Source organism: Methylopila henanensis (assembly GCF_042681025.1).
Taxonomy (GTDB): Bacteria; Pseudomonadota; Alphaproteobacteria; order Rhizobiales; family Methylopilaceae; genus Methylopila; species Methylopila henanensis.
This window is the reverse complement of record NZ_JBHUER010000002.1, coordinates 192,396-248,623: the sequence shown is the minus strand read 5'-3', so window position 1 is coordinate 248,623 and position 56,228 is coordinate 192,396. Positions and strand designations below refer to the sequence as shown.

Sequence of the window (56,228 nt, the reverse complement as noted above, 5' to 3'; positions counted from 1 at the left end):
CCGGGCTGTCGGTCATGACAGGGGAGACCGGCGCGGGCAAATCGATCGTGCTCGACGCGGTCTCGCTCGCGCTTGGCGGCCGTGGCGACGGCGGGCTCGTCCGCGAGGGCGAGCAGCAGGGGCAGGTGACCGCCGTGTTCGACCTCGCGGTCGACCATCCCGCGCGCGCCCTGCTGCGCGAGCAGGACATTCCCGACGACGGCGACCTGATTCTGCGCCGCGTGCAGGCCCGCGACGGGCGCACGCGCGCCTTCGTCAACGACCAGCCGGTGAGCGCCAACGCGCTGCGCGCGCTGGGCGCGACGCTTGTCGAGATCCACGGCCAGCACGACGATCGCGCGCTGGTCGATCCGGCCGCGCACCGCGCGCTGCTCGATGGCTTCGGCGGTCTCACGGCCGAAGCCGCGGCCGTTTCCGAGCGCTGGCGGCGCCGGCGCGCGGCCGCGAAGGCGCTCGAGGAGCACACGGCGCAGGTCGAGGCGGCGCGGCGCGAGGCCGACTTCCTGCGCCACGCCAGCGATGAGCTCGCCGCGCTCGCTCCGGAGCCCGGCGAAGAGCAGGCGCTGGCCGAGCGCCGCTCCGCGATGATGCGGGCGGAGAAGGCGGCGGAGGACTTGAACGAGGCCCATGAGGCGGTCGCCGGCGGTTCGTCGCCGGTCACCACCATCGCCAACGCCATCCGCCGGCTGGAGCGCCGCGCCGCGGCCTCGCCCGAACTGGTCGAGCCCGCGATCAAGGCGCTCGACGCGGCGCTGCTCGCGCTCGACGAGGGCGAGGCGCATCTCAAGGCCGCGATCGAGGCGACCGCCTTCGACCCGCGCGAGCTGGAGCGGATCGAGGAGCGGCTGTTCGCGCTGCGCGCCGCCTCGCGCAAGCACGACACGCCGGTCGACGGGCTCCCGGCGCTCGCCGCGCGCTTTCGCGACGAGCTCGCGGCGCTCGACGCCGGCGAGGAGCGCCTGAAGGTCCTGACGGAAGAAGCCCGCGCCGCCGAGCAGGCTTACGCGGAAGCCGCCTCGGCGCTGAGCGGCCGGCGCCGCGCCGCTGCGGCGACGCTCGACGCCGCGGTCATGGCGGAGCTGCCGGATCTCAAGCTCGAGCGCGCCCGGTTCATGACCGAGATCGCGACCGATCCGTCTCTCGCCGGCCCCGACGGCGTCGACCGCGTCGAGTTCTGGGTCCAGACCAATCCGGGCACGCGCGCAGGTCCGCTCGCGAAGATCGCCTCCGGCGGCGAGCTGTCGCGCTTCATGCTGGCGCTGAAGGTGGCGCTCGCCGATCGCGGCTCCGCGCCCACGCTGGTGTTCGACGAGATCGACACCGGCGTCGGCGGCGCCGTGGCGGACGCGATCGGCGCGCGGCTCGCCCGGCTCGCCCGCGCAGTCCAGGTGCTGTCCGTCACCCACGCCCCGCAGGTGGCGGCGCGCGCCGACCGGCATTTCCTCATCTCCAAGGCGCAGGCCGCGGGCGAAGTCCGCGTCGCGACGCGGGTCGCCGGCCTCGGCGCGCCCGAGCGGCGCGAGGAGATCGCGCGCATGCTGGCCGGCGCCTCGGTGACGGAGGAGGCGCGGGCCGCCGCCGCGCGCCTGCTCGAAGGCGCGGCGTGATGGCGGATCCGACAGGCGGCGAGCTTCCGCCGTCGCTGCCCGACGCGGCGGCCGAGCACGCGCGGCTGGCCGACGAGATCCGCGGGCACGACAGGCGCTACTATCAGGACGACGCGCCCACGGTCTCCGACGCCGCGTATGACGAGCTGCGCCGACGGCTGGAGGCGCTGGAGGCGCAGTTTCCCGAGCTGAAGACGCCGGACAGCCCGACGGAGACGGTGGGCGCTGCGCCCTCCGACGCCTTCGCCAAGGTGCGGCACGCCGTGCCGATGCTCTCGCTCGCCAACGCCTTCTCCGATGAGGACGTGGCCGAGTTCATCGCCCGCGTCCGCCGCTTCCTCGACCTGAAGCCGGCGCAGGAGCTGCCGGTCTCGGCCGAGCCCAAGATCGACGGGCTTTCGGCCTCGCTGCGCTACGAGAACGGCCGGTTCGTGCGCGGCGCGACCCGCGGGGACGGGACGGTGGGCGAGGACGTCACGCCGAACCTCCGCACCATCGCCGACGTGCCGGACCGCCTGACGGGCGCCGACGTCCCCGACGTGATCGAGGTGCGCGGCGAGGTCTACATGTCCCACGCCGACTTCAGGGCGCTGAACGAGCGCCAGACCGAGGCCGGCAAGCCCGTCTTCGCCAATCCGCGCAACGCCGCGGCCGGCAGCCTGCGCCAGCTCGACCCGAAGATCACCGCCGAGCGTCCGCTCCGTTTCTTCGCCTACGCCTGGGGCGAGGCGAGCGCGGTTCCGGCCGACACCCAGAAGGGCATGGTGGACAAGCTGCGGAGCTGGGGCTTCGCCACCAACGAGCTGATGCGGGTGTTCGCGACCGCGGAGGAGCTGATCGCGCATTACCACGCGATCGAGGAGCGGCGGGCGAGTCTCGGCTACGACATCGACGGCGTCGTCTACAAGGTGGACCGGCTCGACCTGCAGCGCCGCCTCGGCTTCGTGTCGCGCAGCCCGCGCTGGGCGATCGCCCACAAGTTCCCGGCCGAGCAGGCGACGACCGTGCTCGAAGGCATCGAGATCCAGGTCGGCCGCACCGGCGCGCTGACGCCGGTCGCGAAGCTCAGGCCCGTCACCGTCGGCGGCGTCGTGGTCTCGAACGCGACGCTCCACAACGAGGACGAGATCGCCCGCAAGGACGTGCGCGTGGGCGACACGGTCGTCGTCCAGCGCGCCGGCGACGTCATCCCGCAGGTCGTGCGGGTGACGGACCCCGACCGCGAGGGCAGGGGTCCGGCGTTCGCGTTCCCCCGTGAATGTCCCGTCTGCGGCAGCCACGTGGCGCGCGAGGAGGGCGAGGTGGTCTGGCGCTGCACCGGCGGCCTGATCTGCCGCGCGCAGGCGGTCGAGCGGCTCCGGCATTTCGTCTCGCGCAACGCCATGGACATCGAAGGCCTCGGCGAGAAGCAGATCGAGGCGTTCTACGAGGCCGGCGAGGTGCGCGAGCCCGCGGACATCTTCACCCTGAAGGCGCGCGACGAGCAGCCCGGCCGGCTGACCCGGCTGAAGAACCGCGAGGGCTGGGGCGAAACTTCCGCCGCAAACCTGTTCGCCGCGATCGAGGAGGCCCGCTCGCGCGAGGTGAACCGGGTGCTCTACGGCCTCGGCATCCGCCACGTGGGCGAGATCAACGCCAAGCGGCTGCTCCGCCACTTCGCCACGATCGACGCCCTGCGCGAGACGGCGCGCGCCGCGACGCCGCCCGATCCCGCGGTCAAGGGCGACAAGGGCGACGACGCCTGGCGCGAGATGATCGACATCGACGGCGTCGGCGCGGTGGTCGCGCAGGCCGTGGTCGACTTCTTCCAGGAGCCGAAAAACGACCCGCCGCTCGACGCCCTGCTGAAGGAGCTGACGCCGTCGCCGATGCCGGCGGCGGCCTCCGACACGCCCGTCGCGGGCCTCACCGTCGTGTTCACCGGAACGCTCGAGCGCATGACCCGCGACGAGGCCAAGGCCATGGCCGAGCGGCTCGGCGCCAAGGTGGCGGGATCGGTCTCGAAGAAGACCGATCTCGTCGTCGCCGGCCCCGGCGCGGGCTCGAAGCTCGCCAAGGCCAGGGAGCTCGGGATCGAGACCCTGACCGAGGACGAATGGCTCGCGCGCGTGGGCGAGGGCGGGTGACGGCCGGGCTGCGGGAGGTCCGCGACGGACTGAGGGACATCGCTCCCGCGGCGATCGCGGCGATTCCCATCGGCTTGCTGTTCGGGGCGCTGATGGCGTCCAAGGGGCTCACGCCGGCCGAGGTGGCGCTGATGTCCGGCTTCGTCTGCGCCGGCGGCGCGCAGCTCGCGGCGGTCGAGCTCTGGGTCCATCCCGCGCCGATCCTCGCGCTGGCGGTCTCGACCGCGCTGATCGACGCCCGCCACGTGCTGATGAGCACGTCGCTCGCCCGCCGGACCGGGGCCTTCGCCTGGTGGCAGAAGATGCTCGGCTTCTATGTCATGTCCGACGAGAACTGGGCGCTCGGCGAACGCCGCGCGGCGGAGCGGACGCTGACGCCGGCCTACTTCATCACCATGGGCGCGACGCTCTGGATCAACTGGGTGACGACGACCACGCTCGGGGCTATCGGCGGCGCGATGCTCGGCGATCCCGGAATCTACGGCGCGGACTTCGCCTTCACCGCGCTGTTCATCGGTCTCGCGGCGGCCTTCGTGCGCGGGCCGGGCGGCATGGCGGTGGTCGCCGCGAGCGGGCTCGCCTCGGCGGCGGCCTACCTCGGCGTCGGCGCGCCCTGGCACGTCGCGGCCGGCGCAGCCGCGGGCGTCGCGACGGCCTGCGCGCTTGCGGGCGAGAACGAGGAGGGAGCGCTCGCATGAGCGTCGATCCCTGGACCCTGCTCGCCATCCTGGTCATGGCGTCGATCACCTACGCGACCCGGATCTCGGGCGTGCTGCTCGGGGGACGCCTCAAGCTCAGCCCGCGGGCGCAGGCGGCGTTCAACGCGGTGCCGCCGGCGGTGCTGGTCGCGCTGATCGCCCCCTCCGCGCTCGCGACCGGCGGGGCGGAAACCATCGCCGCGCTCGCCGCCGCCGTGGCCGCGACGCGACTGCCGCTGCTCGGCGTCATCGCGGTCGGCGTGGTGACGGTCGTCGCGCTGCGGGCGTTCGGACTGTAGGAAATGTGAACTTCCCTCCGACGCCCCGCGCCCCATGTCAGCGCCCATGACCCGCCGCACCGCCTTCCTCGCCGCCGCGCTCCTAATCGGCTCCCTCGCTCCCGCCGCCGCCCAGGAGGCGCGCGACAAGCCCGGGAATCCAGTCGCGCTGCCGGCCGACGCCGGCGCGCGCGAGACGGCGGTCACCGCCGACGACACGCTGACCTACACGGCGCGCGTCGAGGCGGTGCCGCTCTATGATCCGAAGGGCGAGAAGCAGGCCGAGGTGGTCGTCACCGCCTACACGCTGGAGCGGACGAAGCCGGACGACCGGCCGATCACCTACCTGTTCAACGGCGGGCCGGGCGCCGCCTCCGCCTGGCTGAACTTTGGCGGCGTGGGGCCGAAGCGCATGCCCTTCGGCGCCGCCGGCAACGCGCCGTCCGACGTCCCGAAGCTGGTCGACAACGCCGAGACCTGGCTCGCCTTCACCGACCTCGTCTTCGTCGATCCGGTCGGGACCGGCTACAGCCGCACTGTCGGCGGCGCCGACGCCAAGGAGTTCTGGTCGATCGACGGCGACGCGGAGACGCTGTCGCGCGTGGTCGCGAAGCATCTCGCCGCGAAGAACCGGCTGATGTCGCCGGTCTATCTCGCGGGCGAGAGCTACGGCGGCTTCCGCATTCCGCGCATCGCCCGGCAGTTGCAGTCGCGCGACGGCGTCGGGGTGCGCGGCCTCGTCGCGATCTCGCCGGTGCTCGATTTCGCGATCCGCGACGGCGAGCAGACCTCGCCGATGCCGTGGGTGACGGCGTTGCCCTCGCTCGCCGCGACCGCGCGGGAGAAGAAGGCGCCGGTCCAGCGCGCCGACCTCGCCGACGTCGAAGCTTACGCCACCGGCGAGTTCATGGCGGACCTCATAAAGGGGCCGCGCGACGCGGCCGCCGTCGAGCGGCTCTCGGCGAGGGTCGCGGAGCTGACGGGGCTCGATACGGACGTCGTGAAGCGGCTCGGCGGCCGCGTCGACATCCGCACCTTCGCGCGCGAGATCCACCGCGGCGAGGCGCGGGTCGGCTCGCTCTACGACGCCAACGTCACCGCCTTCGATCCGTTTCCCTCCGCCGCCCGCGGCCAGTGGGAGGACCCGATCCTCGACGGCGCGCTCGCGCCGCTCACTCGCGCGGCGGTCGACTTCTACCACCGCGACCTCGGCTACCGCGTCGACCGCCGCTACGAGCTGCTGAGCTCCGAGGTCCACCGGGGCTGGCGCTGGGGTTCGGGCCAGTCGCTGCCGGAATCCGCCACCGCGCTCCGGGAGGCGCTGGCGCTCGATCCGCATCTCAAGGTGCTGGTGGCCCATGGCGCGACCGACCTCGTCACGCCCTACATGGAATCGAAGCTGGTGCTGGACCAGTTGCCGGCGTTCGGGAGCCCGGACCGCGTGAAGCTGACGGTCTATCCCGGCGGCCACATGTTCTACAGCCGAGACGCCTCCCGCGCCGCCTTCACCCGCGACGTGAAGGCGCTCTATGGCGCCGAGGAGTAGGAGCGACCGCCTCTGACGCCAGCCGGTCCTCCTCACGGCTAACCTTCGTCATGGTCCGGCTTGACCGGACCATCCATGTCCGACGTGGAGTTCGACGTCGAAGATGGGTCCTCCGGAAACTCGAATGTTTTCGAGTTTCCCCTCTCGCAGTGGTTCAGATCGGCCGAAGCCGATCTGAACGCAAGCCGGAGGACGACGAGGCTCGTTCGGCAAGGTTTGGGCGGGGGCCGATATCCAACGCCGTGGGCATGACGTCGTGGCGAGGCTTCCGCGACGGCCGCCAGCCTCACTCCGCCGCGTGGGCCGTCTCCGCCGGCGCCTCGCCGAGCCAGGCCGCGAGGTCGGCGCGGGCGCGGTCGGTGAGCATGCGCTTCTTGGCGACGGCCTTCTGGGCGCCGCGCGGGCGCGAGCCGTCGGGCAGGCGCAGCGCGCCCTCCACAGGCGGGAACAGGCCGAAGTTCACGTTCATGGGCTGGTAGCTCTTCGGGCCCTCGCCCTCGACGCCGATGTGGCCGCCGGTGATGTGGCCGAGCAGCGCCCCGAGCGCCGTGGTGGCGGGCGGTGTCCCGAAGGCGCCCCCGAGCCGTTCGGCCGCGGCGAAGCGGCCCGCCAGCAGGCCGATCGCCGCGCTCTCTACATAGCCCTCGCAGCCGGTGATCTGGCCGGCGAAGCGCAGCCGCGGCTCGGCCTTGAGGCGCAAGCTCCCGTCCAGCAGCTTCGGGCTGTTCAGATAGGTGTTGCGGTGCAGGCCGCCGAGCCGGGCGAACTCCGCGTTCTCCAGCCCCGGAATGGTGCGGAACAGCCGGACCTGCTCCGCATGGCGCAGCTTCGTCTGGAAGCCGACCATGTTGTAGAGCGTGCCGAGCGCGTTGTCCTGGCGGAGCTGGACCACGGCGTAGGGCTTTACGGTCGGATTGTGGGCGTTGGTGAGGCCCATGGGCTTCATCGGCCCGTGGCGGAGGGTCTCGGGCCCGCGCTCCGCCATGATCTCGACGGGCAGGCAGCCGTCGAAATAGGGAGTCGAGGCCTCCCAGTCCTTGAACGACACCTTGTCGCCGGCGACCAGCCCCGCCACGAAGGCCTCGTACTGCTCGCGGGTCATCGGGCAGTTCACGTAGTCCGCGCCGGTGCCGCCGGGGCCGACCTTGTCGTAGCGCGACTGCCGCCAGGCCACGCTCATGTCGATCGAGTCGGCGTGGACGATGGGCGCGATCGCGTCGAAGAAGGCGAGCTCGCCCTCGCCGGTCAGCCCACGCACGGCCTCCGCGAGCGAAGGCGAGGTGAGGGGGCCGGTCGCGACGATCACGCTGTCCCAGTCCGCCGGCGGCAGGCCGGCGATCTCGCCGCGCTCGATCGTCACCAGCGGATGGGCTTCGAGCGCGGCGGTGACGGCGGCCGAGAAGGCGTCCCGGTCCACCGCCAGCGCCCCGCCGGCGGGCACCTGGGCTCCGTCCGCCGCGCGCATGATGAGCGAGCCGAGCGCCCGCATCTCCTGATGCAGAAGGCCGACCGCGTTCTGCTCCGCGTCGTCCGAGCGGAAGGAGTTGGAGCAGACGAGTTCGGCGAGGCCGTCGGTCTGGTGCGCGTCGGTGCGGCGCCCGGGCCGCATCTCGTGCAGCACGACGGGCGCGCCGGCTTCGGCGATCTGCCACGCGGCCTCGGAGCCGGCGAGGCCGCCGCCGACGACATGAATGGGGGAGGTCTGGTCTGTCATCGCGGGACCCTAGTCGCGCGCCGCCACGCGGGCAACGCAGGACGCCGGCGTCCGCGCGCGTCAGGCTCCAAACGCCGTCTTTCCCGGTCGCGGCGCGGAGAGCCTGCGGGACGGCGTCGGACATTCCCTGTGGGGATCGGCGTAAATATCTGAGATTTCTTCAATTTCTCGCGCCGGAGAGACCCCTCCGGAATTGGCTTTCCCGATCGGAATCGTCTAGTTTGCCGGCGCTAGCAAACGACCGAAAGCGTTCCAGTCTTGGCCGATTCCACCGATCCGACGTCCGGCGGCCCCTCCGACATCAAGCCGGTGTCCATCGCCGACGAGATGCGCCGCTCCTACCTCGATTACGCCATGAGCGTGATCGTGGCGCGCGCGCTTCCCGACGTGCGCGACGGGCTGAAGCCGGTGCATCGCCGCATCCTGTTCTCGATGAACGAGAACGGCTATTTCCCGGACCGGCCTTACCGCAAGTCCGCCCGCGTGGTCGGCGACGTCATCGGTAAGTACCACCCGCACGGCGACCAATCGATCTACGACGCGCTGGTGCGCATGGCGCAGGAGTTCTCCATGCGCCTGCCGCTGGCCGACGGCCAGGGCAATTTCGGCTCGGTCGACGGCGATCCGCCCGCGGCCATGCGCTACACCGAGATCCGGCTGGCGAAGCCCGCGATGGCGCTGCTTGGCGACATCGACGAGGACACGGTCGATTTCCAGGACAACTACGACGGCTCCGAGAAGGAGCCGACCGTCCTCCCGGCCAAGTTCCCGAACCTGCTGGTCAACGGCGCCGGCGGCATCGCCGTCGGCATGGCGACCAACATCCCGCCGCACAATCTGGGCGAGGTCGTCGACGCCTGCGTCGCGTTGATCGCGGAGCCCGACCTCGATCTCGAGGCGCTGCTCGCGATCGTTCCGGGGCCGGACTTCCCGACCGCGGCCCGCATCCTCGGCCGCAGCGGCATTCGCTCGGCCTACGCCACCGGCCGCGGCTCCGTCGTCATGCGCGCCAAGGTCGACGTGGAGGAGATCCGCAAGGACCGCGAGGCGCTGATCGTCTCCGAGCTGCCCTATCAGGTGAACAAGGCCACGCTGGTCGAGAAGATCGCGGAGCTGGTGCGCGACAAGCGCGTCGAGGGCGTCTCGGACCTCCGCGACGAGAGCGACCGGCAGGGCATGCGGGTCGTGATCGAGCTGAAGCGCGACGCGGTCGCCGATGTGGTGCTGAACCAGCTTTTCCGGTTCTCGTCGCTGCAGACCACCTTCGGCGTCAACATGGTGGCGCTGAACGGCGGCAAGCCCGAGCTGATGAACCTCAGGGACGTGCTGACCGCCTTCATCGCGTTCCGCGAGGAGGTCGTCAGCCGCCGCACCAAGTTCCGCCTCGGCAAGGCGCGCGACCGGGCGCATGTGTTGGTGGGCCTCGCGATCGCGGTCGCCAACATCGACGAGGTGATCCACACCATCCGCACCGCGCCCGATCCGGCGACCGCCCGCGACCGCCTGATGGACCGGGACTGGCCGGCGATGGACGTGGCGCCGCTGATCGCGCTGATCGACGATCCGCGCCACAAGCTGGCGGAGGACGGCACCTACCGGCTCTCCTTCGAGCAGGCGCGCGCCATCCTCGAGCTACGGCTCGCCCGCCTCACCGCGCTCGGCCGCGATGAGATCGCCGAGGAGCTCGACAAGCTCGCGGCCGAGATCTCCGACTATCTCGACATCCTGCGCTCCCGCGAGCGGGTGCAGGCGATCGTGCGCGAGGAGCTGCTGGCGGCCAAGGCCGAATTCGGCACGCCGCGGCGCACGGAGATCCTCGATTCCGACGCCGATTTCGAGGACGAGGACCTGATCCAGCGCGAGGACATGGTCGTGACCGTGTCCCACGCCGGCTACGTCAAGCGCGTGCCGCTCGCCACCTACCGGGCCCAGCGGCGCGGCGGCAAGGGCCGCTCGGCCATGTCCTTCCGCGAGGAGGATTTCGTCAGCCGCCTGTTCGTGGCCAACACCCACACGCCGGTGCTGTTCTTCTCCTCGCGCGGACAGGTCTACAAGGAGAAGGTGTGGCGGCTGCCGCTGTCGGCCCCGCAGGCGCGCGGCAAGGCGCTGGTCAACATGCTGCCGCTGGAGCAGGGCGAGCGCATCACCACCATCATGCCGCTCGTCGAGAACGAGAGCGAGTGGGCGAAGTACGACGTGATGTTCGCCACCTCCGGCGGCACCGTGCGCCGGAACAAGCTGTCCGACTTCGTCAACGTGAACCGCTCCGGCAAGATCGCGATGAAGCTCGACGAGGGCGAGGCCATCGTTGACGTGCAGATCTGCACCGAGGACGACGACGTCCTGCTCACGACCTATCGCGGCCAGTGCATCCGCTTCCCCGTGACCGACGTGCGCGTGTTCAAGGGCCGCGACTCCGTCGGCGTGCGCGGCGTGACGCTGGGCAAGGACGACAACGTGATCTCGCTGTCGATCCTGCGCCACTTCGAGGCGACGCCGGCGGAACGGCTCGCCTATCTCCGGCGGGCCAACGCGGTGCGGCGCGGGCAGGGCGAGAGCGGCGTGGACGAGGCGACGGAGGTCGAGGACGGCGTGGAGGCCGACGCGGCCGACATCGAGCTCGGCCAGGACCGCTACATCGCCATGAGCGAGGCCGAACAGTTCATCCTGACCCTGTCGGAGAACGGCTACGGCAAGCGGTCGTCCTCGTTCGAGTACCGGGTCACCGGACGCGGCGGCAAGGGCATCGTCGCCATGGTGACGACCGGCCGCAACGGGCCGCTGGCCTCGTCCTTCCCGGTCTCCGACGGCGATCAGATCATGCTGATCACCAATGGCGGCCAGACCATCCGCGTGCCGGTCGACGGCATCCGCATCGCGGGCCGTTCGACGCAAGGGGTGATCGTGTTCAACACCGCCGAGGGCGAGCGCGTCGTGTCGGTCGAGCACATCGCGGAGGAAGAGGACGCGGCGACCTCGGAGGACGAGGGGGAGGAGTGAGCGCTCGCCGACGGCGCCCAAACCGTCGCCATGGTCATTAAGTATTTATGCTGATTTAACTCAAGTCATGGATGTTTGTTAAGTATAGCGGCGATGAAAGGTTGCCGGCCGGGGCGGTCGCTGGCATGTTTTCGCCACGGCCCGGTGGGGGAATGGCTACCCGGGGGACGGGAACGTTCCCCTATCCTGGTTCAAATCCAGGCTGGGCCTCCAGATCGATAAAACGGCGGTCCGCCATCGACGGGCCGCCGTTTTGTCTTTTCGGGCGGCCGAACGCGTCTTCGTGATAGTGCATATGCACTGTTCTGGAGAGCAGAGCGGGACTCTCCGGCCGCGCGTCGCCAACAGTCTGCGCGCACGCCATTTCCGGTCGTTTGGACAGCCTCGCTGTCAGGTCGTCGCCGGAGGCGGTCGTCGGGCCGCCGCGACGAACTTCGCCTTGGCGGGCCGCGATCCCGGCCTTTAGATGGGCCGTTTCCGCGTCCCGCCCGGGTGAGACCGCCGATGAACGACGTGCATGAGCCGCTGCCAGACCCGGCCGCCGCGCTCGAGGCTCGCGAACGCGAGCTGAAGCTCGAGGTCGCGCCGGAGACGCTCGTGCGGCTCGCCGCCGCGCTGCGCGAGCGCGGCGCGGCCAAGCGGGGCGTGGCCGCCCGTCTCGTCAGCGCCTACTTCGATTCCGACGACCGCGCGCTCAAGCGGGCGGGCGTTTCGCTGCGCATCCGGCGGCGGGGCAGGGGCTACGTCCAGACCATCAAGCTCGGCGGCGCGGGCGTCGGCATGTTCGACCGCGCGGAGTGGGAGCGGCGCGCGCGCGGGCCTGAGCTCGCGTTGTCGCCGGGCGAAAACCTGCTGCTCGCTTCCGCGCTCGGCTGCGAACCGTCGGCGCTGCCGGCGCTGGCCCCGGTCTTCACGACCAATGTGAAGCGCGCCGTCCACCTGCTCCAGCGCGGCGCGTTCGTGGTCGAACTCGCCCTCGACGAGGCGGCGATCGAACTCGCGGACGCGCGCTACGCCTTCGCGGAGCTGGAGATGGAGCTGCTCGGCGGAACGCCGGAGGAGCTGTTCGCACTCGCGAGGGACCTCGGATCGGTCGCGCCGCTTCGCCTCAGCGCGCTCAGCAAGTCCGCCCGCGGCTATGCGGCGCTCGACGGCGCGCTCGGACGGCCCGCCAAGGCCGGCGACGCCCCGATCCGCGCCGGCATGTCGGTCGAGGAGGCCTTCATCGCCGCCGCGACCGACTGCGTCGTCCAGTTCCGCCTGAACGAGGACGTGCTGCTTTCAGCGCCGGAGCCCAAGGCCGTGCATCAGGCGCGCGTCGCGCTGCGCCGCCTGCGCTCGGCGTTCTCGCTGTTCAAGCCCGTGGTGTCGGACGCCCGGAGCGAGGCGCTGCGGGCCGAGCTGAAATGGCTCGCCGGCTCGCTCGGCGACGCGCGCGATCTCGACGTGTTCGCGGAAGGGCGGCTCGCCGCGCTGGGCGAGGGCGACGAGCCGGAGCCCGGCCTCGCGGCGCTCGCGGCCCGCGTGGAACGTCAGCGCGGCGAGGCCTACGCCGCCGCCGACGCGGCGCTTCGCTCGCCCCGCGCGCGCGGCCTCATGCTCGATCTCGCGGAATGGCTCGCGATCGGGCCGTGGCGCGCCGACGCCGCGACGGCCGACCTGCGCGCCACGGCCATCGAGGCGTTCGCGGCCGATACGCTCGCCAAGCGCCGAAAGAAGGTGAAGAAGGCGGGCAAGGCGCTCGCGGCGCTCGACCCGCACGCGCGCCACCAAGCGCGCATCGAGGGCAAGAAGCTGCGCTACGCCGCCGATTTCTTCGCCGAGGTCTTCACCGAGCCCAAGGCGCGCAAACGGCAGGCCGCGTTCGCGAAGCATCTCGCGGCGCTGCAGGAGCATCTCGGCGATCTCAACGACATCGCGACGGCGCGCGCCCGCGCCCGCTGGCTCGCCATCGACGCGGCGGCCGAGGGCGACGGCGACGCCGCCTTCGCCGCCGGCGCGATCGCCGGCCACGCCGACGCCGACGCGCGTGGCCTCCTGGCGGCCGCCGGCAAGAGCTATTCCGCGCTCATGAAAGCCGAGCCCTACTGGCGCTGACCGCGCGACGCAAAAAGGGGCCGTGCGGCGACGACCCCTTCCGTCAGGCGCGAAGGCCTTGCGTCACTTCTTGTTGTGGTCCGAGCCGGGCGTCGCTCCGGTCGCGCCGGGTGAGTGCTTGTCCTTGTCCATCTTGCCGCCATGGGCGCCGTCGGCGGCGGTGGTGCCGCCCTCGGTCTGGCGCTTGACGTCTTCCTTGCTCGTGGCGGTGCCCTTCACGGCGTTGTCCATCGCGCCGGTGGTGCCGGGGCTCATCTTGCCGGACGAGCCGGCCTTGTCCGGCGCCGTCTTCTCCGCCGGATTGGCGCCCTGATCCACCGTGGAGTTCGTCTGCGCGAGGGCCGGACCTGCGCCGACGGCGAGGGCCGAGGCCAGCGCGAAAGCTGCAAACGTCTTCATGATCGCTCCCATGGTCTGTTTCTTATGGTTCTCAAACGATGCGCGCGCGGCATCGTTCCAAACGCATTGAAGTGCAGACACACAGGTGAGCGGCGGCGGGGTTCTCAGGCCTTGATGCGGGTCATCGCCGGGTCATAGAGCGGCTTGAGGAACGGCGTCGCCGGCACGAAGACCCCGGCGACCTCGAGCTGATAGTCGCCTGACAGGACATGAGCCGCGTCGACGCCGGCCGGGTCGCGGACGTAGCCGTAGCCGATCGGCTTGCCGATCGTGTGGCCGAACCCGCCGCTCGCGAGCCAGCCGACCCGCGCGCCGTCGCGCAGAATGGTTTCACGCCCGAGCAGGGTGACGCCAGGATCGTCGACCGTGAAGCCGGCCAGCAGCCGCGGCGACGGCGCCCGCGCCTTCTCCACGAGCGCGTCGCGGCCGAGGAAAGGCTGGCCGGACTTGAGCTTCACCGCCCAGCCGAGGCCCGCCATCTGCGGCGTGTGGTCCGGCCCGATCTCGGAGCCCCAGGCGCGATAGCCCTTTTCGAGCCGGAGCGTCTCGATCGCCCGGTAGCCCGCGGGGGCGATCCCGTGCGCCGCGCCGGCCGCCATCAGGGCGTCATAGGCGGTGGCGGCGAACTCGGTCGGCACATGCAGCTCCCAGCCGAGTTCGCCCACATAGGTGACGCGCAGCGCGAGCGTCGGCGCGCCGGCCACCGCGATCTCGCGGCAGGTCGCGAACGGGAATCCCTCGTTCGAGACGTCGTCGCGCGTCACGGCCGCGAGCACGTCGCGCGCGCGGGGACCGAACAGGCTGAGCACGGCGCGCGACGAGGTGACGTCGATCAGATGCGCGTCGCAGTCCGCGGGGATGTTGCGGGCGATCCAGTCGAAGTCGTGTGTCGCGAAGCCGGTGCCGGTGACGATGTAGAAGCGGTCCTCGGCGAGGCGCGCGACGGTCAGGTCGCATTCGATCCCGCCGCGGGCGTTCAGCATCTGCGTGTAGGTGAGCGAGCCGACGGGCTTCGCGACGTCGTTGGCGCAGATCCACGACAGCGCCTTCTCCGCGTCGCGCCCGACCAGCAGGAACTTCGCGAAGGACGACTGGTCGAACAAGGCGACGCGCTCGCGGCAGGCCGCGTGCTCGCGCGCGACCGCGTCGAACCAGTTCGGCCGTTCGAACGAATAGACGTCCCGGGCCTCCTCGCCCGGACCCGCGAACCAGTTCGGCCGCTCCCAGCCGAGCTTCTCGCCGAACGCGGCGCCCGCCGCCTTCAGCCGGTCGTAGAGCGGGGAGCGGCGCAGCGGCCGCCCGCTCGCATGCTCCTCGGACGGCCAGGCCATCGCGTAGTGCTTGGCGTAAGCTTCGAGCGTGCGGGTGCGGACATAGGCCGTGTCGCGGCAGTTCGCGCCGAAGCGGCGGATGTCCACCGGCCACAGGTCATAGGGCGCGTCGCCCTTCGCCACCCATTCGGCCAGCGCCATGCCGGCGCCCCCGCCGGCGGCGATGCCGAAGGCGTTGAAGCCGCAGCCGACGAAGACGTTCCGCGTCTCGGGCGCCTCGCCGAGGATGAAGTTGCCGTCGGGCGTGAAGCTCTCGGGGCCGTTGATGAGCTGCTTGACGCCCGCGGTCTCGAGCGCCGGCACGCGGCCGAGCGCGAGCCGCATCATCGGCTCGAAATGGTCCCAGTCCTCGCCCAGAAGCTGGAACTCGAAATCCTGCGGCGGCCCGTCGAGCGCCCACGGGATCGGGTTCGGCTCGTAGCCGCCCATCACGAGGCCGCCGACCTCCTCCTTGTAGTAGGTCAGGCGGTCGGGATCGCGCAGCGTCGGCAGGTTCCGCGCGACGCCCTCGATCGCCTCGGTGACGATGTACTGGTGCTGGACGGGCACGAGCGGAATGTTGACGCCCGCGAGCGCGCCAATCTCGCGCGACCAGAGCCCCGCGCAGATCACGAGCTTCTCGCAGGCGACTCGTCCGCGCGTCGTGGCGATAGCGACGACGCGGCCGCCCTCGACCTCGACGCCGGTGACGCCGGTCTCCTCGACGATGCGGACGCCGCCCTGACGCGCGCCGCGCGCGAGCGCCTGCGTGATGTCGGACGGGCTCGCCTGTCCGTCCGTCGGCAGGAAGGCGGCGCCGACGACGTCGTCGACCGACATCAGCGGCCAGAGCTCCTGCGCCTCCTTCGGCGACAACAGCTGCATCTCGAGCCCGAAGGAGCGCGCGGTGGTCGCCTGCCGCTTCACTTCGGTCCAGCGGTCCTCGGTGCAGGCGAGCCGCAGGCCGCCGTTCATCTTCCAGCCGGTGGCGAGCCCGGTCTCGGCCTCCAGCGACTTGTAGAGCTTCACGCTGTCGCCGAGCAGCTGGGTGATGTTGGCGCTGGAGCGGAGCTGGCCCACGAGGCCGGCGGCGTGCCAGGTCGAGCCGGAGGTCAGCCGCCCGCGTTCGAGCAGCAGCACCTCGCCGGCGCCGAGCTTCGCGAGATGGTAGGCCGTGGAGCATCCGACGATGCCGCCGCCGATGACGACGATGCGGGCGGAGGAGGGCAGGTCGGTCATGCGTCATCCATGTCGGTGAAAGCGCGATAGGCGCGCTCGAAGCGCAGCAGGTTCTCCGCGGTGTAGCCGCGGTAGTCGAAATCGATGGTCGAGGAGAGCTCGGAGGCCATGCTCCACAGCGTCTCGCGCAGCAGCGAGGCGGTCAGCATGGCCTGGAAGCGCAGCCGCAGCGCGTCGTCCGGCGGCCGGTCGTAGTAGAGCGTCAGCAGCGTCTCGCGCTCGGCGGGGGAAAGCTCGTTGTTGGAGGCGAGGTTGCCGAGGTCGAACAGCGGGCTGTTGAAGCCGGCGTAGTCCCAGTCGATCAGCCACAGCCGCGCGCCGTCGTCGAGGAAGTTGCCCGGCAGCAGGTCGTTGTGGGCGAACACCATCTCGGTCGGCCCGACCGTCGCCTCCAGCCGCTCCGCGATGGCGGAGAAGCGCGGCAGGTCCGCGACGAAGCGATGTCCGCCCTCGCGCAGTCCGTGGATGTAGTCGCGCAGCACATGGAACGGCCAGAACGCGAGCGCCGGTCCCCGCAGATGGCGCTGGGTCTCGCGATGCGTCCGCTTCACGAGCTCGACGACGCGCGGCAGCTCGGCGCGCACGTCCTCGGCGGTGAGGGTGCGGCCGGCGACGTGGTCGATCACCAGCACGCCGTCGGCCGCGTGGCGGACGGCCGGCGACACGCCCGCCGCGTGGGCGGCGACGCTCGCGGCGCGCTCGTTGAAGCGCATCACGCCATGGACCGGAATGTCCTCGCCGATGCGCGCCACATAGCGCCGGCCGTCGTCTTCCACGAGGAAGTTGTGGTTGGTGATGCCGCCGTCGAGGCGGACCGGCTCGACCGGCCCGCGCCAGATGTCGAGCGCGCGTATCCGCGCCTCCGCGTCGCTGCTCACGCCAGCCCGAGCCTCCGTTTCGTGCGCTCCGCGCCTGCGGCGATGAGCCGGTCGGCGATGATCCCGATGAAGGCGACGCACAGCCCCGCCACCAGCCCGCGTCCCACATTGGCCTGCGCCAGCGCGGAATAGACCTCCTGTCCGAGGTCGCGGGTGCCCACGAGCGCCGTGATCACCAGCATCGACAGCGCCAGCATCACGGTCTGGTTCAGCCCAAGCAGGATGTCGGGCAGCGCCAGCGGCAGGCGGATGCGGGTCGTGATCTGCCGGCGCGTGCAGCCGCTCATGGCGCCGGCCTCGATCAGGGCCGGCGGCACGCGCGCGACGCCGTGCGCGGCGTAGCGGATCGCCGGCGCGATGGCGTAGAGCACGATCGCGATCAGCGCGGTGAAGTCGCCGACCCGAAACAGCATCACGATCGGGATCAGGTAGACGAAGGACGGCAGCGTCTGCAGCGTGTCGATCACGGTCTCGACGGCGCGCCACAGCCGCGGGCGCCCCGCCGCCGCGAGGCCGATCGGCACGCCGATCGCGGCCGCGATCGCGACCGAGACGCCGCAGAGATAGACCGTCGTCATCGCCGCCGGCCAGAGGCCGGAGAGCGCCACGAACAGCGCAAGCGCGCCGACCAGCAGGCCGAGCCGCCAGCCGCCGAGGCGCACCCCCGCGAGCGCGACGAGCGCGATCACCCATGGCCAGGGCAGGGCCAGCAGGAAGCGCTTCACCGGCAGCAGCACGTTCAGCAGCACGGCGGTCTTCACCGCTTCCAGCGCGCCGAAAAAGGTGACGTTGATCCAGCGGACGAGGTCGCTCCAGTAGGGCGCGGTCGACAGCCGCCAGTCGTCGGGATAGGCCGCGAGCGCGGGAGCCGCCGCGGCGAGCAGCCAGAACCCCGCGGCCGCCGCGAGCGCCGCGGCGAGGGCGAAGCGGCGCCGGCGCAGCCGGCGAGGATCGCGCTCCGGCGCCGCGCCCGTCTTCGCGGCGAGCGCCTGGGCGAAGCGGTCGAGCAGCACCGCGAGCACGGTGATGGCGAGCCCCGCCTCGAGCCCCGCGCCGATGTCGAGCCGCCGGAGCGCCGCCAGAACGTCGTAGCCGAGCCCGCCCGCGCCGATCATCGAGGCGATGATCACGACGTTCAGCGACAGCATGATCACCTGGTTGACGCCGACCATCAGCGCCGGGAGCGCCGAGGGCACCAGCATCTTCCAGGTGGTCTGCGCCCGGGTGCAGCCGGTCATGACGCCGAGGGCGCGGATCTCCTCCGGCACGGCGCGGATCGCGAGGATCGTCACCCGCACCATCGGCGGCATGGCGTAGATCACGGTCGCGATCAGCGCCGAGACCGGGCCGAAGCCGAACAGGATCAGCATCGGCAGCAGATAGGCGAAGACCGGCATGGTCTGCGACAGGTCGAGGATCGGCCCGACCGCGCGCTCGAGGCTTCTCCAGCGCACGCAGGCGAGGCCGAGCAGCAGGCCGCCGACGGCGCCGAGCAGGCTCGACACCAGCACCGAGGCGAGCGTGATCATCGCGCTCGCCCACTGGCCGAAGACCGCGAGGTAGAGCAGGCCGGCCGCCATCAGCACGGCGAGCCGCGCCCCGCCGGCCGCGTAGCCGCCGGCGACCCCTAAGAGCAGCAGCGAGAGCCACGGGATCGGCGGCACGACGCCGCCGATCCCTGTAGCGAGCAGCGCCTTGGCGGCGGCGAGCGGCAGGTCGAGCGTCCAGGCGATCGCGCGCGTCAGGTCGCGCACGCTGAACAGGCCGAGGCTCGCTTTGTCCATCAGCCAGCGCATGAACTCGGAGATCTCGCGCGCGAGCGGCGGCTGCCATGCGACGGGGACCTTCACGGTCCAGGCCGGCAGGAAGCCTGCCGGCGCCAGCGCGAGCGCCACGGTCGCGAGGATCACGGCCGGCCACAGCAGGCGGCCGAGCGGCGGGCGGCCCCATTTCGCGACGGACGGGCTCGCCTCAGCGTAGCTCATGCCGCGCCGCCCGGCCGCTCCCGGCCGACGAGCACGTCGATCATGGCGACCCGGTCGATCGCGCCCAGCACCCGGCCGTCCTCGACCACGGCGAAGGGCTTTTCGGACCGCTCGACGTCATGGGCGAACGCGGCGATGCGGTCGGTCGCGGCGACTTCGCCGGCGAAGTCCGCGCCGGCCGGCGGCGCCGTCATCACGGCCTTCGCGGTGAGGATCTTGGCGCGCGGCGCGTCGCGGGTGAAGGCGCGGACGTAAGGCGTGGCGGGCGCCAGCACGAGCTCCTCGGCCGAGCCGATCTGCTCGACGACGCCGTCCTTCATGATCGCGATCCGGTCGGCGATCCGCGCGGCCTCGTCGAAATCGTGGGTGATGAACACGATCGTCTTCTTGAGCAGGCCCTGCAGCCGCAGCACCTCGTCCTGCATTTCGCGCCGGATCAGCGGATCGAGCGCCGAGAACGGCTCGTCGAGGAACCAGAGGTCCGGCCCGACCGCGAGCGAACGGGCGATGCCGACGCGCTGCTGCTGCCCGCCCGACAGCTCGCGCGGAAACCGGTCCTCGCGGCCCTCGAGCCCGACGAGCGCGATCATCTCCCGCGCGCGGGCGTCGCGCTCGGCCTTCGAACGGCCCTGCACGTCGAGCGGGAAGGCGACGTTGCCGAGCACGGTGAGGTGCGGCAGCAGCGCGAAATGCTGGAACACCATGCCCATCTGGTGGCGCCGGATCGCGATGAGCTCGGCCTCGGACAGGGTCTTGAGGTCGCGCCCCTCGAACAGCACGGCGCCTGCGGTCGGTGGCGTCAGACCGGCGAGGATGCGCACCAGCGTCGACTTGCCGGAGCCGGACAGCCCCATGATGACGAAGGTCTCGCCGCGCGGAATCTCGATGCTGACGTCGGCGACCGCCGCGGTGATACCGGCGGCGGAAAGCTCCGCCGGGGTCGCCGCGAGCCGGCCGTCGCGCAGAAAGCGCTCCGGCTTCGGCCCATACAGCTTCGAGACCTCGCGCGCGGCCAGGATCGGATGCGCCATGGCCCCGGACCCTTGCGTCACATGCCCAGCCACTTCTTCCAGCGGGGCTCGTTCTTCGCCATCCAATCGTCGACCACGGCCTCGACCTTCTCGCCGTTGAGGTCGACCTTGGCGGCGAGCTCGCCGATCTCCTCGTTGGTGAACTGGTAGGCCTCGATCGCCTTGTAGGCGCCCGGCCACTTCTTGGCGACGCCGGTCCAGGCCGCCTTGTAGATCGGGCCGCGCGGCTTGGCGCAGTCGTACTTCGCTTCCTTGTTCACGCCCCAGGCGGGGTCCTCGTAGCAGGCCTTCTCATAGGGCGGGAACTTGACCCACTCGCCCTTGTATTTGATCGGCGCCCAGTGCGGCGCATAGATCCAGAGCAGGATCGGGGCCTTGCGTTCGTAGGCCGACTGCAGCTCCGCGAACATCGCGGCGTCGGTGCCGGCGTGCACCACCTCGAAGTCGAGCCCGAGCGCCTGCACGCGCTCCTCGTCGTAGCCGCCCCAGGTCACCGGGCCGCCGAGGTAACGTCCCTTCGGCGCGGTCTCGGGGATCGAGAACACCTCGGCGCAGCCCTTCAGGGCCTCCCAGTCCGGCAGGCCGGGGCACTTCTCCTTCATGTAGTCCGGGAACCACCAGTCCTCGATCGCCTGCATGCCGGTCTCGCCGACATTGACGACGCCGCCCTCGGCGATCGCGGCGTCGAGAGCCTCCTTCGCGGTGGTCGCCCAGACTTCCATCGCCACATGCAGGTCGCCGGTCTTCATGCCCGCGAACTGGGCGAGGTAGTCGGCCTGCACGTATTCGACGTTGTAGCCGGCCTTCTTGAGCGTCTCGCCCATGAGCCGGGTGGTGATGAGCTGGCCGGTCCAGTCGTGAAGGGTCAGCTTGATGGGGTCCTTCGACTCGACCTCGGCCCTGGCGGCGGGGGCCGTCAAGGCGAGGGCGAGGAGTCCGGTCGTCAGTACGCGCGTCACGTCACGAAACATGGCTCGGCCTCCCGGCTGCTGTGGTCTACGCCACGTTAGGCCATGCAGTTTGGGCGCCAAGTCGTGATGAATACACAGAACATGTGGATTTGAGTTGTTGCGTCCGCACGAAATCCACATGATGCCCACGAAAGCAGCGGGGGAGCGCATTCCGATGGATCAGACGCGGCGCCAACGGGCGATCCTCGACCTCGTCCGCGACGAGGACGTCACCCGGGTGATCGACCTCGCCGAGCGCCTCAGCGTCTCGGACGAGACCATCCGGCGCAACGTCAAGGACCTGGTGGCGGAGGGGCTTCTCGTGCGCCGCCACGGCGCGGTCGCGCTGGCCGAGGCGATGGCGGACGCGCCGTTCCGCCGCCGGCTGCGCGTCAACGCCGCCGCGAAGAAGGCGCTCGCGTCGGCGGTGGCCGAGCGGGTGCGCGACGGGCAGGCGCTGATGATCGACACGGGATCGACCACGGCCTACGTCGCCCAGGCCCTCGCGCAGCGGCGGCGCCGGCTCACGGTGGTGACGAACTCGATCGAGATCGCGCGCCATCTCGTCGGGCGCCACGGCAACCGCGTGTTCATGGCGGGCGGCGAGCTGAGCACCGATCTCGCGGCCGCGGTCGGCGCGGAGGCGGCCGCCTTCATCCGGCAGTTCCGGGCCGATCTCGCGATCCTCTCGATCGCGGGCGTCGACCCGGCCGGCCAGTTCACCGACTTCGATCTCGACGAGGCGCGGATCGCGCGCGCCATGATCGACGGCTCGGCGGAGCGCCTGATCGTCGCGGACCACAGCAAGTTCGGCCGCCGCGCCGGCGTGACCATCTGCGAGCCGTCCGAGATCGGGACGCTGGTGGCCGACGAGGCGCCGCCGCCGGACGTGGCCGCCTGGCTCGCCGGCGCCGGCGTCGAGACCGTGATCGCGCCCCGCGCGCCGGCGTCGCCCGAGGCGTGAGCGGGCCCGGAGCCGGCTGAGCTACGAGGGATGGCGCCTCAGGTATCTGGCATGCCAACCCTTCGAAAGTCTCATGCGACCAAGGCGCCGCGGGGGCGGGGAGCGTCTTGGCTGCCCTTTCCGACCTATGCTAGCCCTTGATCGAGAGCACGCCGTATCGTGCGCGTCCGCGCCACGAGCACTGCGATGATGTCCGCAACGGTTCGCGAACGGCGCGCCGGCGGACGCTCGCCCCATTCGAGGAGGAGCCGTCCATGTCCGCAACCGACGCCAAAGCCCAGTCGTCCGAAAACCGTTTCTTTGGCGCGTCGGTCGCCGAGGTGGATCCCGAGCTCGCGGACGCCATCAAGTCCGAACTCGGCCGCCAGCGTGACGAGATCGAGCTGATCGCTTCCGAGAACATCGTCTCCAAGGCGGTGCTCGAGGCGCAGGGCTCCGTGCTGACCAACAAGTACGCTGAAGGCTATCCGGGCCGCCGCTACTATGGCGGCTGCCAGTATGTGGACGTGGCCGAGCAGCTCGCGATCGACCGCGCCAAGAAGCTGTTCAACGCCCAGTACGCCAACGTGCAGCCCCATTCGGGCGCGCAGGCCAACACGGCGGTGTTCTTCGCCCTCATGCAGCCGGGCGACACGTTCCTCGGCCTCGACCTCGCCGCCGGCGGCCACCTCACCCACGGCGCCAAGGCCGCGCTGTCGGGCAAGTGGTTCAACGCGGTCAACTACCACGTCAAGCCGGACACCCACCTCATCGACATGGAGGAGGTCGCCCAGCTCGCCGAGCAGCACAAGCCGAAGGTGATCATCGCCGGCGGCTCGGCCTATCCGCGCCAGATCGACTTCGCGGCCTTCCGCGAAATCGCGGACCGCGTCGGCGCGTACTTCTTCGTGGACATGGCGCACTTCGCCGGTCTCGTCGCAGGCGGCCAGCACCCGAACCCGCTCGATCACGCGCATGTGGCCACCACCACCACCCACAAGACCCTGCGCGGCCCGCGCGGCGGCATGATCCTGACCAACGACGAGGCGCTCGCCAAGAAGTTCAACTCGGCGGTTTTCCCCGGCCTGCAGGGCGGCCCGCTGATGCACGTCATCGCGGCCAAGGCGGTGGCCTTCGGCGAGGCGCTGAAGCCGGACTTCAAGATCTACGCCAAGAACGTGATCGCGAACGCCAAGGCGCTCGCCGAGAACCTCAAGGGCCACGGCTTCGACATCGTCTCCGGCGGCACCGACACGCATCTGATGCTCGTCGACCTGCGCCCGAAGAAGCTCACCGGCAAGGTCTCCGAGATCGCGCTCGGCCGCGCCCACATCACCTGCAACAAGAACGGCATCCCGTTCGACCCCGAGAAGCCGATGGTCACCTCGGGCATCCGCCTCGGCACGCCGGCGGGCACCACCCGCGGCTTCGGCGTCGCGGAGTTCCAGGAGATCGGCGACATGATCGCCACGGTCCTCGACGTGCTCGCGCAGAAGGGCGTGGACGAGGATTCGGAGGTCGAGGCCAAGGTGCGCGGCCAGGTCGCGAGCCTCGTGGAGCGCTTCCCGCTCTACGCCGACTGATCCTCAAAGCGCGACGGTCCGGTTCCGCCGGGCGATCGGGCGGCCCGTCTTCCATCCGGGAGGCGGGCCGTTTGCGTTCACGCCGGGCTCGTCAGGCCCGGCGAAGCCGGGTATCCACGCCTGACGCGGCGCCTCGGGAAAGTCGTGGACGCCCGGGACAGGCTCGGGCATGACGCCGGGGCGAAAGCCGCATCGCGAAGGATTGCCCCATGCGTTGTCCGCACTGCGGCGCGCCTGACACGCAGGTGAAAGACTCCCGCCCGGCCGAAGACGATTCCTCCATCCGGCGCCGCCGGGTGTGCGGGGTCTGCGGCCAGCGCTTCACGACCTTCGAGCGGGTCCAGCTCCGCGAGATGACGGTTGTGAAGCGGTCCGGCCGCCGCGCGCCGTTCGACCGCGACAAGCTCCACCGCTCGCTCGCCGTCGCGCTCCGCAAGCGCCCGGTCGATCCGGAGCGCATCGAGCAGATGGTGTCCGGCATCGTGCGCCACCTCGAGAGCGGCGGCGACGCCGAAATCTCCTCCGAGACGATCGGGCAATACGTCATGGAGGCGCTGAAGAGCGTCGACGACGTCGCCTATGTGCGCTTCGCGTCCGTCTACAAGAACTTCCGCGAAGCCAAGGATTTCGAAACGCTTCTGGACGAGCTCGCAGGCGACGAAGCCTCCGGCGGGACGCGCGCGTGAACGCCTCGACGCTCATGGAGCGCGCCGTCGCCTCCTCGGAAGACGAGCGCTGGATGGAGGTCGCGGTGGCGCTCGGGCGCCGCGGCCTGGGGCGGACCGCGCCGAACCCGCCGGTCGGCGCGGTCCTCGTCGCGCCGGGCCTGCGCGGCGGCTCCGTCGTCGGGCGCGGCTGGACGCAGCCGGGCGGCCGTCCGCACGCCGAATCCCGCGCGCTCGCCTGGGCGGGCGAGGCGGCGCGCGGCGCGACGCTCTACGTCACGCTGGAGCCCTGCAGCCATTACGGGCGCACGCCGCCCTGCGCCGACAGCCTGATCGAGGCCGGCGTCGCGCGCGTCGTCGCGGCCATGGCCGATCCCGACCCGCGCGTGAACGGCCGCGGCATAGCGCGCCTGCGGGAGAGCGGCGTGCTGGTGTCGGTCGGCGTCGGCGCGTCGGACGCCGCCCGCCTCAACGCCGGACACGTGGCGCGCGTCTCCCTCGGACGTCCCCACGTGACGCTCAAGCTCGCGGTGTCGCCGGACGGCAAGGCGGGGCTCGCGGGGCGCCGCCCGATCGCCATCACCGGCGAGATGGTCCGCGCCCGCGTCCACATGATGCGGGCCGAGGCGGACGCGATCATGGTCGGCGTCGGCACCGTGCTCGCCGACGATCCGTCGCTGACGTGCCGGCTGCCGGGGCTGGAGGACCGATCGCCGGCGCGCGTCGTGCTGGACACGGACCTGCGCACGCCGCTTCGCGCGCGGCTCGTCCGCACCGCCCGCGAGGTCCCGACCTGGATCGTCACGGGCGAGGACGCGTCGGCCGACGCGGAGCGCCGCCTCGCCGAGGCGGGCGTGCAGGTCATGCGCGTCGAGCGCTGCCCGGGCGGCCGGCCGGAGCTCCTGCCGGCGCTCAAGCTGCTCGCCATGCGCGGCGTCACCCGGCTCATGGTCGAGGGCGGCCCGATCCTCGCGGGCGCCCTGCTGCGCGCGGACGTGGTCGACGCCGCGACCGTGCTGACGGGACCCGCTCCGCTGGGCGAGGACGCCATCGATGCGCTCGACGGCCTGCCGCTCACGGCGATCACCGAGGGGCCGCGGTTCCGCGGGGTTGCGCGCGAGCGGATCGGCGACGACATCTGGGCCGACTACGAGCGGGCGTGACTCGCCCGACCAAGCGCAGTTACGAGAAGCGAGGATGCGATGTTCACCGGGATCATCACCGACGTCGGCCGCATCGTCGGCCGCGAGGAGGCGGGCGAGGTCGTCCGCTTCGCCGTCGCGTCGCGCTATGACGCCGCAGGGATCGCGCTCGGCGCCTCCATCGCCTGCGATGGCGTCTGTCTTACCGTGACCGCGGTCGAGCCGACGGAGGAGGGCGCGCGCTTCTCCGTGGACGCCGGGCCGGAGACGCTGCGCCTCACCACCGTGGGCGATTGGGGCGAAGGCGCGCGCGTCAATCTGGAGCGCGCGCTCCGGATCGGCGACGAGCTCGGGGGCCATCTCGTGCTCGGCCATGTGGACGGCGTCGCCGAGATCGTGGGGCGCGAGGACGGCCCCGACACGATCCGCTTCACCCTGGCGGCGCCGGCCGACGTCGCGCGTTTCGTCGCGACCAAGGGCTCGATCTGCCTCGACGGGGTCTCGCTCACCGTCAACACGGTCGAGGGCCTCGTGTTCTCGGTCCATCTCATCCCGCACACGCTTGCGGAGACCGCCTGGGCCGGGAAACGGCCGGGCGATCGCGTCAACCTCGAAGTCGACATGATGGCCCGCTACGCCGCGCGCCTTGCCGAGGCGCGCGCGCTCGGCTACTGACCTGCTCCTCTTGGACATCCGAGGCTGACGTACCCATGGCCGAACCGAAACGCCGTGTCGGCGGCGTCGAGCAGACGCCCGCGCGCGTGCTCGTCGTCGAGGCGCGCTTCTACGACGAGATCGCCGACGAGCTGCTGAAGGGCGCGACCGCGCGCCTCGCGGCTTCCGGCGCGACCTACGACGTCGTCAGCGTGCCGGGCGCGCTGGAGATCCCGCCGACGATCGCGATCCTCACGACCGCCGCGGCCTCCCGCCACCAGCCCTACGACGCGGCGGTGGCGCTCGGCTGCGTCATCCGGGGCGAGACCACCCACTACGAGATCGTCACCGAGCAGAGCGCGCGCGCGCTGATGGACCTGTCGGTGGCGGCGCGGCTGCCGCTCGGCAACGGCGTCCTCACTGTCGAGAACGAGGCGCAGGCGCTGGCGCGCGCGCGCGTAGCGGAGATGGACAAGGGCGGCGACGCGGCGGAGGCCGCGCTCGCGGTGCTGCGCCTGAAACGCGCCGCGGGGTGCGTCTGAGCCATGGCCAAGGGCGAAATGCGCTCGGCGGCCCGCCTCGCGGCGGTGCAGGCGCTCTACCAGATGGACATCGCCGGCACGCCGCTGCCGGACACGCTCGCCGAGTTCGAGGCGCACTGGATCGGCAAGGAGGTCGACGGCGAGGAGTACAAGCCCGCCGAGGCCGCCTTCTTCCGCGACCTCGTGCGCGGCGTGCTGAAGGAGCAGCGCGCCCTCGATCCGCTGGTGGACGAGACCCTGCAGCAGGGATGGCCGCTCAAGCGCGTCGAGGCGATCATGCGCGCCATCCTGCGCGCCGGGGCGTTCGAGCTCGGCAAGCGGCGCGACGTGCCCGCGAAGGTCGTCATCACCGAGTATGTCGACATCGCCCACGCCTTCTTCGAGCGCGACGAGGCCGGGATGGTCAACGCCGTGCTGGACGCGATCGCCCGCAAGGTGCGTTCCGACGACTTCGCCAAGGGCTGAACGGCCCCGTTCGACATCGCCTCAAAAAAGGACGAGGCCGGCTCCGTGGGGGAGCCGGCCTCTGACGCGCGTCCGGTCGGGGACGGGTGGGGACAAGGACCGAACGCGCGGGTCTCGTTCGAAGGGTCGGCGCTTACGGCGCGGCGGCGACGCCGATCGGGTTCACGCCGTCGCCGAGCAGGACCCACTGGTTCGGATCGGACTGGGACTGGCGCTTGACGAAGGTGTAGCCGGTCTCGAACCACGGCTTGACGTCGTCGGCCTGGTTGTCGAGCGCGTAGTCGCCGCGGTCGGTCACGACTGTCAGCACGGCGTGGCCGTCGCCCTTGAGATCGCGGACCACCGTGATCAGCAGCGACTGGCGCGGCCAGCCCGCCTCGATCAGGGTGCGGCGCTTCAGCAGGACATAATCCTCGCAGTCGCCCTTGCCCTCGGTCGGGTAGGTCCAGAGCTCCTCGACGCCGTAGAGCTCCTGGTCGGTGACCGGCGCGATCTCGGCGTTGATGCGCCGGTTGACGCGGTCGAGCTCGGCGATGCGCGCAGCGGTCAGCTTCGCCTTGACGGGCTTCATCGGCTTGGTCGCGCATTCCTCCGGCTGGGCCTTGCAGAACTGCAGCCAGCCCATGGGGGCCTTCGCGCTGCTGATCACCTCCATCGAACTCGCCGACGCCAGCTTGACGTTCTGGGCTCCAGCGACGTCCATGGTGAATCCGCTGGTGACAAGTCCAAACAGAATATAAATCGCGCCCTTCTTGAAGAATTTCGACATTGTCGTCTCCCGTCCTGTCCCGGGAAACAACCTCTCACACTCGATTTGATGTCGGTCTAAGTGCAGATCGCGAGTTTTAGCAACGAGATTTGTATTTCAGAAATAAATAGGTGAGGAATGCTTTACACATTCATAGCGTGATTTGTTTACCAAGCGAGTTATGGCCAAGAAGGGCAGGGGAAGACTTGGTTCGCCAAAAGTTAACGGCGCCGGCCTTTTCAGGGGGGCGATTTACGCCACGTCAACCATAGCGGAAGACGCCTCGAACGGCGGACGACGCCGCGGAAACGAAAAAGGCCGCCCGGAGGCGGCCTTGCAGCGGAAATTCAGCGGACGGGGGCTGATCAGCCGAACTGTTCGTTCAGCGTCTCGATGCTCTGCGTGCGGTTGAACTCGACGGCGACGCCGTTCTCGAGGTGACGCACGATCCGTCCGGCCGTCCGCCCCACCATCACCGGCGAGCCGACCGGCGGCTGCAGCGCGATCATCACCGCCGCGCCGGACAGGGACACGTCGATCAGGCGGCAGTCGTGCGGGACGCCGTCCTCGGTCGTCAGCGTCGAACGCGGGTTGCGCGGGATCAGGCGCTCGTGGCGCCGGTCTTCCGGCAGCCCGAGGATCTGGCGGTTGGCGAGCCAGGTCAGTTGCGCCGCCAGCTTCTCGCGCTTGCGGATGGTGGCGCGGACCGTCATGGCGAAGCCGTTGGCGACCGGGCGCACCATGACGCCTTCGACGCGGCCGACATGATCGAGATAGGCCACGACGCGTTCGCCGGGCTGCGCCGGCACCGGCGCGATCAGCGCCACGCCGCCGGGCGACATGTCGAGCGTCTGGCAGGGATACTCGCGCTGCGACGACAGCATGTATCGGCCGAGTAACGAGACCTTCACCCGCTGATGGCGGCGTTGCTCGTCTGCAAGCGACGTCTTCAAGGCAAACATTCGGCCGCTTTCCGCGTAAGCGCGGCGCCGCCGGCCCCCCGGGGCGCTCCGTGCCTGAGAACCCTAAGTCGACGCGGTTAACGCGCGGTGACTCTGGCGTCTTTTGGAGCCGCGGACGTCACCGGCCGCCGTCGAAGACGAGGAAACGGCCGATGCGGCGGGCGGCGCCCAGGATCGTGTGCGGCGGCGGGGCCTCCGGAGGGGTCTCGACGAAGCCGCGGCGGCGGCCGGTCGGCCAGATCATCCGGAGCGAGCTCAGCTCGAGCCGGGTCACCGGGCATGCGCCGATCCAGTACGGGGTCTCGACCGGCGACAGCGCGCCGAGCACGCGCGCATGCGTCCGCCCGCGATGCCGCAGCGGCAGCAGCGCGAGTTCGAGATCGACCCGGCGGGCGAGCTCCGTGAAGCCCACGGCGCCGAGAACCGCGACCGCGGCGTCGTCGGTGACGGAGGCGAGCGTGTCGACGATCGTGGTGCGGTCGGGCTCCGCCCACAGGCCGGCGAAGGGCGTTCCCTTCATCTCGGCGCCGGTGACGGCGCAGATGCGCGAGCCAGCGAGACGGAACGGATAGCCGGCGGCCGGGTCGACCGCGAGGATGAAGGTGTCGCCGAGCGCCGTGCGAATGGCGCCCGGATCGACGTCGGATCGCTCCGGAGCCGACCGGCTGCCGCGCAGCCGGTTCCAATAGGCGAACAGTTCGCGCGTGGACGCAGCCTTCATTTCGGCTCACCTCGTATCATTGTGGCGCCCCCATTCCCGCCTTGGCACGCAAAGCGGGTCGGATCGCCGGACTCGAGGAGGATTCAGCAGGTCGCATGCCACGAATCGCGGCCGGCTCCGTAAACGGAGCGCTTGCAATCGGCGCCGGTTCCGGCGAGCAGTACTGCCTCCGGAGCGCCCGTGGCGCCCGACGTGCGGCGAGGCGGCGTGGAACGGCAGCGGGAACCGATCTTCAACATCCCGCTGTCGGTGTCGGCGCCGATCGCGCTGTTCGTCGCGATCCATCTGGTCCGGCTCGCGCTGACCGACGAGCAGGACCTTTGGCTCCTGCTCCACGCGGCGTTCATCCCGGCGCGCTACGACGCGGCCTCGCCCTACGCCGCGGAGCTCGCGGCGGCCGGCGGCGACGCGGCCGGGGTCTGGACCTTCCTGAGCTACGCCTTCCTGCACGGCGACTACATGCATCTCATCGTCAATTCGGTGTGGATGCTGGCCTTCGGCAGCGCGGTGGCCTGGCGCTTCGGCGCGGTCCGCTTCCTGCTCTTCTCGGCGATCTGCGCCGTGGCCGGCGCGGCGACGCATCTCGCGGTCCATTTCGGCGATCCGATCCCGGTGATCGGCGCGTCGGCCGCGATCTCCGGCCACATGGCGGCCGCGTTGCGCTTCGTGTTCGCGGCGACCGGCCCGCTCGGCGTGTTCCGCCCGCACGGGCGCGAGGCGTTCTTCGCCCCTGCGGCCTCGCTGCGGCAGACGCTGCGGCTGCCGCAGGCGATCGTGTTCCTCGCCGTCTGGTTCGGCTCGAACATCATTTTCGGGCTGGGCGCGATGACGCTCGTGGGCGAGGGCGCGTCCGTCGCCTGGGAGGCGCATATCGGCGGATTCGTCGCCGGGCTGCTGCTGTTCCCTTTGATTGATCCTAAAGTCGTCCGCTTCGACCGCGTTTCACAGGCCCAAGCGGGCTTGCGCCCGCCGCCCGAGGGCCCGCATGATGACGGAGACGGGGCCCCGGGACGGCCTTAAGGCTCGCCAAGCAGACCGACGCCCTCCCGCCGGCCACCCGCGCACGAGGCCACAAGCCTCGAGCGAGCGAACCTATGGGAGGCTTCAATGACCGTGGCGCGCATTCTCGCCCTGAAGGGCTCCGACGTGGTGACGGCCTCGCCGCACCGGACCATGGGCGACATCGTCAAGCTGCTGGCGGAAAAGCGCGTCGGCGCGGTGATCATCGCCGGCGCCGACGGCTACATCGCCGGGATCATCTCGGAGCGCGACGTCGTGCGCACGCTCGCTCAGAAGGGCGCGGACGTGCTGGCCGACGCCGTTTCCGAGCACATGACGCGCGCCGTCGTGACGGCGGGCGCGGACGAGACCGTCGATGAGATCATGGACCGCATGACCGAGGGCAAGTTCCGCCACGTCCCGATCGTGGAGGGGCGCCGGCTCGTCGGCATGATCTCGATCGGCGACGTCGTGAAGCACCGCATGGCGATGGCCGAGGCCGAAGCCTCTGCGATGCGCGACTACATCGCGACCGCCTGACCGCCGCCTGCGTCAGCGCCGATCCCGTTCGATCGGCGCGGCGCGGGCCCATGTCTCCGCCGGCAGCCGGCGGAGACGCCACGCGTAGAGTTCCCCCAGCCGGCTGTCGCCGAGGCCGCGGCCGGAGACGAGCTGCAGGATGTCGGCGCCGGGGTTCCAGTTGCCCTCGATCAGCGTCGGCCCGCCCTCGGCGAGGCCCACGTCCCAGCCGACCACCGCGAAGCCGTCGCGAAAGGCCCCGTGGGCGCGGATCGCCAGCGCGACGGCCGCGTCGAGGTCGGGGATCGGCTGGCCGGCGAGCGTTTCGCCGCTCACGGGGTGGCGCGCCAGCTCGACCACTTCCGCGCCCGCCCGGCGGAAGCCGCGGCCGATCCGGCCGTCCGGCGTGACCGAGGCGACGATGTTGCCGGCGTTGAAGTTGTCGACCGGGCGGGGCCCGCCCGCGGACAGCCTCAGGACCCGGTCGCAGGCCTCGACGGCGCCGCTCTCGTTCACCGCGGTCATGACGCGCAGCGTCGGCAGCGCGCCCGGCGACAGCCGTGGAAGGCGCGGGTGGGGCGCGCAGGCGGCCTGCGCCACGGCCCCGGCGCGCCAGGCGGCGGCCACGGCCGCGAGCGTCTCGCCTTGGGACAGGTCGCGCCCGCCGGACCGCCAGCCATCTCCGGCGCGCCGGTACGCGACCACGCCAACGCCTTTCGAGGCGTAGTTCGGCTTGACGATCACGGCCGCCTGCGACGCGAGCCAGAGCCCGAGCGCGGCGTCGTCGCCGCGGAAGGTTTCGGGGACGGGCAGGCCGGCCGCCCGGCAGCGTTCGGCGAACAGCCGCTTGTTCTTCAGCGGGTTGGCGGAGAGCGGGTAGGCGCCCGGGTTGATCAGCCGGTGCAGGCCCTTGCGGGCGGCCATGGCGAGGTGGGCGTCGGCGTCGCCCGCGCCGGCGAGAAGCGCCTGCTCGGCCGCGTCCCAGCCCCGCCACCAGCCCGACCGGGGGCCGCCGAGGAGGTTTCGGGCGGCCGCGGCGGCGCTTAGCCCGAGGCCGATAGCCCGGTCGCCCGCGCTCCAGTGCCGCCAGAGCGTGTCGAAGTAGAGCGCGGACAGATCGGTCGCGGACGGCCGGCGGCGCGCGAACAGACGGCGCGGCGGCAGGGCGCGCAGCGTCAGCATCGCGGCTATTCGGCGGCGAGAGCCGGCCGATCGCCCGCGCGGAACGCCAGCACCTCCTCGGCGACGCGCAGGCTGCGGGCGTGGTCGACGTCGATCGCCGCGGCGCCGTCGCTGATCACGATCGGCAGCATCCTGAGGCCGAAGCGCCTGGACAGCCGCCGGAACGACGCTTCGAGCGCGCTGAGCCCGAAGCGAAATCGGACCAGCTCCAGCACGCCGCTCAGGCCGAGCGCGCCGACGACGCGCAAGGGATGCTTCACGAACTGCCCGCCAGAGCGGAACAGCTCGGCCGCCGCGAGCGCCGACGGCTCGCCGATCCAGTACATGTTGCAGTTCGAGAACGCGCCGTCCGAGCAGCGGTAGAACTTGCGCTGTCCATCGGGATGGACGCCGAGCACGTTCTCGCGGCGGGCGAGGGCGACCGCGACCTCGGCGCCGCGCCGGCGCGCCGCGACGTCGAACTCGGCGATCGCGTCCGGCGTCAGCAGGACGCTGTCGGCGGTGACGATCAGCACCGGGAAGGCCGCGCCTTCGACCGCGCCGAGCACGCTGTCGACGAGGTTCGGCTGCGCCGGCGCCAGCGTAAGCCGGCCGGCCGCCTCAAGCCGGCGGACCTCCGGCAGTTCGCCGAGGCCGGCGCCGTCGTTGACGCAGACGCGGATCTCGCCGACGCGATGGCTGGCCGCGAGCGCGTCGAGGACATGCGCGATCATCGGGCGTCCCGCGACGGGGGCGAGCGCCTTCAGCCGCACGCCGGCGGCCGCTGCGAGGGGATCGAGCCGTCCGTCGCGCTCGCCGGCGAGGACCAGCGCGGTGAGGGCCCCGCTCATGCCGCAAGCTCCAGGCCGACCGACGCGATGACGCCCTGCCGGCGCAGGCTGTGGGCGAGGATCGACTCCACCAGCATGGCGTGGGTGACGCCGAGCGAAGCGGCGGAGCGCGAGATGCTCTTCCGGGACCACAGATTGCAGGACAGGTTCACTTCCATGAACGACGCCGCGCCGCTGGCGGGGTCGTAGCGGAACTCGAACCGGCCGTAGTCGAACGGCCAGAGTTCTTCGCACAGCGCCGCCGAGTAGCCGTTGAGCCGCCGGATCAGTTCGGGGTCGTCGACCACGGTCAGCGGGTCCGGCCGCACGTCGGCGACGAGCGCCCGCTTCTCCTCGTAGGAGCGCAGCGCGCCGGCCGATTCCGGCGCATGGGCCATCGGCGGCAGCAGCCAGGGCTCGGGAAGGGCGCCGCCGACGGCCGGCACCGCCACGTCGAGCAGCGGCAGCCATTCCTCCACCAGCGCGTCGTGGCCGAGCGCGTGCAGCTCCTCCACATGGGCGCGGGCTTCGGCCCAGGTCGAGACGGTGACGACGCCCCACGAGGCGGAGGAGGCGTTCGGCTTCACGATCAGCTGCTCGGCCCGGAACGCGGGCTCCGCGATTGGGCGTCCCCGGCGGCAGGAGACCCAGTCGGCGGTCGGCACGCCGTGGCGGCGCGCGATCACCTTGGAGAGATGCTTGTCGTCGGCGAGCCCGCGCAGGATGGGGCTCGCCCCGAGGAACGGCGCGCCGCGGCGGGCGAGCAGCAGCGGCGCCAGCATCTCGCTGTTCTGGAACCCTGCGCGGTTCAGCAGCGGGAACACGAAATCCACGTCGGGGCGTCGTTCGATCGCCTCGAAGGCGTTGGCCGCGACCACCTCGACGCCGAGGCTCTCGATCGTGCTGCGGAGCTCGTGGTGATAGGTCGCGTGGTTGCCGTCCACGGCGTCGGGCGAGCCGTCGCCGCAGGCGTGCTTGGCGAGAAGCATGACGCGCAGGCGCGCCTTGTCCGAAGACGGGATCCGGGCGCAGCGGGGGTCGGGATTCGACATCGTGAGCATGGCTTGACGCTACCGGCGGTCGATGACGCGGCCGCGACGCCGCGCCGACGGTCCTGTGACGTCAGCGGCGGCTGGCGCCGGCGAGCGCCCGGACACGGCTCGCGACGTCCGCGAGCTCGGCGGCGGCGACGCCCGCGGCGCGAGCTCCGCCGTCGAGCAGGCCGTCGGCCCGCAGCGCGGCGATGAAGCGGTCGATGTCCCGGTTCGCGCGGACGAGACCCAGAGCGACGGTCCACTCGGCCGCGCGCCGCCCCGCGATCCGGCGGAGCGCGCGGAAGGCGCGGACTTTAAGGCCCGGCCGGCGCGGCAGGGCGAACAGCTCCACCGGCGCGCCGCTGAGCGCGGCTTCGGTGATCATCGAGGCGCTGTCGTCGGTGACGAGAAAAGCGTCCGCCGCGTCGAGAAAGGCGCGGTAGTCGTCGGCGCCTTCGCCGTAGACCGAGAGCCCGACGGAGACGTCGGCGACCGCGGCCACCGCCTTCAGGGCTGCGACCGCCTCGCGCGGCGTTCGGGGCGAGGTCGCGAGCAGCGCCGCGCCGCCGCTCTCGCGGGCGGACGCGAGCGCGGCTTCCGCAAAGCGCCGCGCGGCGTCGGCGTCGAGCCGCTGCGGGTCGGCGTCGCCGCCCGCGATCGCCATCAGGCGCGGGCGGGGCAGGGCGGCGAGGTCCGGCCGGACGGCAACGCGGCGACCTGCGGCCTTTGTCGGCGGAAACCGCTGGAGAAGCACGTTCGGCCGCGCTGGCAGGTCGTATTGCGGCGTGGTCACGACAAGGTCGAACCAGCCGAGCGGCGCCGACGGCCGCCCGAGATGGACCAGCCGCGTGCGCCCTCCCGACCGCGCGCGGATCCACAATGCGACGGCCGCCGAGCGCTTGCCGGCGCTCACCACCACGTCCGGCCAGGGCGCCGCGATGCTTTTGCGCGCGCCTGGCCGCAGCGTGAACAGCGAGCCGCCCGGCCGCAGGTTGAGCAGCCAGCCGAGCGGATTGAACGCCAGCGGCTTGCGCACGACGTCGAGGTCGCCCGCCTCGGCCACGGCCTCGACCATGCGCGCATCGCCGCGGTGTTTCGGGATCAGCGCCCAGAGGCGCGGCGGTGCGGGAGGCGGCGTAAGCATGGCTGGGCGGCCAGCCTAGCGCCTCCGTGCGACGCGCCCGTGTCGGCTCCGCGGCGGGGCCGCGGAGCCGAGGGTCTCAGAGGTCGAGCAGTTCGTTGGCCTTGTCCGGCAGGCGGCCGTCCTTCGGCGTTTCGATCGCGACGCGCTTCAGGTCCGGCGGCGTCGCCTCGTCGGTCAGCGTCAGCACGGCGGCGTCGAGCGACATCGGCGTCTGGTTCTGCGAGCCGAGGCGGCGGATCGAGACGGCGCGCGTCTCAGCCTCCTTCTTGCCGACCACGACCAGCACCGGCGTCTTGGTCAGCGAGTGCTCGCGCACCTTGTAGTTGATCTTCTCGTTGCGCACGTCGAGCTCGACCCTCAGGCCCGCCCGCCGCAGCGTCTCCGCCACGTCGGCGGCGTAGGAATCGGCCTCCGAGGTGATGGTCGCCACCACGACCTGCACCGGCGCGAGCCAGAGCGGGAAATGGCCGGCGAAATGCTCGATCAGGATGCCGGTGAAGCGTTCGAGCGAGCCGAAGATCGCGCGGTGGATCATCACCGGGTGATGCTTCTCGCCGTCCGCGCCGATGTAGAACGCGCCGAAACGCTCCGGCAGGTTGAAGTCGACCTGGATGGTGCCGCACTGCCAGTCGCGCCCGATGGCGTCGCGCAGGACATATTCGAACTTCGGCCCGTAGAACGCGCCTTCGCCCGGATTGACCTCGGTCGTCACCCGGTTCCCGTACTGCGCCTTAATGGCGTCGAGCGCGTCGCCCATGACCTGCTCGGCGCGGTCCCACAGCGCGTCGGAGCCGACGCGCTTCTCCGGCCGGGTCGAGAGCTTCAGCACGATCTGGTCGAAGCCGAAGTCCGAATACATGCCGAGGATCAGCTCGTTGAGCGCGAGCGTCTCGGCCATGAACTGCTCGTCGGTGCAGAAGATGTGCGCGTCGTCCTGCGTGAAGGCGCGCACGCGCATCATGCCGTGCAGCGCGCCCGACGGCTCGTAGCGGTGGACGATGCCGAATTCGCCCATGCGGATCGGGAGTTCGCGGTAGCTCCTGAGACCGTGCTTGAAGATCTGCACATGGCCGGGGCAGTTCATCGGCTTGATCGCGAACACCCGCTCGTCTTCCGTCTCGGTGACGAACATGTTCTCGCGGTACCAGTCCCAGTGGCCGGAGGTCTGCCACAGCGAATGGTCGAGGATCTGGGGCGTGTTGACCTCGACGAAGCCGGAGCCGGCGGTCTGGCGGCGGGAGTAGCTGATCAGCGTCTGGAACAGGGTCCAGCCCTTCGGGTGCCAGAACACGGCGCCGGGGCCTTCCTCCTGGAAGTGGAACAGGTCCATCTCCCGGCCGAGCCGGCGGTGGTCGCGGCGCTCCGCCTCCGCAAGCTGGTGCAGGTAGAGGTCTAGCCCGGCCCTGTCCGGGAAGGCGGTGCCGTAGATGCGCTGGAGCATCGGGTTGTTTGAGTCGCCGCGCCAGTAGGCGCCCGCCACCTTCATCAGCTTGAAGGCGTCGCCGACCTTGCCCGTCGAGGTCATGTGCGGCCCGCGGCAGAGGTCGATCCACTCGCCCTGCGCGTACATCTTGAGGCTCTGGTCCTCGGGGATGGCGTCGACCAGCTCGACCTTGAACAGCTCGCCCTTGGCGCGGAAGAACTCCTTCGCCTTGTCGCGGCTCCAGAACTCCTTCGTGAACGGCCGGTCGCGCGCGATGATCTTGCGCATCTCGGCCTCGATGGCGGCGAGGTCGTCGGTCGAGAAGGGCTCGGGCCGCGCAAAGTCGTAATAGAAGCCGTTCTCGATCACCGGGCCGATCGTGACCTGCGTCTCCGGCCACAGCGTCTGCACCGCCTCGGCGAGCACATGGGCGCAGTCGTGGCGGATCAGCTCCAGCGCGCGGGCGTCGTTGCGGTCGAGGAACTCGATGCGGACGTCGCGCTCGATCGGGTCGGCGAGATCGACCACCACGCCGTCGAGCGCCATGGCGACGGTGCGCTTCAGCAGCGACTTGGAGATCTGGCCGGCGATGTCGGCGCCGGTGGTCCCGGCGTCATAGGATTTCTGGGCGCCGTCGGGGAAGGTGACGATGGGCATCTGTGGTCTCCGCTCAGTTCTGCCTACGAATGCAGGTAAGCGCTTCTGGAAATATCGCCGTGGCGGTGGAGAACAGCCGCTTCGCGTCCGGCCATCCTCACCGTCATGCCCGGCGAAGCCGGGTATCCACGTCTTCCTTGGACGCCGCGCGCGACGACCAAGTCGTGGATGCCCGCGAGGACGCGGGCATGACGGTTGAGGGTGGCTCCCAACTTCGGCGCCAGAACTCCAGCCGCCGTCAGCGGTCGGATACGGCCTCGCAGGTCGGCGTTTCCGGCCTGCGCGCGTAGCGCCACGGCCTAGACCACGCAGCGTCCGAAGGCAACGCGCGGGGCACGGGATCGAAGCCGTCGCTCCCCCACGGGTGGCAGCGGCAGATGCGCCCCGCGGCCATCCATCCGCCGGCCCACGCTCCGTGCCGCGCGATGGCCTCGTCCGCGAATTCGGAGCAGGTCGGCAGGAAACGGCAGCGCCGGCCCATGAACATCGACAGGGAATAGCGGTAGCCGAGGATCGGCAGCCGCAGCAGCGAGGCGAGGGGGGAGCGGAAGGAGAGGGGCGGAACGCGCTCTTGTCCCGGACTTGATCCGGGACCCAGAGCCGCCTTGGCTCCCGATGGCCGCTCGGCGCGTTGGGCGCTCATCATGATCCGCTCGCGCGTCTGGGTCCCGGATCAAGTCCGGGACAAGAAGGCCTCACGCCGCCCGCTTCGACTCGATCTGGTCCAGCGCGTCGACCACGGCGTCGAAGGTCAGCAGGGTGGACGCATGCCTGGCCTTGTAATCGCGCACGGGCTCGAGGACCTTGAGGTCGTCCCAGACGCCGTCCGGCGCCGGGCCGTTCTCCTTCAGCATGCGACGCATCGTCTCGCGAACGGCGCGCACCTCGTCCGCCGTGCGCCCGACGACCGTGCGCGCCATCACCGAGGACGACGCCTGGCCGAGCGCGCAGGCGCGGACCTCATGGGCGAAGTCGGTGATCTTCTCGCCGTCGAAGGCGATGTCGATCGTCACCGTCGATCCGCACAGTTTCGAATGCGCGGTGGCGGTGGCGTCCGGCGCCTCCAGCCGGCCGAGCCGCGGGATGTCCGCGGCCAGCTCGAGGATGCGGCGGTTGTAGATGTCGTCGAGCATTTCAGCGCTCTTCATGCTAAGGGCTGGCGGCGCAAGTCTCGGATTGTTCGCCCGGTTTCCGCGACTATATAAGCTGCGGCGGACGCGCTCGCCATGTGGTATGCGGGAAACCGGCGCGAACTCACGGTCGGTGGTCCGCGTTGCGGTATCGTGCGTAAGGCGCAAGCAAAAAGGCCCGCCTAGAGGAAGCTCATGGACGCCGTCGTTCAGCATCCCTTTGCCCGCGTTCCCATCCCTGCGCCCAAGCCCTCCTCGCCGCGCAAGCCGTCGCGCGAAGAGGCGGAGGCCGCGGTGCGGACCCTTATCGCTTGGGCGGGCGACGACCCGACGCGCGAGGGCCTCGTCGACACCCCGAAGCGGGTGGTGAAGGCCTATGAGGAGCTCTACGCCGGCTACCGCGTGGACGCCGCCGACAGCCTGGAGCGCGTGTTCGAGGAGGTGCAGGGCTACGACGACATGGTCGTGCTCCGCGACATCCCGTATTTTTCGCATTGCGAGCACCACATGGTGCCCTTCGTCGGCAAGGCGCATGTCGCCTATTATCCGTCCAATGGCGTGGTCGGCCTGTCGAAGATCGCCCGCGTGGTCGACGCCTTCGCGAAGCGCCTGCAGACGCAGGAGGCGCTGACGGCGCAGATCACCGAGGCGATCGACGAGAACCTGAAGCCGCGCGGCGTGGCCGTGATGCTTGAGGGCGAGCACATGTGCATGTCCATGCGCGGCATCCAGAAGCAGGGCGTGTCGACCGTGACGAGCCAGTTCACGGGCGTCTTCCGCGACGATCCGGCCGAGCAGGTGCGCTTCATCACCCTCGTTCGCGGCGGCCTCACGTCGCCGCGCTGAGCGCGCCGACGCCGCCCTAGGCTGTCATGACCGCGTCGTCGCGGGCGTCCACGATTTCGGCGTGAGGCGCGACTTTCCCTAACGATCGTGGACGCCCGGCTTCGCCGGGCGTGACGGCCGGAGCGGCGCGCCGACCTGTTCGGCGGCCTCAATGGAGCCGAGATTGACCGACCCTGCCTCGCCCACCCACACGCACGATCACGACGTCGAGGAAGGCCTCGCCTTCGCTCCGAAGTTCGACCGCGAGGGGCTGATCGCCGCCATCGTCACCGACGCCGCCGGCGGCGGGGTGCTGATGTTCGCCTATATGAACGCCGACGCCTTGAAGGCCACGATCGACACCGGCGTCGCGCATTTCTGGTCGCGCTCGCGGGGCGCGCTCTGGCGCAAGGGCGAGACCTCCGGCCACGAGATGGCCGTGGAGGAGATGCGGGTCGACTGCGACCAGGACGCGCTCTGGCTCAGCGTGCGCGTGGCGGGGACCGGCGCCGCCTGCCACACCGGGCGCAAGTCCTGCTTCTACCGCCGGGTCGAGGCGGCCGACGGCGGCGCGTCCCTCGCCATGGTCGACAGCGACCGGCTGTTCGATCCGCGCGTCACCTACGGCGCCTGAGCGCCGACGCGAAGCTGTCGCACAAGCCGCTTAAGCCGCGAGGCGTGTCGTGGCGCTCCCCAGCGCCAGCCGAACCGTCGAGGCCGCGTGTTTCCCTCAAATCCGTTCCGTCGCGCCGCCAGTTTCGCCGTGACCGCCGACGCCGACGCGCCGGAGCCGACCACGCCGCAGCGGCCGACTCTCGCGCTCGCGCTCGGCGGCGGCGCGGCGCGCGGCTGGGCCCATATCGGCGTGCTGCGCTCGCTCGAGAAAGCCGGCCTCGCGCCCGACGTCATCGCAGGCACCTCGATCGGCGCCGTCGTCGGCGGCTGCTGGGCGGCCGGGAAGCTGGACGAGCTCGAGGCATGGGCGCTGTCGCTGACACCGCGGCGCATGTTCGGGATGCTGGACCTTCGCATCGCCGGCGCCGGGCTCATCAGCGGCGGGCGGCTGCGCGCGCAGCTCGAGACCCACCTCGCCGACGCCGCGATAGAAGACCTCGGCCTCCGGTTCGTCGCGATCGCGACGGAGTTCGGCACGGGGCACGAGGTCTGGCTCGGCCGCGGGCGGCTGTCGACCGCGCTGCGCGCCTCCTACGCGCTTCCGGGCATTCTCGAGCCGGTCCGCATCGGCGGGCGCTGGCTGATGGACGGCGCGCTGGTCAATCCGGTGCCGGTGTCGGCCGCGCGCGCCCTCGGCGGCCGGCTGGTCGTCGCCGTCAACCTGCAATCCGAGATGTCGGGGCGCGGCACCGTCATCCAGGCGCACGCGCCGACCGAGGAGGACGAGGCGGCGGTCGAAACCGTCACCCGCGTGCGGCGGCGGATGCGCTTCCGGCGCCGGCGGCCGACGGAGGAGCGGCCGCCGATCGCGATCCAGGCGCCGCAGCCCGGCGCGCCGGGCATTCCGGCCGTCATGGTCGAGGCCTTCAACATCGCCCAGGACCGGATTTCCCGCTCCCGTCTCGCGGGCGATCCGCCCGACGTCATGATCGGTCCGCGGCTGGGACGATTCGGGCTGTTCGAGTTTCACCGCGCCGCCGACGCGATCAGGCTCGGCGCCGAAGCCGCCGACCGCGCCATCGACAGCATTCGCGACTGCATGGACGCGCTGGCCTGAACGCCGGCCGCGACCAGCGGCGGCGACCACGCGGGGCCGTCGGTCCGCCATGCCCGCTTCGCGCTTGTGCGGCGCGGGCGGTGAGAGGTATTCCAGCCGCGACTCGGCAGGAGGGACCGATGCTGGTGGTGTTCGACGTCGACGGCACGCTGGTCGACAGCCAGCATGCGATCGTGGCCGCGATGACGGAGGCTTATGTCGGCAACGGCCTCGCCGCGCCGTCACGGGAGGCGATCCTCGGCATCGTCGGCCTGTCCGTGCCCGAGGCGGTCGCGGTGCTGAGCGCGTCCGGCCTCGATCATCCGGTCGCCGCCATCGGCGACGCCTACAAGGCGGCTTTCAACCGCGCCCGGACGGCCGCGCCCAAGGCCGATCCGCTCTATCCTGGCGCGCGCGAGGCGCTCGCGGCGCTCGCCGCCCGAGGCGACGTGCTGCTCGGCCTCGCCACTGGCAATTCGCGGCGCGGCGTGGAGCGCTTCATCGACACCTTCGGCTTTCACGGCGTCTTCGCGACCACGCAGTCGGCCGACGACGCGCCGTCGAAGCCGCATCCCGGCATGCTGCTGCTGGCCTGCGCGGAAGCGGGCGTCACGCCCGAGGAGACCGTCATGATCGGGGACACCACCTTCGACATGCAGATGGCGCGCGCCGCCGGCGCGCGGGCCATCGGCGTCGCATGGGGCTACCACCCTCCGGAGCGGCTGGCGGCGGCCGGCGCACATACGGTGCTGTCCCGCTTCGACGACCTGATTCCGGCGCTGTCGCTGCCGCAGGCGGAGGCCACGGCATGAGCGCTCCGCTTCCCAAAAGGTTCTACGACGTCGCCGGCGTCCTGGAGCGCGAGGACGGCTTCGTGGTCGCCCTCGACGGCAAGGCGGTGGTGACGCCGGCCCGCGCGCCGCTCGCGCTGCCGACCGCCGCGCTCGCCGACGCCGTCGCCGCCGAATGGGCCGCGCAGGTCGAGGTGATCGATCCCGCGACCATGCCCCTGACGCGTCTCGCCAACGCCGCGATCGACGGCGTCGCCCGGGCGCGGAGCGAGGTCGCCGAGGACATCGTGAAATATGCCGGCAGCGACCTCGTCTGCTACCGCGCCGACGGCCCCGAGCGGCTGGTGGAGCGGCAGCGGCTGAGCTGGGACCCGGTGCTCGCCTTCGCCCGCGACGACCTCGGCGCGCGGTTCGTGCTGGCCGAAGGCGTGATGTTCGTGGACCAGAGCGACGAGACGATCGAGGCGGTCCGATGCGCGATCCGACGCCACGACGACGTCTTCACGCTGGCGGCGCTGCACACGATGACGACTCTCACCGGCTCGGCGCTGCTCGCGCTCGGGGTTCTGCGCGGCGTGCATACGGTCGAGGAGGCGTGGTCCGCCGCCCATGTGGACGAGGACTGGAACGTCGAGCTCTGGGGTCAGGATCACGAGGCGCAGGCCCGCCGGGCCGCGCGATGGCTGGAGATGCGCGCCGCCGCGCTGATGGCGGAGTTCGTGAGATGACGCCCGCTTCGGCGCATGGGATGCGCCGCGGACACACCCGACGCAGATTGTGGCGGAAAAGCGTCGAACGAGGTTGCGGCCGGCACGCGTAATGCGCGTAGTCAGCGTGTCCTTCACGCTGCAGGTCCGCAGATGTTAATCTCGCTTATCAAACTCGCCGCCGCCGTGCTGGCCACCCTTCCGCTCGTCGCATGCGCGGGCGCGCCGGGCATCATCTCGCCGAACGAACCGGCCCATATCAGCAAGGTGCATGTGTCTCTTGCGCCGAACGTCTCCACGCCCGGCTTCGCCGAGACGGTGCGCGCTCGAACGGCGTTCCATGCGGCGCGTTTCGAGCGCAAGGGCGCGCCGAAGGAGCTTCGGGTCGCCATTTACCGCCACACGTACAAGAACCCGGCGATGGCGCTGCTTGTCACCGACGCCAACGTCGTGCAGGCGCGCGTCTCGGTGGTCGATGTTGCCTCCGGCAAGGTCCAGGGAGAAGTCGAAGCGGGCGCCATCGACAGCGTCGGCGGCGGCGTGGTGGGCGCGATCGTCGCGGTTGCGCAGGAGAAGCAGAACGTCGACCAGCGGCTTGCGGAGGGCCTTGCGAAAGCGGCGCTGAGGCACGCCTATGGCTCTGCGCGCGCAAGCCCCGTCATCGACCGGGACGATCCGGTCGCGGCTCCCGCCGCGAGGCCGGACGCGACGCCCGCGCCGGCGCCGGCCAAACCCGCGAAGGATACGCCGGTAGCCTCCGCCGCCAAGAAACCCGGCGCTGGCGGCGGCTAACGTCGCAGTCCGAACAGCCGCCAGGGCCTGCCGTTCGACGCCTTTATCAGGGCGCCCACGCGCTTGAGGTTCTTGTGCTCCGGTTCGAGCGCCGCCGCGATATTGTAACCGCGCACCGCGAGGCCGTGAGGGATGCGGTCGTGCCACGCGCGCAGGAAGCGCAGCCAGCTGTTGGCGTCCTGGCGCGGCAGCTCCAGCGCCTTGGCGAGCAGGCGCTGGGCCTCGGGCTCCAGCCCCGCCTGAAGCGCGGCGGCGCAGGCGGCGAGGGCGCACGGGCCGCTGCTCTTGTTGCGCCGAAAGCAGCGGAACAGGGCCTGATAGGCGTCGCCCATACGGCCGTCGGCCGCGAGCTGGTTCGACAGGAGCGCGGCGATATCGAGGGACTTCGGGTAGATGTCGCAGAGCTGCTCGGCGATCGCGACGCCGCGGGCGCGTTCGCCGCGGGCGGCGAGGTGCTCGAGATGCGGCGAGACCACGCTCTGCATCACCCGCTTGAGATGCATCTTCCGCCCGTTCTCGAGATAGCTGAGGAACAGGCGGACGGTCTGCTCCCGCACGCCCGCGAGCATCCGGCCCTTCTGCGATCGCCGCTCCAGTTGGTGCAGCAGGCCGTTGAGGCAGACCAGGCTGTCCCGCCGCCGCGCCCTGATCGCGTGGCGCAGGGCGTCGGGATCGTCCCGGCCGGCGACGAAATCCAGCACGAAGCCCGACAACAGGCCCATCTCGGCGAGGGCGGCCGAGACGTCGTGCGCGGCGAACGGCACATGGACCGTCTCGACCGGCGCGACGGCCATGAAGGCTTCCGCATGCGCGCGGTCGAAGGGGTAGCGCGGGTCGAACAGGATCGTCGTCCGCGCGGTCTCAGAGCGGACGTCCTCGTAGCGATAGAGCTCGGGGCTCACCTTCCACTGCTTCTTCCAGCCCGCGTTGCGCCCGCCGACCGCGAACTGCGGCGAGATCGCAAGCGTCCGGTCGGCCTTGAGGGCCTTGGCGAACAGCAGGGCGCCATGGCCGCCCATGCTGGAGCCGTAGGTCACGACGCTGGCGAAGCGGCGGGGGAGATCGAGCGCGCCGACCGCGGCGATAGCCGCGGCCATCTCCGGGGTCTGCCACCAGTGCGTGTCGCGGTGGATGAAATGGATCGCCGAGACGCCGTGCTTGTCGAGCAGCTTGTCGGCGTAGCCCGGCTGGCGCGGACCGTCCGCATGCGGCGTGAAGGTAATCACCACGTCGCCGCCGCCGCCGTGCAAAGCTCCGACGACGGCGACGTCCCTGCCCGAAAAGATCTCGATGCGCTCGACCATGCGTCCCTTCGCCGGCGACCGTCCGCCGGCCGGCGGCGCAACGTTAGGACGCAGCGCGCGCTCGTACAATGCGCGCGGACATAGCGAGAGGCGTCCTTTCCGCTCACATTCGAGATGGCCGGAGCGCGCGCTTTCCGGGGGTCGGACGATCGCCGCATCGCCCTTCGTCGGCGTTGCGGCGCCGCAAAACGCGCGTTACCCCTCGGCCTCAGGATCCCTCTCCAAGCGATGGCAGGCCGAGGACATGAAGCACATTCTGGACGAGCTCGAGCAGCGCCGCGCCACGGCGCGGGCCGGCGGCGGGCAGAAGCGCATCGACGCCCAGCACGCCCGCGGCAAGCTCACCGCCCGCGAGCGGCTGGAGATCTTGCTCGATCCCGGCTCGTTCGAAGAATACGACATGTTCGTCGAGCACCGCTCGAACGACTTCGGCATGGAGAAGCTGAAGATCCCCGGCGACGGCGTCGTCACCGGCTGGGGCACCGTCAACGGCCGCAAGGTGTTCGTCTTCGCGAAGGACTTCACCGTGTTCGGCGGCTCGCTCTCCGAGACCCACGCCCAGAAGATCATCAAGATCCAGGACATGGCGATCCGCAACCGGGCGCCGATCATCGGCCTGTTCGACGCCGGCGGCGCGCGCATCCAGGAGGGCGTCGCTGCGCTCGGCGGCTACGGCGAGGTGTTCCAGCGCAACGTGCTGGCCTCCGGCGTCATCCCGCAGATCTCCGTCATCATGGGTCCCTGCGCGGGCGGCGACGTCTATTCGCCGGCGATGACCGACTTCATCTTCATGGTGCGCGACCGCTCCTACATGTTCGTCACCGGCCCGGACGTGGTGAAGACCGTCACCAACGAGACCGTGACGTCGGAGGAGCTCGGCGGCGCCAAGGTCCACACCACCAAGTCCTCGATCGCCGACGCGGCTTACGACAACGACGTCGACGCGCTGATCGAGATGCGGCGCCTGATGGACTTCCTGCCCGGCAACAACAAGGAGGGCGCGCCGGAGTGGCCGTCCTTCGACGATCCGGAGCGTTACGACCCGTCGCTCGACACGCTGATCCCGGACAACCCGAACAAGCCCTACGACATCAAGGAGCTGATCCTGAAGACGGTCGACGAGGGCGACTTCTTCGAGATCCAGGCCGATTTCGCCAAGAACATCGTGGTCGGCTTCGGCCGCATGGAGGGTCGCACGGTCGGCTTCGTGGCGAACCAGCCCATGGTGCTCGCCGGCGTGCTCGACAGCGACGCCTCCCGCAAGGCGGCGCGGTTCGTGCGCTTCTGCGACTGCTTCGAGATCCCGATCGTCACCTTCGTGGATGTGCCGGGCTTCCTGCCGGGAACGGCGCAGGAGTACGGCGGCCTGATCAAGCACGGCGCCAAGCTGCTGTTCGCCTACGCCGAGGCGACCGTGCCGAAGGTCACGGTCATCACCCGTAAGGCGTTCGGCGGCGCCTACGACGTCATGGCGTCGAAGCATCTGCGCGGCGACGTGAACTACGCCTGGCCTTCGGCCCAGATCGCGGTCATGGGCGCGAAGGGCGCGGTCGAGATCATCTTCCGCGGCGCCGACGCGGAGGGCATCGCGGCCAAGACCAAGGAGTACGAGGACCATTTCCTCACGCCCTTCGTCGCGGCCGAACGCGGCTACATCGACGAGGTCATCAAGCCGCGTTCGACCCGCCGGCGCGTGGCCCGCGCGCTCGCGATGCTCCGGGGCAAGCGCCTCGAAAACCCCTGGAAGAAGCACGACAACATTCCGCTCTGACGCGGGAGGGTCGCTGCTAGACCCTGTCCACGGCCCCTGACAGCCTCTAAGCTCCGGCGGGGCGCGGGAGACGGCGAGGACGCATGCGTCAGGACGAGACGACCGGCGCGATCGGCGGAGGCGACGCCTTCGGGCCGGCGCGCGAGGTCGGGGCCGGGGCGGACGGCCAGGAGGTGCGGCGGCGACGCGTCCTGTACGTCGCCGGCTACATGCCGCAATCGCCGGAACAGCAGCAGATGCTGCTGCGGCTCGACGTTCGGCGGTTCGCGCGGGTCTGGGGCGTGCGCGTCGACGTCGATCGTCAGGTCGCCCATCATCCCGAGACGCCCAGCGCGAGCTGGCCGATCACGCTGAGCGGCGACGGCGTCCATGTGGACGTCACTTATGAGACGCTGCGCTGGGACGACATCGTGGCGCGCGACTTCGCGCAGCCGCTGGCGCTCAAGCTGGTCTACAGCGTCGGCACCATCCTCGAGGGGCTCTTCTCCGGCCTGATCCCGCGCGTCAGCCTCGCCGCGCCGCGCTATGCGCTCGCATGGGCCTATCCGGTCGTTGTCGTCTGCCTCGCCGTCGCGCTCGCGGCGCTGAAGGGCGTGGCGGTGGCGTCGCTCTTCGTCGCGCTCGACGTCGCGTACGAGATCGGCTTGGCGGTGGGCGTCGGCGCGTTCGCCTTCGGCGCCGTGGGGCTGTTGCATCTGCTGCGCCGCAGCGGGAGCTTCGTCGTGCACCTGATGGACGACGGCCGCTCGCAATTGCGGTACGCGCGGCGCGTCGAGCGCACCCTGCATGCGCGCGTCGACGCCTTCGCCGACCGGATCCGCGCGCTGGTCGCGCTGAACGACGCCGACGAAATCCTCGTCGTCGGCCATTCGAGCGGGTCGTTTCTCGCGATCGACGCGCTCGCGCGCGCCTTCGAGGCCGATCCGGAGGTCGGGCGGAAAGGGCCGCGGCTCGCTCTGCTCACGGCCGGCGCGACCGAGCTGCTGGTCGCGCTGCACCCCGCCGCCGGCTGGCTGAGGGCGCGCATCGCGCGGCTCGCCGTGGAGCGCTCCCTGTTCTGGGGCGAGGTGGCGGCGCCGTGGGACGCGCTCAACTTTCCCCACCGCGACCCGGTGACGGAGCTGAAGCTCGACGTGCCGCGGGACCGGCCCAACCCTGTCTTCCGCCGGGTCTACCTGTCGAAGATGAAGACCGAGGGGACCATCCGCGACCTGCGCCGCGGCTTCCGGCTTTTCCGCCTGCATCATCAGTTCGTCATGGCGAACGAGATCCGCGGACCGTACGATTACTTCTCCCTGCTGCTGGGCGCCTGGAGCGCGCGCAGCCAGTTCGCGCGCACCGAGGATCGCTCGCTGATGTCGCCTTTGCCCGGCGTTGCCCCGCCGCCCTTGCCGCGGCCCGCCTTCCTCAAGCCCTTGCCCGAATCCGGCGCGCCCGAGCGCAGGTCGGCGTGGCGGAAACTATGGAGCCGCGGCTGACCGCCCGCCGATGCAGGTTCTGATCGCGGCCATAGGGACGACCGGGGACGTGCTGCCGTTCATCGCGGCGGGCGCGGAGCTGCGCCGGCGCGGCCATGAGGTCACGCTCGCGGCGCCTGCGCCGTTCGAGGCGGCGGCCCGGCGCTCGGGGCTGGACTTCGAGGCGGTGATCTCGGCCTACGAGTACGAGCTGGTCTTCTCCGACCCGTCGCTGTGGCGCCCGCTGATCGGGGCGCGCCGGATGTTCAAGGCGCTGCCGCTCGGCCTCGACCGGATCTACGGTTTCGTGGAGAAGCGGGCCGAAGGCCGCCGGCCGGTGCTGGTCGCCTCGACGCTTGCGATCGGCGCCCGGCTCGCGTTCGAGGCGCTCGGCGGCCATCTCGTCACCGTTCATCTGTCGCCGATGGCGTTTCAGACCCGGCACGATCCCGTGCGCCTGCCGGGCTTTCCCACGCCGCGCTGGCTGCCGGAGAAGCTTGTCTGGAAGGTGCAGATCGGCGCGGACCGGCTCGTGATCGATCCGGTGGCGCTGCCGTCGCTGAACGCCGTCCGCGAGCGGCTGGAGCTCAAGCGCGTCAAGCGGCTGCGCCACTGGTGGAACTCGCCCCAGAAGGTGGTGGCGATGTTCCCGCCCTGGTTTCAGGCCGCGCAGGCGGACTGGCCCGCGCAGTCGGTGCAGTTCGACTTTCCCGCCGCAAGCCAGTTCGGGGGGGAGACCCAAGGCGTCGATCCCGCGCTCGCCGCCTTCCTCGAGGCGGGCGATCCGCCCGTGGTGGTCACCTTCGGCTCCACACGGCGCCGCACCGAAGCGCTCTACGCCGCCGCCGTCGAGGCCTGCGCCGACATCGGCCGGCGCTGCCTCGTGCTGTCGCGCGCGCCGGTCGTCGTGCCGGCGCGGGCCGCGGCCTCCACCTTCGTCGCGCCTTATGCGCCGCTCGGCGCGGTTCTCGAGCGCGCCGCGGCGCTGGTGCATCACGGCGGCGTGGGCACGACCGCGCACGCCTTCGCCGCCGGCGCGCCGCAGATCGTGGCCCCGCTCGCCTTCGACCAGTTCGACCACGCCGCGCGCGTGGCGCGGCTCGGCTGCGGCCTGTGGCTACGGTCCGGCCCGCTTGAGAGGCGCCGTCTCGCGGCGTCCCTGCGGGTTGCGCTGTCGTCGCCGGAGATCGCCCGGCGCTGCGCCGAGACGACGGCCGCCTGCGAGGGCGCGGACGCCGTCTCGCGGCTCTGCGACGAGATCGAGGCGACTGCGGTGGGGCCTGCGCGCAAGCCGAGGCCGCGCCTGCCGCCTTACCCGTACGGTCTCGCGGCGCAGCATGTTTTCGGGGCGTGAAGAGGCTTCAGGCGTCGTCCTTCGGTTAATGGACGCGCTGCGCTGCGGCGCCTAAAAGCGTTCAAGAGTTCACGCCCCTGCCGGTTCCGGGAGCCCTCCCTCCATGTTCAAGAAGATCCTCATCGCCAACCGCGGCGAGATCGCCTGCCGCGTGATCAAGACGGCCAGGCGCATGGGGATCGCGACCGTCGCGGTCTATTCGGACGCCGACAAGGACGCGCTGCATGTGGAGATGGCGGACGAGGCGGTCCATATCGGGCCGCCGGCCGCGGCGCAGTCCTACCTCGTGATCGACAAGATCGTCGCGGCCTGCAAGCAGACGGGCGCCGAGGCGGTCCATCCCGGCTACGGCTTCCTGTCCGAGCGCGCGGCCTTCCCCGAGGCGCTCGCCGCCGAAGGCATCGTCTTCATCGGCCCGAACCCCGCCGCGATCGAGGCGATGGGCGACAAGATCGAGTCCAAGAAGGCCGCGGCCCGCGCCAAGGTCTCGACCGTTCCCGGCAATCTCGGCGTCATCGAGACGCCGGAGGACGCCGTGAAGGTGGCCGAAGAGATCGGCTTCCCCGTCATGATCAAGGCCTCGGCCGGCGGCGGCGGCAAGGGCATGCGCATCGCCTATTCGGCGGACGACGTGGCGGAAGGCTTCCGCGCGTCGAAGTCCGAGGCCAAGTCCTCCTTCGGCGACGACCGCGTCTTCATCGAGAAGTTCATCGTCAATCCGCGCCACATCGAGATCCAGCTTCTCGGCGACAAGCACGGCAACGTCATCTATCTCGGCGAGCGCGAATGCTCGATCCAGCGCCGCAACCAGAAGGTCGTCGAGGAGGCGCCGTCGCCGCTGCTCGACGAGGCCACCCGCCGGGCCATGGGCGAGCAGTCCGTCGCGCTGGCCAAGGCGGTCGGCTACGATTCGGCCGGCACGGTGGAGTTCGTCGCAGGCCAGGACAAGTCGTTCTACTTCCTCGAGATGAACACCCGCCTGCAGGTCGAGCATCCCGTCACCGAGCTCATCACCGGCATCGACCTCGTCGAGCAGATGATCCGCGTGGCCGCCGGCGAGAAGCTGTCGATCACGCAGGAAGACGTGAAGCTCAACGGCTGGGCGGTGGAGAGCCGCATCTACGCCGAGGACCCGTTCCGCAACTTCCTGCCGTCGATCGGCCGGCTGAAGACCTACCGGCCGCCGGTCGAGGAGAGCGTCGGCGGCGTCACCGTGCGCAACGACACCGGCGTCGTCGAGGGCGGCGAGATCTCGCTGCACTACGACCCGATGATCGCGAAGCTCGTGACGCATGCGCCGGACCGGCTCGGCGCCATCCGGGCGCAGGCCGAGGCGCTCGACGCCTTCGCCATCGACGGCATCCAGCACAACATCCCGTTCCTGACCGCGCTGATGGAGCATCCGCGCTGGCAGGAAGGGCGGCTCTCGACCGGCTTCATCGCCGAAGAGTTCCCCGACGGATTCGCGCCCGCGAAGCCCGATGGCGAGATCGCCGCGACGCTGGTCGCGGTCGCCGCCCAGATCGACTGGCTCACCATGGAGCGCCGCCGCGCGATCTCGCACCAGCTCCGCCGTGGCGCGGCCACCAAGGAGCTGCTGCGCACCATCCTGCTCGACGGAGAGCCGACCCGCGCCGAAACCCGCGCCGACGGCGACGCGGTGTCGGTCCGGGTGCTGGGCGCCGACGGCTCCGAGGCCAAAACCTACCGGGTCTCGACCGATTGGAAGCCGGGCGATCCGGTGTGGCGTGGCGAGATCGACGGCAAGCCGGTCTCGGTGCAGGTGCGCAAGCACCCGCCCGCGGGCTGGGACCTCGCCCATCGCGGCGTCGCCGTGCTCGCCCGCATCCATGGAGCGCGCATCGCGGAACTGCTCGCGATGATGCCGGAGCGCGCCGTCGCCGACACGTCCAAGCTGTTGCTCTGCCCGATGCCGGGCCTCGTGGTCTCGATCGCGGTGGAGGAGGGGCAGGAGGTCAAGGCCGGCGAGACGCTCGCCGTCGTCGAGGCCATGAAGATGGAGAACGTGCTGCGCGCCGAGCGCGACGGCAAGATCGCCAAGATCAACGCCAAGCCCGGCGACAGCCTCGCGGTGGACGCGGTGATCCTCGAGCTGGAGTGATGCGGGCCTCCTGATCGCCGCCGTCCTTCCGAGCGGTCGGCCGAAGTCTCGACGCTTTGGGCCGAACCGACACCGTCGGCGGCGCGTAAGTCCGGCGTGGCCAAAACGCTCCGCCTGATCCTCGCCGACCAGCTCACCCGCGGGATCGCCTCGCTCAAGGACCTCGACCTCGCCGCCGACGTCGTGCTGCTGGCCGAGGTGATGGAGGAGGCGACCTACGTCGGCCATCACAAGCAGAAGCTCGTCTTTCTGTTCGCCGCGATGCGCGCCTTCGCCCGCGCGCTGCGCGACGAAGGTGTGACCGTGGACTACGTCGCCCTCGACGATCCCGAGAACGCCGGCTCGCTCGGCGGGGAGGTGAGACGCGCTCTCGCGCGCCACGGCTGCGACCGGCTCACGCTGACGGAGCCCGGCGAGTGGCGCGTGCTCGAGATGATGCAGGACTGGCGCGAGGAGCTCGACGTCGACGTCGTCATCCGCGAGGACGACCGCTTCCTGTGCTCGCGCGCCCGCTTCGAGGCCTGGGCGCACGGCCGCAAAGGGCTGCGCATGGAGTTCTTCTACCGCGAGATGCGGAAGGAGACCGGCCTGCTGATGGACGGCGAGGCGCCTGAAGGCGGCCAGTGGAACTACGACCCCGACAACCGCAAGAGCCTGCCGAAGGGCGTGACGCCGCCCGCCCGCGCCCGCTTCGCGCCCGACGCCGCGGTTCGCGAGGTCATGGAGCTGGTGGAGGCGCGCTTCTCCCGCAATTTCGGGACGCTCGACCATTACGGCTGGGGTTGGACGCGCGCGCAGGCGTTGGAGGCCCTCGCCGCCTTCATAGGCGAGGCGCTGCCCCGCTTCGGCGACTATCAGGACGCCATGAAGGCCGGCGAGCCCTTCCTGTTCCACGGTGCCGTCTCGCCCTACCTCAATGCGGGGCTGCTGACGGCCCGCGAAGTTTGCGACGCCGCAGTCGCGGCCTATGAGGCGGGCGCGGCGCCGCTGAACGCAGTCGAGGGCTTTGTCAGGCAGATCCTTGGCTGGCGGGAGTATGTTCGCGGCGTCTACTGGCTGAAGATGCCGGAGTACCGCGACACCAACGCGCTCGGCGCCGAGCGGAAGCTCCCCGACCTCTACTGGACCGCCGAGACCGATCTGAACTGCCTCGCGCAGTGCGTCGGCGACACCCGCGACCACGCCTACGCCCACCACATCCAGCGCCTGATGGTGCTCGGCAACTTCGCGCTGCTCGGCGGTTTCCGGCCGCGCGAGGTGCAGGACTGGTACCTGCTGGTGTACGCCGACGCCTACGAGTGGGTGGAACTGCCGAACGTGCAGGGCATGGCGCTGTTCGCCGACGGCGGCATGCTGGCGTCAAAACCCTATGCGGCGTCGGGGGCCTACGTCGACCGCATGTCGGACTACTGCAAAAGCTGCCGCTACGACGTGAAGGCGAAGACGGGTGATGACGCCTGCCCGTTCAATTACTTGTACTGGGACTTTCTCATCCGGAACGAAGAAACGCTCGGGCGCAACCCGCGCCTCGCCATGCCCTACCGCAACCTGTCCCGGATGGCTCGGGAGCGCGTCGACGACATCCGCGCGGACGCGACGCGGTTTCTGGATGGACTGCCGGCGACCTACGAGGGGTGAGGGGCGACGCACGCCCTCCCGCGCTGTCATGGTCCGGCCTGACCGGACCATCCCTGTCGGATGCGGAGCTCGACGCCGGAGATGGGTCCTCCGGTCAAGCCGGAGGATGACGGCGAGGATGGACCGCCGCATCGCGCCGGCGCGTCACGTCCCCAGAAACGCCGCTGTCAGCGGGTGGATGCGGGCGATCTCCGCGTCGTCGAAGCCATGACATGGACAACGTGCGGCGCGCCGAGCGCGACGGCAAGATCGCCAAGATCAACGTCAAGCCCGGCGACCGCCTCGCGGTCGACGCGGTTATTCTCGAGCTGGAGTGACGCGGTCCGCCTTGATATTGACGAGCGTCCAAGGCCGCGTTTTCGCTGGGCGCATCAGACTTGTATCGTAGCTTGAGGCGGAACATGCCGAGCTGTGCTACCCAAGAGCTAACATGCACAAGATCTTTGGATTCAGCGGCGGCGGCTATGACGCTGTTCGGATCGTCCAGCTTGGTGACGAAATCGAGGCCGATCACGCGGGACTGTCGCCAGCAGATATTTTTGAAACGTCGGATGAATGGAGGCACAAGGTCGTCGACGATGTCGTCGTGTCTCCTGCCGACGCGGCGCCGGTGCTGGACCTCTGGAACGCGCTTGCCGCTGGTGACCATTCCCGGTGTCACATTCCGCTGCACGGTTTCGAGCTGATTTCGCACGGTCGGAGCGTGTTTACGGTCGCGATTTGCTTCCAGTGCAACTCCGCTCATATCGGAGGTCGGTTGGCGACCGAGCGATGGAGGAGCTTCAACGCTCAAAACCGACAGGCGATCGCTTTCCGCGCGGCGCTCGACCGCTTCTTTCCCAAGAGCTGAATTATGCGCCAGCTATGCTGGCACGACCGCTCAGTCGACCGGCGACCACGGCCTCGGCGGAAGACGCTGACTGAAGGATGCTTTCATTCCCTGTCTCCTCGTGGCGGCCCGCCCGACTGGGCGGCGAGCGCGCGACCAGTCGTTCTTATCTTTTCGGCGGCGCCATCGGGCCGCCGACCTCGATCGCCCGGACGTATCCCGGCTCCGCCTTGAGCCGTTCGAGATAGGTCGCGATCGCCGGGCGCTCGGCCAGCAGGCCGGCGTGGCTCGCCATCTCGAGGATGTAGACGAACTGGATGTCGGCCAGCGTCAGCCCGTCGCCCATGACGAAGCGGCTCGCGCCGACCGCGCCTTCGATCAGGTCGAGGCTCTTGCCCAACGTCACCTTGACGAAGGTCTCCATGCCGCCGGTGAAGCCGCCGTTCCGCGCGCCGACCGCGGCCATCATCACGGGAAAGGCCGCGGTGCCCTCGACGTAATGCAGCCATTCCTCGTGCCGCAGCCGCCCCGAGGCGTCCTGCGGCGTGAACCGGCCGCCGCCATAGGTCCGGTCGATGTGCTGGAGGATGACGGCGGACTCGCCGATGATGAGCCCGCCGTCCTCGACCACCGGGGCCTTGCCGAGCGGGTGGATCGTCTTTAGCCGCTCCGGCGCGCGGAAGTTCGCGTCGCGCTCGTAGCGTTCGAGCCGGTAGGGGAGCCCGAGCTCCTCCAGCAGCCAGATCACGCGCGTCGATCGCGAGAAGGTCAGGTGATGGACCGTCAGCATGGGCGGAACCTTGGCGTGCGGCGTTTCGCCGTCGGACCGTGGGGCGCGGGAGCGCCGCCGCCGTTCGACATGGCCGCGCGTCCCTTTAAGCTCGGCCTCATGCTCCACTATTTCGCCTATGGCGCAAACATGCGTCGCAGCTCGATGGCGCGGCGCTGTCCGGGCGCGGAGCCGGTGGGGCCGGCGCGGCTCGAGGGCTGGCGCTTCGCGATCTCGCGCGACGGTTACGCGACGGTGCTGCGCGCGGCCGGCGCCACGACCCACGGCGTGCTGTGGCGCCTGACGGAGCGGGACCTCTGGGCGCTCGACGCGTTCGAGCGCGTCGCGATGGGGCTCTACCGCAAGGAGAGGCTGCGCGTGCGGGGGCCGGACGGCCCGCGGCGGGCGATCGTCTACGTCTCCCGCTTCGTCGAGCCGGGCGTGGCCGTCTCCGGCTACATGACGGAGATGGTCATTCCGGCGGCTCTCGAATGGGGGTTGCCGGAGCCCTATCTCGCCGAGCTCGGACGGTTTGCGCGAGGAGCCCGCGGCGGCCCCGCGGCGCAGGGAGGGTTTCGATGAGCGAGCCGGTGGCGGAACTGGTGATCAAGGGCCGCGTCCAGGGCGTGAGCTTCCGCGTCTGGGCCCAGGCGACGGCGACCTCGCTCGGGCTTCGCGGGCTGGTGCGCAACCGCCGGGACGGCTCGGTCCAGGCCATCGTGACCGGCCCGGAAGAGCGCATCGCCGCTTTCGCGGAGGCTTGCCGCGCCGGACCGCCGGCTGCGGAGGTGGACTCCGTCGAGCGCCGAGCCGCGGCCGAGGACGCGCTTCCCGAGCTCAAGGGCGTCGAGATCGCCCGCACCGAGTGACCTCGAAGACACGAAATTGCTCTTTACCCCTCCCGATGTGCGGCGCACAATCCGATATTGCTTTGCAACATAAGCGTTCTCTGTGAAACTCTGCGTTTGACCGTCGCGGCGGAGCCTCCGCCCGGCGCGTCAGGAAGCCTGAAGCCGGAACGGCTGAACCCATCGGCCGCCGGCGCGCGTCGCGGATCCCGGGGGTCCGCGCCTGTCGTCACCGCGGCCCTCGCGCCGCAGGAGGTCAGCGGCGGTCCGGCATGCAGATTGGCGGCGTCCAGCGCTTGGTCCTGAAGTTCGCGGCTGCGGGCGCGGCGCTGCTGCTCATGCAGGCGGGGTCGCCGGGGATCGGGCCTGTGGGCTACGGCGGCGACGTCCGGCAGTTCGCGAGCACGGAGGTCGAGGGCGTGACCCGCGCCGCCTGCGTGTCGCCCGACGCGTTCGTGGTGCTGGACACGTTCCGCTACTATCGGCCCGCCAACATCGACGACGATCTGGTCGATCCCGACCGCCCCGGCTCGTCCCGGATCGGCCATGGCGACATCGTCGCGGCGATCGCCAGGCTGTCGCACGAGAAGGTCACGCCCTACCAGATCGATCCGGTCTTCAACGCCCGCACGCTGGCGCGCGATCTGGCGCGGCTGGCGGGCGACATCGAGCGCGGCCGGATCGAGCGGCCGGCGGCCGTCATCAGCTCCATCGTGCTTCCGGTCGATCTGGAGGACGTCAACCGGCGCCTCCCGCCCGACCGGCGCGTCTCGTCGCGCGACATCGCCGCGCGCAAGGCGGAGGTGTTCGACGTCATCGCCGGCGAGTCCGAGGACAACCCCTACCGGATCGTCCGGGACGCGCTCGCGACGCTGAAGCGCGAACGCGTGCCGGTGTTCGTCGCGGCCGGCAACACCGCGCCCGACACGCTGGTCAACGTGCTCGGCCTCGGTGAGGGCGTCTATTCCGTCGGCGCGCTCGACGCGGAGGGGCGGCGCGCCGCCTACACCAGCATGCCGGACCTCGTGGCGCTCTGGGCGCCGGGACAGTTCGTGCTGACCGAGGCGGAGGGCGGCGTCAGCCTGAACCGCGCCGCGGAGGTCGCCTTCCGGGGCGTCGCAATGCCGGAC

General features: G+C 70.8%; 50 protein-coding genes, 1 tRNA gene and 1 pseudogene (2 of these 52 cut by a window edge). 33 read left to right on the top strand and 19 right to left on the bottom strand.

The genetic code is table 11. From position 1 onward, the window contains the following. The 5 genes in view from recN to ACFSCV_RS03815 are tightly spaced (at most 46 nt apart) and all read left to right on the top strand, a layout consistent with a single transcriptional unit that may run on beyond the window. Positions 1-1,607 carry the 3' portion of a DNA repair protein RecN gene (gene recN / locus ACFSCV_RS03835; protein ID WP_378797171.1) on the top strand. It extends 64 nt beyond the left edge of the window, so 1,607 of the gene's 1,671 nt are visible here — the last part of the coding sequence; its start codon lies off the left edge, out of view; the stop codon is at positions 1,605-1,607. Then, the gene (gene ligA, locus ACFSCV_RS03830; RefSeq protein WP_378797169.1) at positions 1,607-3,733 is read left to right on the top strand and encodes an NAD-dependent DNA ligase LigA; all 2,127 of its coding nucleotides are present in this window, start codon (positions 1,607-1,609) and stop codon (positions 3,731-3,733) included. The genes recN and ligA overlap by 1 nt, the downstream gene beginning before the upstream one ends. Further along, on the top strand, positions 3,730-4,431 hold the full coding sequence (locus ACFSCV_RS03825; protein WP_378797167.1) for an AzlC family ABC transporter permease: 702 nt from the start codon (positions 3,730-3,732) through the stop codon (positions 4,429-4,431). Before ligA ends, ACFSCV_RS03825 begins: the two co-directional genes overlap by 4 nt. Then, positions 4,428-4,730, top strand: coding sequence for an AzlD family protein (locus ACFSCV_RS03820; protein ID WP_103121495.1), 303 nt, complete (start codon positions 4,428-4,430; stop codon positions 4,728-4,730). The genes ACFSCV_RS03825 and ACFSCV_RS03820 overlap by 4 nt, the downstream gene beginning before the upstream one ends. Positions 4,731-4,776: 46 nt before the next feature. Continuing rightward, positions 4,777-6,255, top strand: a complete 1,479-nt coding sequence (locus ACFSCV_RS03815; protein ID WP_378797165.1) for a S10 family peptidase — start codon at positions 4,777-4,779, stop codon at positions 6,253-6,255. Between the two features lie 286 nt (positions 6,256-6,541). Here ACFSCV_RS03815 and trmFO read toward each other — a convergent pair whose 3' ends face one another. Then, positions 6,542-7,969, bottom strand: a complete 1,428-nt coding sequence (gene trmFO / locus ACFSCV_RS03810) for a methylenetetrahydrofolate--tRNA-(uracil(54)-C(5))-methyltransferase (FADH(2)-oxidizing) TrmFO (RefSeq protein ID WP_378797163.1) — start codon at positions 7,967-7,969, stop codon at positions 6,542-6,544. Positions 7,970-8,227: 258 nt separating this feature from the next. Between trmFO and gyrA the strand changes: the two genes are divergently transcribed. The 3 genes from gyrA (at position 8,228) to ACFSCV_RS03795 (ending at position 13,066) form a co-directional block, all read left to right on the top strand. Further along, the gene (gene gyrA, locus ACFSCV_RS03805; protein ID WP_378797161.1) at positions 8,228-10,969 is read left to right on the top strand and encodes a DNA gyrase subunit A; all 2,742 of its coding nucleotides are present in this window, start codon (positions 8,228-8,230) and stop codon (positions 10,967-10,969) included. Positions 10,970-11,107: 138 nt separating this feature from the next. Further along, a tRNA-Ser gene (locus ACFSCV_RS03800) sits at positions 11,108-11,182 on the top strand. A gap of 291 nt (positions 11,183-11,473) precedes the next feature. Then, on the top strand, positions 11,474-13,066 hold the full coding sequence (locus ACFSCV_RS03795; RefSeq protein ID WP_378797159.1) for a CYTH and CHAD domain-containing protein: 1,593 nt from the start codon (positions 11,474-11,476) through the stop codon (positions 13,064-13,066). A gap of 63 nt (positions 13,067-13,129) precedes the next feature. Here the strand turns inward: ACFSCV_RS03795 and ACFSCV_RS03790 are convergent, their stop codons facing one another. The 6 genes from ACFSCV_RS03790 to ACFSCV_RS03765 form a co-directional block, all read right to left on the bottom strand. Further along, positions 13,130-13,465: a hypothetical protein gene (locus tag ACFSCV_RS03790; RefSeq protein ID WP_378797157.1), complete on the bottom strand. Its 336-nt coding sequence runs from the start codon at positions 13,463-13,465 to the stop codon at positions 13,130-13,132. A 104-nt stretch (positions 13,466-13,569) separates the two neighbouring features. Beyond that, positions 13,570-16,014, bottom strand: coding sequence for a GcvT family protein (locus tag ACFSCV_RS03785; RefSeq protein ID WP_378797155.1), 2,445 nt, complete (start codon positions 16,012-16,014; stop codon positions 13,570-13,572). Further along, positions 16,011-16,892, bottom strand: coding sequence for a phosphotransferase (locus ACFSCV_RS03780; RefSeq protein WP_378797153.1), 882 nt, complete (start codon positions 16,890-16,892; stop codon positions 16,011-16,013). The genes ACFSCV_RS03785 and ACFSCV_RS03780 overlap by 4 nt, the downstream gene beginning before the upstream one ends. After that, a complete protein-coding gene (locus ACFSCV_RS03775; protein ID WP_378797151.1) occupies positions 16,889-18,877 on the bottom strand; it encodes an ABC transporter permease in 1,989 nt (662 codons plus the stop codon). Before ACFSCV_RS03775 ends, ACFSCV_RS03780 begins: the two co-directional genes overlap by 4 nt. Next, complete coding sequence (locus ACFSCV_RS03770; RefSeq protein WP_378797149.1) at positions 18,874-19,908, bottom strand: quaternary amine ABC transporter ATP-binding protein; 1,035 nt, start codon at positions 19,906-19,908, stop codon at positions 18,874-18,876. Before ACFSCV_RS03770 ends, ACFSCV_RS03775 begins: the two co-directional genes overlap by 4 nt. Before the next feature lie 17 nt (positions 19,909-19,925). Beyond that, positions 19,926-20,879 carry an ABC transporter substrate-binding protein gene (locus tag ACFSCV_RS03765; protein ID WP_378797147.1) on the bottom strand — a complete coding sequence of 318 codons (954 nt, stop codon included), beginning with the start codon at positions 20,877-20,879 and terminating at the stop codon, positions 19,926-19,928. A gap of 154 nt (positions 20,880-21,033) precedes the next feature. Between ACFSCV_RS03765 and ACFSCV_RS03760 the strand changes: the two genes are divergently transcribed. The 7 genes from ACFSCV_RS03760 (at position 21,034) to nusB (ending at position 26,852) form a co-directional block, all read left to right on the top strand. Beyond that, positions 21,034-21,822 (top strand): DeoR/GlpR family DNA-binding transcription regulator, encoded by a 789-nt coding sequence (locus tag ACFSCV_RS03760; protein WP_378797145.1) that lies wholly within the window; start codon positions 21,034-21,036, stop codon positions 21,820-21,822. A gap of 254 nt (positions 21,823-22,076) precedes the next feature. Beyond that, positions 22,077-23,384: a serine hydroxymethyltransferase gene (glyA, locus tag ACFSCV_RS03755; RefSeq protein WP_378797143.1), complete on the top strand. Its 1,308-nt coding sequence runs from the start codon at positions 22,077-22,079 to the stop codon at positions 23,382-23,384. Between the two features lie 209 nt (positions 23,385-23,593). Then, positions 23,594-24,070, top strand: coding sequence for a transcriptional regulator NrdR (gene nrdR, locus ACFSCV_RS03750; RefSeq protein WP_271201811.1), 477 nt, complete (start codon positions 23,594-23,596; stop codon positions 24,068-24,070). A 14-nt stretch (positions 24,071-24,084) separates the two neighbouring features. Next, the gene (ribD, locus tag ACFSCV_RS03745) at positions 24,085-25,212 is read left to right on the top strand and encodes a bifunctional diaminohydroxyphosphoribosylaminopyrimidine deaminase/5-amino-6-(5-phosphoribosylamino)uracil reductase RibD (RefSeq protein ID WP_378797467.1); all 1,128 of its coding nucleotides are present in this window, start codon (positions 24,085-24,087) and stop codon (positions 25,210-25,212) included. 39 nt (positions 25,213-25,251) lie between these two features. After that, positions 25,252-25,866, top strand: a complete 615-nt coding sequence (locus tag ACFSCV_RS03740) for a riboflavin synthase (protein ID WP_378797141.1) — start codon at positions 25,252-25,254, stop codon at positions 25,864-25,866. 35 nt (positions 25,867-25,901) lie between these two features. After that, the gene (gene ribH, locus ACFSCV_RS03735) at positions 25,902-26,387 is read left to right on the top strand and encodes a 6,7-dimethyl-8-ribityllumazine synthase (protein WP_378797139.1); all 486 of its coding nucleotides are present in this window, start codon (positions 25,902-25,904) and stop codon (positions 26,385-26,387) included. Positions 26,388-26,390: 3 nt separating this feature from the next. Continuing rightward, positions 26,391-26,852, top strand: a complete 462-nt coding sequence (gene nusB / locus ACFSCV_RS03730) for a transcription antitermination factor NusB (RefSeq protein ID WP_378797137.1) — start codon at positions 26,391-26,393, stop codon at positions 26,850-26,852. 133 nt (positions 26,853-26,985) lie between these two features. Here the strand turns inward: nusB and ACFSCV_RS03725 are convergent, their stop codons facing one another. From ACFSCV_RS03725 to ACFSCV_RS03715, 3 genes are all read right to left on the bottom strand, one after another. Further along, positions 26,986-27,621, bottom strand: coding sequence for a transglutaminase-like cysteine peptidase (locus tag ACFSCV_RS03725; RefSeq protein ID WP_378797135.1), 636 nt, complete (start codon positions 27,619-27,621; stop codon positions 26,986-26,988). A gap of 344 nt (positions 27,622-27,965) precedes the next feature. Continuing rightward, positions 27,966-28,562, bottom strand: a complete 597-nt coding sequence (locus ACFSCV_RS03720) for a PilZ domain-containing protein (RefSeq protein WP_378797133.1) — start codon at positions 28,560-28,562, stop codon at positions 27,966-27,968. A gap of 118 nt (positions 28,563-28,680) precedes the next feature. After that, positions 28,681-29,283 (bottom strand): PAS domain-containing protein, encoded by a 603-nt coding sequence (locus ACFSCV_RS03715; protein ID WP_378797131.1) that lies wholly within the window; start codon positions 29,281-29,283, stop codon positions 28,681-28,683. Between the two features lie 207 nt (positions 29,284-29,490). On the opposite strand from ACFSCV_RS03715, the gene ACFSCV_RS03710 reads away from it, so the two are divergent. Continuing rightward, complete coding sequence (locus tag ACFSCV_RS03710; RefSeq protein ID WP_378797129.1) at positions 29,491-30,303, top strand: rhomboid family intramembrane serine protease; 813 nt, start codon at positions 29,491-29,493, stop codon at positions 30,301-30,303. A gap of 87 nt (positions 30,304-30,390) precedes the next feature. Next, complete coding sequence (locus ACFSCV_RS03705) at positions 30,391-30,822, top strand: CBS domain-containing protein (protein WP_378797127.1); 432 nt, start codon at positions 30,391-30,393, stop codon at positions 30,820-30,822. Between the two features lie 12 nt (positions 30,823-30,834). On the opposite strand, the gene ACFSCV_RS03700 is transcribed toward ACFSCV_RS03705, so the two are convergent. The 7 genes from ACFSCV_RS03700 to ACFSCV_RS03670 form a co-directional block, all read right to left on the bottom strand. After that, positions 30,835-31,983 carry a sugar-transfer associated ATP-grasp domain-containing protein gene (locus ACFSCV_RS03700; RefSeq protein WP_378797125.1) on the bottom strand — a complete coding sequence of 383 codons (1,149 nt, stop codon included), beginning with the start codon at positions 31,981-31,983 and terminating at the stop codon, positions 30,835-30,837. Between the two features lie 5 nt (positions 31,984-31,988). Continuing rightward, on the bottom strand, positions 31,989-32,813 hold the full coding sequence (locus ACFSCV_RS03695) for an NTP transferase domain-containing protein (RefSeq protein ID WP_378797124.1): 825 nt from the start codon (positions 32,811-32,813) through the stop codon (positions 31,989-31,991). Then, positions 32,810-33,781: a D-alanine--D-alanine ligase family protein gene (locus ACFSCV_RS03690; RefSeq protein ID WP_378797122.1), complete on the bottom strand. Its 972-nt coding sequence runs from the start codon at positions 33,779-33,781 to the stop codon at positions 32,810-32,812. Before ACFSCV_RS03690 ends, ACFSCV_RS03695 begins: the two co-directional genes overlap by 4 nt. A 133-nt stretch (positions 33,782-33,914) precedes the next feature. Beyond that, positions 33,915-34,901, bottom strand: coding sequence for an ELM1/GtrOC1 family putative glycosyltransferase (locus tag ACFSCV_RS03685; RefSeq protein ID WP_378797120.1), 987 nt, complete (start codon positions 34,899-34,901; stop codon positions 33,915-33,917). A gap of 145 nt (positions 34,902-35,046) precedes the next feature. Further along, complete coding sequence (thrS, locus tag ACFSCV_RS03680; protein ID WP_378797118.1) at positions 35,047-37,050, bottom strand: threonine--tRNA ligase; 2,004 nt, start codon at positions 37,048-37,050, stop codon at positions 35,047-35,049. A gap of 238 nt (positions 37,051-37,288) precedes the next feature. Beyond that, positions 37,289-37,693, bottom strand: coding sequence for a membrane protein insertion efficiency factor YidD (gene yidD, locus ACFSCV_RS03675; RefSeq protein ID WP_378797116.1), 405 nt, complete (start codon positions 37,691-37,693; stop codon positions 37,289-37,291). Positions 37,694-37,745: 52 nt separating this feature from the next. Then, positions 37,746-38,183 carry an iron-sulfur cluster assembly scaffold protein gene (locus tag ACFSCV_RS03670; RefSeq protein WP_378797466.1) on the bottom strand — a complete coding sequence of 146 codons (438 nt, stop codon included), beginning with the start codon at positions 38,181-38,183 and terminating at the stop codon, positions 37,746-37,748. 192 nt (positions 38,184-38,375) lie between these two features. On the opposite strand from ACFSCV_RS03670, the gene folE reads away from it, so the two are divergent. From folE to ACFSCV_RS03640, 6 genes are all read left to right on the top strand, one after another. Next, complete coding sequence (gene folE, locus ACFSCV_RS03665; protein ID WP_378797114.1) at positions 38,376-39,026, top strand: GTP cyclohydrolase I FolE; 651 nt, start codon at positions 38,376-38,378, stop codon at positions 39,024-39,026. A gap of 151 nt (positions 39,027-39,177) precedes the next feature. Next, positions 39,178-39,639 (top strand): phosphoribosyl-AMP cyclohydrolase, encoded by a 462-nt coding sequence (gene hisI, locus ACFSCV_RS03660; protein ID WP_378797112.1) that lies wholly within the window; start codon positions 39,178-39,180, stop codon positions 39,637-39,639. Between the two features lie 129 nt (positions 39,640-39,768). Then, positions 39,769-40,737 (top strand): patatin-like phospholipase family protein, encoded by a 969-nt coding sequence (locus ACFSCV_RS03655; RefSeq protein WP_378797111.1) that lies wholly within the window; start codon positions 39,769-39,771, stop codon positions 40,735-40,737. 80 nt (positions 40,738-40,817) lie between these two features. Continuing rightward, positions 40,818-41,528, top strand: a complete 711-nt coding sequence (locus ACFSCV_RS03650; protein WP_378797110.1) for an HAD-IA family hydrolase — start codon at positions 40,818-40,820, stop codon at positions 41,526-41,528. After that, on the top strand, positions 41,525-42,235 hold the full coding sequence (locus ACFSCV_RS03645; protein WP_378797109.1) for an ATP12 family chaperone protein: 711 nt from the start codon (positions 41,525-41,527) through the stop codon (positions 42,233-42,235). The genes ACFSCV_RS03650 and ACFSCV_RS03645 overlap by 4 nt, the downstream gene beginning before the upstream one ends. Before the next feature lie 15 nt (positions 42,236-42,250). Beyond that, positions 42,251-43,006 (top strand): hypothetical protein, encoded by a 756-nt coding sequence (locus ACFSCV_RS03640; RefSeq protein ID WP_378797108.1) that lies wholly within the window; start codon positions 42,251-42,253, stop codon positions 43,004-43,006. Here the strand turns inward: ACFSCV_RS03640 and ACFSCV_RS03635 are convergent. Then, positions 43,003-44,310: a hypothetical protein gene (locus ACFSCV_RS03635; RefSeq protein ID WP_378797107.1), complete on the bottom strand. Its 1,308-nt coding sequence runs from the start codon at positions 44,308-44,310 to the stop codon at positions 43,003-43,005. The genes ACFSCV_RS03640 and ACFSCV_RS03635 overlap by 4 nt on opposite strands. Before the next feature lie 244 nt (positions 44,311-44,554). Between ACFSCV_RS03635 and ACFSCV_RS03630 the strand changes: the two genes are divergently transcribed. The 7 genes and pseudogenes from ACFSCV_RS03630 (at position 44,555) to ACFSCV_RS03600 (ending at position 53,502) form a co-directional block, all read left to right on the top strand. Next, positions 44,555-46,081 carry an acyl-CoA carboxylase subunit beta gene (locus tag ACFSCV_RS03630; protein ID WP_378797105.1) on the top strand — a complete coding sequence of 509 codons (1,527 nt, stop codon included), beginning with the start codon at positions 44,555-44,557 and terminating at the stop codon, positions 46,079-46,081. Positions 46,082-46,164: 83 nt separating this feature from the next. Further along, positions 46,165-47,559, top strand: a complete 1,395-nt coding sequence (locus ACFSCV_RS03625; protein WP_378797103.1) for a hypothetical protein — start codon at positions 46,165-46,167, stop codon at positions 47,557-47,559. A 10-nt stretch (positions 47,560-47,569) separates the two neighbouring features. Then, complete coding sequence (locus ACFSCV_RS03620) at positions 47,570-48,892, top strand: glycosyltransferase (RefSeq protein WP_378797101.1); 1,323 nt, start codon at positions 47,570-47,572, stop codon at positions 48,890-48,892. Between the two features lie 103 nt (positions 48,893-48,995). After that, positions 48,996-51,014, top strand: a complete 2,019-nt coding sequence (locus tag ACFSCV_RS03615; RefSeq protein ID WP_378797099.1) for an acetyl-CoA carboxylase biotin carboxylase subunit — start codon at positions 48,996-48,998, stop codon at positions 51,012-51,014. A 96-nt stretch (positions 51,015-51,110) separates the two neighbouring features. Beyond that, positions 51,111-52,652, top strand: a complete 1,542-nt coding sequence (locus ACFSCV_RS03610) for a cryptochrome/photolyase family protein (RefSeq protein WP_378797097.1) — start codon at positions 51,111-51,113, stop codon at positions 52,650-52,652. A 168-nt stretch (positions 52,653-52,820) separates the two neighbouring features. Then, positions 52,821-52,969: pseudogene (locus tag ACFSCV_RS03605) on the top strand (biotin/lipoyl-containing protein); the annotation flags it as partial. 113 nt (positions 52,970-53,082) lie between these two features. Beyond that, a complete protein-coding gene (locus ACFSCV_RS03600; protein ID WP_378797095.1) occupies positions 53,083-53,502 on the top strand; it encodes a hypothetical protein in 420 nt (139 codons plus the stop codon). 145 nt (positions 53,503-53,647) lie between these two features. Here the strand turns inward: ACFSCV_RS03600 and ACFSCV_RS03595 are convergent, their stop codons facing one another. Next, positions 53,648-54,271: a glutathione S-transferase family protein gene (locus ACFSCV_RS03595; protein WP_378797093.1), complete on the bottom strand. Its 624-nt coding sequence runs from the start codon at positions 54,269-54,271 to the stop codon at positions 53,648-53,650. 15 nt (positions 54,272-54,286) lie between these two features. On the opposite strand from ACFSCV_RS03595, the gene ACFSCV_RS03590 reads away from it, so the two are divergent. The 3 genes from ACFSCV_RS03590 to ACFSCV_RS03580 form a co-directional block, all read left to right on the top strand. Continuing rightward, on the top strand, positions 54,287-54,832 hold the full coding sequence (locus ACFSCV_RS03590) for a gamma-glutamylcyclotransferase family protein (RefSeq protein WP_378797091.1): 546 nt from the start codon (positions 54,287-54,289) through the stop codon (positions 54,830-54,832). Continuing rightward, positions 54,829-55,119: an acylphosphatase gene (locus ACFSCV_RS03585; protein ID WP_378797089.1), complete on the top strand. Its 291-nt coding sequence runs from the start codon at positions 54,829-54,831 to the stop codon at positions 55,117-55,119. Before ACFSCV_RS03590 ends, ACFSCV_RS03585 begins: the two co-directional genes overlap by 4 nt. A gap of 251 nt (positions 55,120-55,370) precedes the next feature. Beyond that, a protein-coding gene (locus ACFSCV_RS03580) for a hypothetical protein (protein WP_378797087.1) crosses the window boundary here: on the top strand, positions 55,371-56,228 show its 5' portion. 411 nt of this gene lie beyond the right edge of the window; only the first 858 of its 1,269 coding nucleotides appear in the window; its start codon is at positions 55,371-55,373; its stop codon lies off the right edge, out of view.

Coding starts and splice junctions, on each gene's coding strand:
- ligA (WP_378797169.1), top strand. CDS start 1,607: ATGGCGGATCCGACAGGCGGCGAGCTTCCGCCGTCGCTGCCCGACGCG.
- ACFSCV_RS03820 (WP_103121495.1), top strand. CDS start 4,428: ATGAGCGTCGATCCCTGGACCCTGCTCGCCATCCTGGTCATGGCGTCG.
- ACFSCV_RS03815 (WP_378797165.1), top strand. CDS start 4,777: ATGACCCGCCGCACCGCCTTCCTCGCCGCCGCGCTCCTAATCGGCTCC.
- trmFO (WP_378797163.1), bottom strand. CDS start 7,969: ATGACAGACCAGACCTCCCCCATTCATGTCGTCGGCGGCGGCCTCGCC.
- ACFSCV_RS03795 (WP_378797159.1), top strand. CDS start 11,474: ATGAACGACGTGCATGAGCCGCTGCCAGACCCGGCCGCCGCGCTCGAG.
- ACFSCV_RS03790 (WP_378797157.1), bottom strand. CDS start 13,465: ATGAAGACGTTTGCAGCTTTCGCGCTGGCCTCGGCCCTCGCCGTCGGC.
- ACFSCV_RS03785 (WP_378797155.1), bottom strand. CDS start 16,014: ATGACCGACCTGCCCTCCTCCGCCCGCATCGTCGTCATCGGCGGCGGC.
- ACFSCV_RS03775 (WP_378797151.1), bottom strand. CDS start 18,877: ATGAGCTACGCTGAGGCGAGCCCGTCCGTCGCGAAATGGGGCCGCCCG.
- ACFSCV_RS03770 (WP_378797149.1), bottom strand. CDS start 19,908: ATGGCGCATCCGATCCTGGCCGCGCGCGAGGTCTCGAAGCTGTATGGG.
- ACFSCV_RS03765 (WP_378797147.1), bottom strand. CDS start 20,879: ATGTTTCGTGACGTGACGCGCGTACTGACGACCGGACTCCTCGCCCTC.
- ACFSCV_RS03760 (WP_378797145.1), top strand. CDS start 21,034: ATGGATCAGACGCGGCGCCAACGGGCGATCCTCGACCTCGTCCGCGAC.
- glyA (WP_378797143.1), top strand. CDS start 22,077: ATGTCCGCAACCGACGCCAAAGCCCAGTCGTCCGAAAACCGTTTCTTT.
- nrdR (WP_271201811.1), top strand. CDS start 23,594: ATGCGTTGTCCGCACTGCGGCGCGCCTGACACGCAGGTGAAAGACTCC.
- ribD (WP_378797467.1), top strand. CDS start 24,085: ATGGAGCGCGCCGTCGCCTCCTCGGAAGACGAGCGCTGGATGGAGGTC.
- ACFSCV_RS03740 (WP_378797141.1), top strand. CDS start 25,252: ATGTTCACCGGGATCATCACCGACGTCGGCCGCATCGTCGGCCGCGAG.
- ribH (WP_378797139.1), top strand. CDS start 25,902: ATGGCCGAACCGAAACGCCGTGTCGGCGGCGTCGAGCAGACGCCCGCG.
- nusB (WP_378797137.1), top strand. CDS start 26,391: ATGGCCAAGGGCGAAATGCGCTCGGCGGCCCGCCTCGCGGCGGTGCAG.
- ACFSCV_RS03725 (WP_378797135.1), bottom strand. CDS start 27,621: ATGTCGAAATTCTTCAAGAAGGGCGCGATTTATATTCTGTTTGGACTT.
- ACFSCV_RS03720 (WP_378797133.1), bottom strand. CDS start 28,562: ATGTTTGCCTTGAAGACGTCGCTTGCAGACGAGCAACGCCGCCATCAG.
- ACFSCV_RS03715 (WP_378797131.1), bottom strand. CDS start 29,283: ATGAAGGCTGCGTCCACGCGCGAACTGTTCGCCTATTGGAACCGGCTG.
- ACFSCV_RS03705 (WP_378797127.1), top strand. CDS start 30,391: ATGACCGTGGCGCGCATTCTCGCCCTGAAGGGCTCCGACGTGGTGACG.
- ACFSCV_RS03700 (WP_378797125.1), bottom strand. CDS start 31,983: ATGCTGACGCTGCGCGCCCTGCCGCCGCGCCGTCTGTTCGCGCGCCGC.
- ACFSCV_RS03695 (WP_378797124.1), bottom strand. CDS start 32,813: ATGAGCGGGGCCCTCACCGCGCTGGTCCTCGCCGGCGAGCGCGACGGA.
- ACFSCV_RS03690 (WP_378797122.1), bottom strand. CDS start 33,781: ATGCTTCTCGCCAAGCACGCCTGCGGCGACGGCTCGCCCGACGCCGTG.
- ACFSCV_RS03685 (WP_378797120.1), bottom strand. CDS start 34,901: ATGGTCGAGGCCGTGGCCGAGGCGGGCGACCTCGACGTCGTGCGCAAG.
- thrS (WP_378797118.1), bottom strand. CDS start 37,050: ATGCCCATCGTCACCTTCCCCGACGGCGCCCAGAAATCCTATGACGCC.
- yidD (WP_378797116.1), bottom strand. CDS start 37,693: ATGAGCGCCCAACGCGCCGAGCGGCCATCGGGAGCCAAGGCGGCTCTG.
- ACFSCV_RS03670 (WP_378797466.1), bottom strand. CDS start 38,183: ATGCTCGACGACATCTACAACCGCCGCATCCTCGAGCTGGCCGCGGAC.
- folE (WP_378797114.1), top strand. CDS start 38,376: ATGGACGCCGTCGTTCAGCATCCCTTTGCCCGCGTTCCCATCCCTGCG.
- hisI (WP_378797112.1), top strand. CDS start 39,178: ATGGAGCCGAGATTGACCGACCCTGCCTCGCCCACCCACACGCACGAT.
- ACFSCV_RS03645 (WP_378797109.1), top strand. CDS start 41,525: ATGAGCGCTCCGCTTCCCAAAAGGTTCTACGACGTCGCCGGCGTCCTG.
- ACFSCV_RS03640 (WP_378797108.1), top strand. CDS start 42,251: ATGGGATGCGCCGCGGACACACCCGACGCAGATTGTGGCGGAAAAGCG.
- ACFSCV_RS03635 (WP_378797107.1), bottom strand. CDS start 44,310: ATGGTCGAGCGCATCGAGATCTTTTCGGGCAGGGACGTCGCCGTCGTC.
- ACFSCV_RS03630 (WP_378797105.1), top strand. CDS start 44,555: ATGAAGCACATTCTGGACGAGCTCGAGCAGCGCCGCGCCACGGCGCGG.
- ACFSCV_RS03625 (WP_378797103.1), top strand. CDS start 46,165: ATGCGTCAGGACGAGACGACCGGCGCGATCGGCGGAGGCGACGCCTTC.
- ACFSCV_RS03620 (WP_378797101.1), top strand. CDS start 47,570: ATGCAGGTTCTGATCGCGGCCATAGGGACGACCGGGGACGTGCTGCCG.
- ACFSCV_RS03615 (WP_378797099.1), top strand. CDS start 48,996: ATGTTCAAGAAGATCCTCATCGCCAACCGCGGCGAGATCGCCTGCCGC.
- ACFSCV_RS03600 (WP_378797095.1), top strand. CDS start 53,083: ATGCACAAGATCTTTGGATTCAGCGGCGGCGGCTATGACGCTGTTCGG.
- ACFSCV_RS03595 (WP_378797093.1), bottom strand. CDS start 54,271: ATGCTGACGGTCCATCACCTGACCTTCTCGCGATCGACGCGCGTGATC.
- ACFSCV_RS03585 (WP_378797089.1), top strand. CDS start 54,829: ATGAGCGAGCCGGTGGCGGAACTGGTGATCAAGGGCCGCGTCCAGGGC.